Source organism: Enterobacter cloacae complex sp. 370H10 (genome assembly GCF_050031535.1).
GTDB lineage: Bacteria > Pseudomonadota > Gammaproteobacteria > Enterobacterales > Enterobacteriaceae > Enterobacter > Enterobacter intestinihominis.
In genome coordinates, this window is sequence record NZ_JBLGWG010000001.1 from 1,653,220 (window position 1) to 1,710,890 (window position 57,671).

Annotated in this window: 45 protein-coding genes (2 of these 45 only partly in view); 33 read left to right on the forward strand and 12 right to left on the reverse strand. The window is 55.0% G+C overall.

Going from position 1 to position 57,671, the window contains the following annotated elements; genetic code table 11:
• Window positions 1-76 carry the beginning of a cold shock-like protein CspD gene (gene cspD, locus ACQG2Q_RS08050; protein WP_006174390.1) on the reverse strand. It extends 146 nt beyond the left edge of the window, so only the first 76 of its 222 coding nucleotides appear in the window; it begins with the start codon at window positions 74-76; its stop codon lies off the left edge, out of view.
• 267 nt (window positions 77-343) lie between these two features.
• Here cspD and clpS point away from each other — a divergent pair, with 267 nt between their 5' ends.
• The 3 genes from clpS (at window position 344) to ACQG2Q_RS08065 (ending at window position 3,674) form a co-directional block, all read left to right on the forward strand.
• Window positions 344-664 (forward strand): ATP-dependent Clp protease adapter ClpS, encoded by a 321-nt coding sequence (gene clpS, locus ACQG2Q_RS08055; RefSeq protein WP_006174393.1) that lies wholly within the window; start codon window positions 344-346, stop codon window positions 662-664.
• A 27-nt stretch (window positions 665-691) separates the two neighbouring features.
• Window positions 692-2,971, forward strand: a complete 2,280-nt coding sequence (clpA, locus tag ACQG2Q_RS08060; RefSeq protein WP_022647611.1) for an ATP-dependent Clp protease ATP-binding subunit ClpA — start codon at window positions 692-694, stop codon at window positions 2,969-2,971.
• A 253-nt stretch (window positions 2,972-3,224) separates the two neighbouring features.
• On the forward strand, window positions 3,225-3,674 hold the full coding sequence (locus ACQG2Q_RS08065) for a hypothetical protein (RefSeq protein WP_096216924.1): 450 nt from the start codon (window positions 3,225-3,227) through the stop codon (window positions 3,672-3,674).
• A 71-nt stretch (window positions 3,675-3,745) separates the two neighbouring features.
• Here the strand turns inward: ACQG2Q_RS08065 and infA are convergent, their stop codons facing one another.
• The 5 genes from infA to trxB all read right to left on the reverse strand — a co-directional run bounded on the left by infA (window position 3,746) and on the right by trxB (window position 9,569).
• On the reverse strand, window positions 3,746-3,964 hold the full coding sequence (infA, locus tag ACQG2Q_RS08070) for a translation initiation factor IF-1 (RefSeq protein ID WP_002211347.1): 219 nt from the start codon (window positions 3,962-3,964) through the stop codon (window positions 3,746-3,748).
• A 284-nt stretch (window positions 3,965-4,248) separates the two neighbouring features.
• On the reverse strand, window positions 4,249-4,953 hold the full coding sequence (aat, locus tag ACQG2Q_RS08075) for a leucyl/phenylalanyl-tRNA--protein transferase (protein ID WP_023299713.1): 705 nt from the start codon (window positions 4,951-4,953) through the stop codon (window positions 4,249-4,251).
• A gap of 45 nt (window positions 4,954-4,998) precedes the next feature.
• Window positions 4,999-6,720 (reverse strand): heme ABC transporter ATP-binding protein/permease CydC, encoded by a 1,722-nt coding sequence (gene cydC / locus ACQG2Q_RS08080; RefSeq protein ID WP_023299714.1) that lies wholly within the window; start codon window positions 6,718-6,720, stop codon window positions 4,999-5,001.
• Window positions 6,720-8,486 carry a heme ABC transporter permease/ATP-binding protein CydD gene (gene cydD, locus ACQG2Q_RS08085; RefSeq protein WP_063849201.1) on the reverse strand — a complete coding sequence of 589 codons (1,767 nt, stop codon included), beginning with the start codon at window positions 8,484-8,486 and terminating at the stop codon, window positions 6,720-6,722. The genes cydC and cydD overlap by 1 nt, the downstream gene beginning before the upstream one ends.
• A 114-nt stretch (window positions 8,487-8,600) precedes the next feature.
• Window positions 8,601-9,569, reverse strand: a complete 969-nt coding sequence (gene trxB / locus ACQG2Q_RS08090; RefSeq protein WP_022647616.1) for a thioredoxin-disulfide reductase — start codon at window positions 9,567-9,569, stop codon at window positions 8,601-8,603.
• 543 nt (window positions 9,570-10,112) lie between these two features.
• Here trxB and lrp point away from each other — a divergent pair.
• The 10 genes from lrp to ACQG2Q_RS08140 all read left to right on the forward strand — a co-directional run bounded on the left by lrp (window position 10,113) and on the right by ACQG2Q_RS08140 (window position 24,123).
• The gene (gene lrp / locus ACQG2Q_RS08095; RefSeq protein ID WP_000228469.1) at window positions 10,113-10,607 is read left to right on the forward strand and encodes a leucine-responsive transcriptional regulator Lrp; all 495 of its coding nucleotides are present in this window, start codon (window positions 10,113-10,115) and stop codon (window positions 10,605-10,607) included.
• Window positions 10,608-10,742: 135 nt separating this feature from the next.
• Window positions 10,743-14,426, forward strand: a complete 3,684-nt coding sequence (locus ACQG2Q_RS08100; RefSeq protein ID WP_023305800.1) for a DNA translocase FtsK 4TM domain-containing protein — start codon at window positions 10,743-10,745, stop codon at window positions 14,424-14,426.
• A gap of 127 nt (window positions 14,427-14,553) precedes the next feature.
• The gene (gene lolA / locus ACQG2Q_RS08105) at window positions 14,554-15,168 is read left to right on the forward strand and encodes an outer membrane lipoprotein chaperone LolA (RefSeq protein WP_022647618.1); all 615 of its coding nucleotides are present in this window, start codon (window positions 14,554-14,556) and stop codon (window positions 15,166-15,168) included.
• 9 nt (window positions 15,169-15,177) lie between these two features.
• Window positions 15,178-16,521, forward strand: coding sequence for a replication-associated recombination protein RarA (rarA, locus tag ACQG2Q_RS08110; protein WP_063849200.1), 1,344 nt, complete (start codon window positions 15,178-15,180; stop codon window positions 16,519-16,521).
• A gap of 92 nt (window positions 16,522-16,613) precedes the next feature.
• The gene (gene serS / locus ACQG2Q_RS08115; RefSeq protein WP_003858266.1) at window positions 16,614-17,906 is read left to right on the forward strand and encodes a serine--tRNA ligase; all 1,293 of its coding nucleotides are present in this window, start codon (window positions 16,614-16,616) and stop codon (window positions 17,904-17,906) included.
• Between the two features lie 211 nt (window positions 17,907-18,117).
• A complete protein-coding gene (dmsA, locus tag ACQG2Q_RS08120; RefSeq protein WP_023299718.1) occupies window positions 18,118-20,562 on the forward strand; it encodes a dimethylsulfoxide reductase subunit A in 2,445 nt (814 codons plus the stop codon).
• Between the two features lie 10 nt (window positions 20,563-20,572).
• Window positions 20,573-21,190: a DMSO/selenate family reductase complex B subunit gene (locus tag ACQG2Q_RS08125; protein ID WP_017384545.1), complete on the forward strand. Its 618-nt coding sequence runs from the start codon at window positions 20,573-20,575 to the stop codon at window positions 21,188-21,190.
• 1 nt (window position 21,191) lies between these two features.
• Window positions 21,192-22,055: a dimethyl sulfoxide reductase anchor subunit family protein gene (locus ACQG2Q_RS08130; RefSeq protein WP_023299719.1), complete on the forward strand. Its 864-nt coding sequence runs from the start codon at window positions 21,192-21,194 to the stop codon at window positions 22,053-22,055.
• A gap of 274 nt (window positions 22,056-22,329) precedes the next feature.
• Window positions 22,330-23,478: an MFS transporter gene (locus tag ACQG2Q_RS08135; RefSeq protein ID WP_023299720.1), complete on the forward strand. Its 1,149-nt coding sequence runs from the start codon at window positions 22,330-22,332 to the stop codon at window positions 23,476-23,478.
• A 123-nt stretch (window positions 23,479-23,601) separates the two neighbouring features.
• Window positions 23,602-24,123 carry an anti-virulence regulator CigR family protein gene (locus ACQG2Q_RS08140; RefSeq protein ID WP_022647623.1) on the forward strand — a complete coding sequence of 174 codons (522 nt, stop codon included), beginning with the start codon at window positions 23,602-23,604 and terminating at the stop codon, window positions 24,121-24,123.
• A gap of 36 nt (window positions 24,124-24,159) precedes the next feature.
• On the opposite strand, the gene pflA is transcribed toward ACQG2Q_RS08140, so the two are convergent.
• The 4 genes from pflA to ycaO form a co-directional block, all read right to left on the reverse strand.
• Window positions 24,160-24,900, reverse strand: a complete 741-nt coding sequence (gene pflA / locus ACQG2Q_RS08145) for a pyruvate formate lyase 1-activating protein (protein WP_003858250.1) — start codon at window positions 24,898-24,900, stop codon at window positions 24,160-24,162.
• Between the two features lie 203 nt (window positions 24,901-25,103).
• Window positions 25,104-27,386 (reverse strand): formate C-acetyltransferase, encoded by a 2,283-nt coding sequence (gene pflB, locus ACQG2Q_RS08150; RefSeq protein WP_022647624.1) that lies wholly within the window; start codon window positions 27,384-27,386, stop codon window positions 25,104-25,106.
• Window positions 27,387-27,437: 51 nt separating this feature from the next.
• Window positions 27,438-28,295 (reverse strand): formate transporter FocA, encoded by an 858-nt coding sequence (focA, locus tag ACQG2Q_RS08155; RefSeq protein WP_426759099.1) that lies wholly within the window; start codon window positions 28,293-28,295, stop codon window positions 27,438-27,440.
• A gap of 405 nt (window positions 28,296-28,700) precedes the next feature.
• Window positions 28,701-30,461, reverse strand: coding sequence for a 30S ribosomal protein S12 methylthiotransferase accessory factor YcaO (ycaO, locus tag ACQG2Q_RS08160; protein ID WP_063849223.1), 1,761 nt, complete (start codon window positions 30,459-30,461; stop codon window positions 28,701-28,703).
• 127 nt (window positions 30,462-30,588) lie between these two features.
• Here ycaO and ACQG2Q_RS08165 point away from each other — a divergent pair, with 127 nt between their 5' ends.
• The 13 genes from ACQG2Q_RS08165 (at window position 30,589) to ACQG2Q_RS08225 (ending at window position 45,500) form a co-directional block, all read left to right on the forward strand.
• On the forward strand, window positions 30,589-31,281 hold the full coding sequence (locus tag ACQG2Q_RS08165; protein ID WP_023299721.1) for a DUF421 domain-containing protein: 693 nt from the start codon (window positions 30,589-30,591) through the stop codon (window positions 31,279-31,281).
• 162 nt (window positions 31,282-31,443) lie between these two features.
• Window positions 31,444-32,532, forward strand: a complete 1,089-nt coding sequence (serC, locus tag ACQG2Q_RS08170) for a 3-phosphoserine/phosphohydroxythreonine transaminase (RefSeq protein ID WP_022647627.1) — start codon at window positions 31,444-31,446, stop codon at window positions 32,530-32,532.
• 68 nt (window positions 32,533-32,600) lie between these two features.
• Window positions 32,601-33,884 (forward strand): 3-phosphoshikimate 1-carboxyvinyltransferase, encoded by a 1,284-nt coding sequence (gene aroA / locus ACQG2Q_RS08175; RefSeq protein WP_023305806.1) that lies wholly within the window; start codon window positions 32,601-32,603, stop codon window positions 33,882-33,884.
• Window positions 33,885-34,069: 185 nt separating this feature from the next.
• The gene (gene cmk / locus ACQG2Q_RS08180; protein ID WP_015570968.1) at window positions 34,070-34,753 is read left to right on the forward strand and encodes a (d)CMP kinase; all 684 of its coding nucleotides are present in this window, start codon (window positions 34,070-34,072) and stop codon (window positions 34,751-34,753) included.
• 111 nt (window positions 34,754-34,864) lie between these two features.
• Complete coding sequence (rpsA, locus tag ACQG2Q_RS08185; protein ID WP_003858235.1) at window positions 34,865-36,538, forward strand: 30S ribosomal protein S1; 1,674 nt, start codon at window positions 34,865-34,867, stop codon at window positions 36,536-36,538.
• A 170-nt stretch (window positions 36,539-36,708) separates the two neighbouring features.
• Window positions 36,709-36,996, forward strand: coding sequence for an integration host factor subunit beta (gene ihfB / locus ACQG2Q_RS08190; RefSeq protein ID WP_003858233.1), 288 nt, complete (start codon window positions 36,709-36,711; stop codon window positions 36,994-36,996).
• A 212-nt stretch (window positions 36,997-37,208) separates the two neighbouring features.
• A complete protein-coding gene (locus ACQG2Q_RS08195; protein WP_063849198.1) occupies window positions 37,209-39,473 on the forward strand; it encodes a ComEC family protein in 2,265 nt (754 codons plus the stop codon).
• 36 nt (window positions 39,474-39,509) lie between these two features.
• Window positions 39,510-41,258: a lipid A ABC transporter ATP-binding protein/permease MsbA gene (gene msbA / locus ACQG2Q_RS08200; protein WP_023299725.1), complete on the forward strand. Its 1,749-nt coding sequence runs from the start codon at window positions 39,510-39,512 to the stop codon at window positions 41,256-41,258.
• On the forward strand, window positions 41,255-42,232 hold the full coding sequence (lpxK, locus tag ACQG2Q_RS08205; protein WP_063149038.1) for a tetraacyldisaccharide 4'-kinase: 978 nt from the start codon (window positions 41,255-41,257) through the stop codon (window positions 42,230-42,232). The genes msbA and lpxK overlap by 4 nt, the downstream gene beginning before the upstream one ends.
• A gap of 43 nt (window positions 42,233-42,275) precedes the next feature.
• Window positions 42,276-43,505 carry a winged helix-turn-helix domain-containing protein gene (locus ACQG2Q_RS08210; RefSeq protein ID WP_063849197.1) on the forward strand — a complete coding sequence of 410 codons (1,230 nt, stop codon included), beginning with the start codon at window positions 42,276-42,278 and terminating at the stop codon, window positions 43,503-43,505.
• A gap of 45 nt (window positions 43,506-43,550) precedes the next feature.
• Window positions 43,551-43,733: a protein YcaR gene (ycaR, locus tag ACQG2Q_RS08215; protein WP_003858220.1), complete on the forward strand. Its 183-nt coding sequence runs from the start codon at window positions 43,551-43,553 to the stop codon at window positions 43,731-43,733.
• On the forward strand, window positions 43,730-44,476 hold the full coding sequence (gene kdsB / locus ACQG2Q_RS08220) for a 3-deoxy-manno-octulosonate cytidylyltransferase (RefSeq protein ID WP_022647632.1): 747 nt from the start codon (window positions 43,730-43,732) through the stop codon (window positions 44,474-44,476). The genes ycaR and kdsB overlap by 4 nt, the downstream gene beginning before the upstream one ends.
• Before the next feature lie 130 nt (window positions 44,477-44,606).
• Window positions 44,607-45,500 carry a YcbJ family phosphotransferase gene (locus tag ACQG2Q_RS08225; protein WP_023299729.1) on the forward strand — a complete coding sequence of 298 codons (894 nt, stop codon included), beginning with the start codon at window positions 44,607-44,609 and terminating at the stop codon, window positions 45,498-45,500.
• Here the strand turns inward: ACQG2Q_RS08225 and elyC are convergent.
• On the reverse strand, window positions 45,477-46,256 hold the full coding sequence (elyC, locus tag ACQG2Q_RS08230; RefSeq protein WP_022647634.1) for an envelope biogenesis factor ElyC: 780 nt from the start codon (window positions 46,254-46,256) through the stop codon (window positions 45,477-45,479). The two genes, ACQG2Q_RS08225 and elyC, sit on opposite strands and share 24 nt — an antisense overlap.
• A gap of 120 nt (window positions 46,257-46,376) precedes the next feature.
• Between elyC and cmoM the strand changes: the two genes are divergently transcribed.
• The 7 genes from cmoM (at window position 46,377) to ACQG2Q_RS08265 (ending at window position 57,013) form a co-directional block, all read left to right on the forward strand.
• Entirely contained in the window at window positions 46,377-47,156 is a 780-nt protein-coding gene (gene cmoM / locus ACQG2Q_RS08235) for a tRNA uridine 5-oxyacetic acid(34) methyltransferase CmoM (RefSeq protein ID WP_006809373.1), read from the forward strand.
• 3 nt (window positions 47,157-47,159) lie between these two features.
• Window positions 47,160-48,482, forward strand: coding sequence for a chromosome partition protein MukF (gene mukF / locus ACQG2Q_RS08240; protein ID WP_096216843.1), 1,323 nt, complete (start codon window positions 47,160-47,162; stop codon window positions 48,480-48,482).
• Window positions 48,463-49,167: a chromosome partition protein MukE gene (mukE, locus tag ACQG2Q_RS08245; protein ID WP_003858208.1), complete on the forward strand. Its 705-nt coding sequence runs from the start codon at window positions 48,463-48,465 to the stop codon at window positions 49,165-49,167. The genes mukF and mukE overlap by 20 nt, the downstream gene beginning before the upstream one ends.
• Complete coding sequence (gene mukB / locus ACQG2Q_RS08250) at window positions 49,167-53,615, forward strand: chromosome partition protein MukB (protein ID WP_426759100.1); 4,449 nt, start codon at window positions 49,167-49,169, stop codon at window positions 53,613-53,615. The genes mukE and mukB overlap by 1 nt, the downstream gene beginning before the upstream one ends.
• A 179-nt stretch (window positions 53,616-53,794) precedes the next feature.
• Window positions 53,795-55,618 carry a L,D-transpeptidase gene (gene ldtD, locus ACQG2Q_RS08255; RefSeq protein ID WP_063137584.1) on the forward strand — a complete coding sequence of 608 codons (1,824 nt, stop codon included), beginning with the start codon at window positions 53,795-53,797 and terminating at the stop codon, window positions 55,616-55,618.
• 175 nt (window positions 55,619-55,793) lie between these two features.
• Complete coding sequence (locus ACQG2Q_RS08260) at window positions 55,794-56,345, forward strand: YcbK family protein (protein WP_003858202.1); 552 nt, start codon at window positions 55,794-55,796, stop codon at window positions 56,343-56,345.
• A gap of 20 nt (window positions 56,346-56,365) precedes the next feature.
• The gene (locus ACQG2Q_RS08265) at window positions 56,366-57,013 is read left to right on the forward strand and encodes an MBL fold metallo-hydrolase (protein ID WP_023299733.1); all 648 of its coding nucleotides are present in this window, start codon (window positions 56,366-56,368) and stop codon (window positions 57,011-57,013) included.
• A 52-nt stretch (window positions 57,014-57,065) separates the two neighbouring features.
• On the opposite strand, the gene ACQG2Q_RS08270 is transcribed toward ACQG2Q_RS08265, so the two are convergent.
• Window positions 57,066-57,671: the 3' portion of an amino acid aminotransferase gene (locus ACQG2Q_RS08270; protein ID WP_023299734.1), read on the reverse strand. Its footprint extends 585 nt past the window's final position; the window shows 606 of its 1,191 coding nt (coding positions 586-1,191); the start codon falls outside the window, past its right edge; its stop codon occupies window positions 57,066-57,068.

The window sequence follows — 57,671 nt, forward strand, 5'->3', positions numbered from 1 at the left end:
CCTCGCCGCCGCCTTCGGGGCAAATGAAGCCAAACCCCTTGGCGTTGTTGAACCACTTAACAGTACCCATTTCCATGCTTCGACATCCTTCGTAAATCTTATAAATTAAGATGGAATGAACCGGTGGTGGAGTGGGGGCTGTTCAAAACCTCGCCAACTCACGCTTGTACAATTTAGAGAAACGGAAGAAGCCGTCAAGCGTTTGGCGCTGGAGTTGGGACAATAATCAACCAAAATTTGAGGCAGTTAACGCTATTGCAACAGTTTGTGACAGACATCGCGGATGACAGTAATAGATGATTGTTATCTAACATCTGAGGTAGATTCAAAGTGGTTATGCATAATGGGTAAGACCAACGATTGGCTGGATTTTGACCAGCTGGCGGAAGATAAAGTGCGCGACGCGCTAAAACCGCCATCTATGTATAAAGTTATGTTAATGAACGATGATTACACGCCGATGGAATTTGTTATTGACGTGCTACAAAAGTTCTTTTCTTATGATGTTGAACGTGCAACGCAACTGATGCTTACCGTTCATTATCGTGGCAAAGCGATCTGCGGCATCTTTACTGCCGAAGTAGCGGAAACCAAAGTAGCGATGGTGAACGACTATGCAAGGGAGAACGAGCATCCGTTGCTGTGTACGCTGGAAAAGGCCTGATAAGGCATAAAATTGGGGGAGGTGCCTATGCTCAATCAAGAACTGGAACTCAGTTTAAACATGGCTTTCGCCAGAGCGCGTGAGCACCGACATGAGTTTATGACCGTCGAGCATTTGCTGCTCGCACTGCTTAGCAACCCATCTGCCCGCGAAGCGCTGGAAGCCTGCTCCGTGGATCTGGTGGCGCTACGTCAGGAACTCGAAGCCTTCATCGAACAAACCACACCGGTGCTGCCAGCCAGTGAAGAAGAGCGCGACACACAGCCGACGCTCAGCTTCCAGCGCGTGCTGCAGCGCGCGGTTTTCCACGTCCAGTCTTCCGGACGTAGCGAAGTGACGGGCGCCAATGTGCTGGTCGCCATCTTCAGTGAGCAGGAGTCCCAGGCGGCCTACCTGCTGCGTAAACACGAAGTCAGCCGGCTCGACGTGGTCAACTTCATCTCTCACGGAACGCGAAAAGACGAGCCTAACCAGGCATCGGATCCCAGCGGACAGATCAACAGCAATGAAGAGCAAGCAGGCGGGGAGGATCGTATGGAAAACTTCACCACCAACCTTAACCAGCTTGCTCGCGTTGGCGGTATCGACCCGCTGATTGGCCGCGACAAAGAGCTGGAACGTGCCATACAGGTGCTGTGCCGTCGCCGCAAGAATAACCCGCTGCTGGTGGGGGAATCTGGCGTGGGTAAAACCGCGATTGCCGAAGGTCTGGCCTGGCGCATTGTGCAGGGCGACGTGCCGGAAGTGATTGCCGACTGCACCATCTACTCACTGGATATCGGCTCGCTGCTGGCGGGCACCAAATACCGCGGTGATTTTGAAAAACGTTTCAAAGCGCTGTTAAAACAGCTGGAGCAGGACACCAACAGCATCCTGTTTATCGATGAGATCCACACCATCATCGGCGCAGGCGCGGCTTCCGGTGGTCAGGTAGATGCCGCCAACCTGATCAAACCGCTGCTCTCCAGCGGCAAGATCCGCGTGATGGGCTCTACGACGTACCAGGAGTTCAGCAACATCTTTGAGAAGGATCGTGCGCTGGCGCGTCGTTTCCAGAAAATCGACGTAACCGAGCCGTCGGTTGACGAAACGGTGCAGATCATCAACGGCCTGAAAACCAAGTACGAAGCGCACCATGACGTGCGTTACACCGCGAAAGCGGTGCGTGCGGCGGTGGAGCTGGCGGTGAAATACATCAACGATCGTCATCTGCCGGATAAAGCGATCGACGTGATTGATGAAGCGGGTGCGCGTGCGCGCCTGATGCCAGCGAGCAAGCGTAAGAAAACCGTGAACGTAGCGGATATCGAGTCCGTGGTGGCCCGTATCGCACGTATCCCTGAGAAGAGCGTCTCTCAGAGCGACCGTGATACGCTGCGCACCCTCGGCAATCGCCTGAAAATGCTGGTCTTTGGTCAGGATAAAGCTATTGAGGCCTTAACCGAAGCGATCAAGATGGCCCGTGCTGGCCTGGGGCATGACCACAAGCCTGTCGGTTCCTTCCTGTTCGCCGGCCCGACCGGTGTGGGTAAAACCGAGGTAACGGTGCAGCTCTCCAAAGCGCTGGGCATTGAGCTGTTGCGCTTTGATATGTCCGAGTATATGGAGCGTCACACCGTCAGCCGTTTGATTGGTGCGCCTCCGGGCTACGTGGGCTTTGACCAGGGCGGCCTGCTCACCGACGCGGTGATCAAGCATCCGCACGCGGTCCTGCTGCTCGATGAAATCGAGAAAGCGCACCCGGACGTGTTCAACATCCTGTTGCAGGTGATGGACAACGGGACGCTGACCGATAACAACGGGCGCAAGGCCGATTTCCGCAACGTGGTGCTGGTGATGACCACCAATGCCGGGGTACGTGAAACCGAGCGCAAATCCATCGGCCTGATCCATCAGGATAACAGCACCGATGCGATGGAGGAGATCAAGAAGATCTTCACGCCGGAGTTCCGTAACCGTCTGGACAACATTATCTGGTTCGATCACCTGTCTACCGAGGTGATCCATCAGGTGGTGGATAAGTTCATCGTCGAGCTGCAGGTTCAGCTGGATCAGAAAGGCGTGTCGCTGGAAGTGAGCCAGGAGGCCCGCAACTGGCTGGCCGAGAAAGGCTACGACCGTGCGATGGGTGCCCGTCCGATGGCGCGTGTGATTCAGGACAACCTGAAGAAACCGCTGGCGAACGAACTGCTGTTTGGATCGCTGGTTGACGGCGGCCAGGTGACCGTGGCGCTGGATCAGGCGAAGAACGAGCTGACGTACGATTTCCAGAGCGCGGCGAAGCACAAGCCGGAAGCGGCTCACTGAGTTGAAAGGTAAAAGCAAAACGGCAACTTCGGTTGCCGTTTTTTTTGTTTGCTCCCTCTCCCAGTGGGAGAGGGCTGGGGTGAGGGCATCAGGCCGCAGAGGAATTTTGCGAGGCGCTTTCCAGATTCTTTCGAAGTCAGTTGCTGGATAAATCTACAGTAATAAAATGGTGTCGCACCTGCAAAATCGGGTGCCGGGATTGGCGTCCTGAAAGTGTGTGCACAGACAATCTTGCGTGCATAAAGGATTACATATGACTAATATTAATAGCTTCGCCCAGCTCTACACCGAACTCTCCCTCAACCCCGATCTCCCAACTCTTGCCGAACGCTGTAACCTGCTCACTGAAATCCTGCTCGACTGTCATTCGCTCCCACAAACGCAGCCCGTTTGCCGCTGTCTCGGAGCTTATCTGGAAGAGGTAAAATCCGGCCTCACAGAATCCATGCGTGATTTTCAGATGGTGGAATTTGAGGACGAAGCGGAACAGCCGCGACAAAAAGAGTGGTTGCTGGAAGATACAGAAACGAAATGTGACTACTGCCGGGCGTTAAACCACGTGCTGCTGGTTTCGCATTTTGACCGCGATATGTTGCCGCACCTGACGGGACTGTTGCATGACATTACCCACGCGATAGCTGAAGATTTAATCGTACCCATGAACCCGTGCATGACAATACATCTGCCGACACAGCCACACTAAGGCCATAAATAAAAAAGGCCGGGATTGTCCCGACCTTTTAAATATTCATCTGCCATTACAGGCGAAAACAATTAGCGACTACGGAAGACAATGCGGCCTTTGCTCAGGTCGTACGGGGTCAGTTCAACAGTCACTTTGTCGCCCGTCAAAATGCGGATATAGTTTTTGCGCATTTTACCGGAGATGTGCGCAGTTACCACGTGACCGTTTTCCAGTTCTACGCGAAACATGGTATTAGGCAACGTATCAAGTACGGTACCCTGCATTTCAATATTGTCTTCTTTGGCCATCTAATCCTCTGGGGTATCACTACCAAGTTTTGAACCGGCAAGATAATGCCGAAATTCATCAATTAAGTAAAGAATTGCGCGTTTAAAACGCAGCAAAACAATTTCAGCGTATTGCCCAAGCGTCACGGTACAACCGAACGGAAAGCGCATTCGTAAAGGGGATACGACAGGATAAACGTCAGGACGTTATCTGAAGCGAGGGTCCCAAACGGCGGCGGGGCAACAGGCAGAAGCTACTCTGCGGCGTAATTATAACACCCTCATAAAAAATATGCGGAAAACATTTAGGCATTGGGCATAAAGAGCATTCTGGGAACCCAAAAATCGCGCGGAAGAGTCTCCTGTCGGCACTGTTCAAGGTGTTCGATATAGCGTCGGCGGGAAATTTCAACCGCGCCGAGCGAGGCGGTGTGCTCATTCAGCACCTGACAATCCATCAGTTGTCCGCCGCGTTGGGCAAATTCCTGGCTAAAAACCAGCAGCGCGGTTTTCGACGCATTCGTGGCGCGGGAGAACATCGACTCGCCGCAGAACAGCGTGCCCTGCGCCACCCCGTACATCCCCCCAACGAGGTCATCATCTTTCCATACTTCGATGGAGTGCGCGTAGCCCAGCTCATGAAGCTGGTGGTAGGCGATAATGATATCGCGGGTTATCCAGGTGCCTTCATGACGATCTTCAGCGCAGCCTTCGATTACCTGCCCGAAGGCGTGATTGAGCGTGACGCGATAGGGCGAATTTGCGTGAAAACGTTTCATGCTGCGGCTCAGGTGAAACTGCCCGGGCCACAGCACGGCTCGCGGGTCCGGAGACCACCATAAAATCGGGTCGCCGGGAGAAAACCACGGGAAGATGCCGCGCTGGTAAGCCATTAAGAGACGCGCCGGGCTGAGATCGCCGCCCAAAGCCAGCAATCCGTTAGGTTCACGCAGCGCCCCCTCCGGAGAAGGGAACGCAATATTATGGCGAGAAAGCTGCACCAGGCGCATGACAACAGAACTCCAGTACGCGAGAGAGGACGCTACAAATATAGTCTACAGGCGCTGTTTAAACTGGTAGTAGCGACCCTGTTTTGCCAGCAGCTCTGCGTGATTACCTTGCTCAATTATGTGTCCGTTGTCCATCACAATTATTCGATCGAAATTCACCAGCCCACGCAGGCGGTGAGTGACCATCAGCACGGTTTTGCCTTTCATCACCTTTGTCAGTAAATCAAGAATTTGACTCTCGGTTGTCGCATCCAGACCTTCTGTCGGTTCATCCAGCAACATCAGCGGCGCATCGTGCAGGAGGGCGCGCGCGATGGCCAGACGACGCAGTTCGCCGCCGGAAAGCTGTCGGCCCCCTTCACCCAGCCAGCTGTTCAACCCGTCGTCCTCAAGCAGCTTGTGCAGCCCAACCTGTTCCAGCATCGCCCGTAGCGTATCGTCAGAGGCGTCCGGTGCCGCCAGAAGAAGATTATCGCGCAGCGTAGCGCTGAACAGGTGCACACGCTGGGGCACGACGCTGACCGTTTTACGCAAGGCCGCTTCGCTAAAATCAGACAGCGGAAGGTCGTTAAACCGAATCTCGCCCTGCTGCGGGTCCCAGGCGCGCGTGAGGAGTTGCAGAAGCGTCGATTTGCCACATCCCGTACGGCCAAGGATCGCAATGCGCTGCCCGGCATCAACAGAAAGGCTGATGTCTTCCAGCGCGTTTTGCGCCTGCTTGTCGTAGGCGAAGGTGACGTTGCTGAGCGTCAGCGCGACCTGCTCCGGCACAGCGGTTTGACCCGCGCTGAACTTCACTTCCGGCTCCTGCTCTGCAATATCCGTAATGCGCAGCGCAGAGGCAATCACCTGGCCGAGATGCTGAAAGGCGCCGGTGACCGGGGCTAAGGCTTCGAAGGCTGCCAGGGCACAGAAAACAAACAGCGCAATCAGCGGGCCAGGCTGCGGGTTACCGCCCACGCCACCGGAGGCCATCCAGAGCATGGCGATAACGGCAAACCCACCGATTAACATCATCAGCGCCTGAGAAAACGCGGTCAGTTCAGACTGGCGACGCTGGGCTTCATGCCAGTTCAGTTCCGTATTTTCCATACGGGTGCGGTAGCGCTTGCTGGCACCAAAAATGGTGAGCTCGGCCTGACCCTGCAACCAGGAGGTGAGCTGCTGGCGGTATTCCCCGCGCAGACGCGTCAGGTTTTCCCCGGTGGTTTTACCTGCACGATAAAACAGGGGCGGCAGAATAATCAGCGTCATCAGCATGATGCCGCCGAGCGTCAGTGCGATGGGAACATCCAGGAAACTCAACCCCAGCGTGACCACGACAATCACCACAAACGCGCCCACCATGGGCGAGATGACGCGCAGATAGAGGTGATCCAGCGTATCCACATCCGCAACTACGCGGTTGAGTAATTCGCCCTGCCGAAAACGTGCCAGCCCGGCAGGGGAGAGGGGCAGCAATTTGCTGAACGTATAAATACGCAGGTGTTGCAGCACGCGGAAGGTCGCGTCGTGGCTGACCAGGCGTTCGAAGTAGCGCCCGGCAGTTCGCGTAATCGCCGTGCCGCGCACCCCGGCGGCAGGCAGCATGTAGTTAAAGCTGTATAGCCCGGCAAAGCCTGCGGCCGCAGACGCGGAGAGGAACCAGCCAGAAAGCGTAAGCAGGCCGATGCTGGCGAGCAGAGTGATAATCGCCAGTACGATCCCGAGCGTCAGCATCCATTTGTGGCGTTTATACAAAGCAAGATAGGGAAGCAGGGCGCGCATCAGATATCCTCCTGACGGTTCGCCAGCAGGGTCGCAAAGGGCCCCAGTGCGGCAACAAGCGCGGCGTAATCGCCTTGCTCAACAATGTGTCCGTTTTCCATCACCCAGATCTGATCCCAGTCGGCAATACCTTCCAGCTGGTGGGTCACCATCAGGGTAGTTTGCTGGCGTGAGGCTGCGTTAAGCGCATCCATCACGCGCTGCTCGCTGTGAGCGTCCAGGCTGGCGGCGGGTTCGTCCAGCAGCATTAACGAACAGGGGTTCAGCAGCGCACGGGCAACCGCGACGCGCTGTGCCTGGCCCACTGACAGCCCGGCAGACTGATCGCCAATGACGGTATCGACACCCTGCGCAAGCAGCGGCAAAAACTCGCTGACCCAGGCGCGGTCGAGGACCGATTGCAGCTCATCGTCACGTGCATCCGGCCTTGCCAGCAGCACATTCTCGCGCAGCGTTGGGGCAGGCAGCTGAGGGTTTTGACCCACCCAGCTTAGCTGTTTACGCCAGGCATCAGGATCGAGCTCGCGCAGCTCCGTTTTGTTGATACGCAGCGATCCGGTGTACGCCATAAAACCTGACAGCGCATTCAACAATGAGCTTTTACCTGAGCCGCTGGTACCCACCAGCACCACACGTTGCCCGGCAGGCAGGGTAAAGTTCAGCGGGCCGGCCAGCACTTTGCCTTCAGGCGACAGAACAGAAAAATCCTGTGCTTCAATGGTCACCGGATCGTTCGTATTCAGCGTCACTTCACCACGCTCCGGATGTGCCAGCGGCGTTTCCATAAAGGTTTTCAGGCTGTCGGCAGCACCCACCGCCTGCGCTTTGGCATGGTAAAAGGTGCCGAGATCGCGAAGCGGCTGGAAAAATTCCGGGGCCAGGATCAGCGCCAGGAACCCGGCGGAAAGCGTGACCGCCGTACCGTAGTGGCCAAAGTCCAGCGCGCCGAGGTAGGAGAAGCCAAAGTAAACCGCCACAAGCGCAATCGACAGGGAGGTAAAGAACTCGAGCACGCCGGAAGAAAGGAAGGCCATGCGCAACACTTCCATGGTGCGCTGACGAAAATCCTGCGACGCCAGGCGAATGTTTTCGGTTTCCGCTTCACCACGACCAAAGATCCGCAGGGTTTCCATTCCGCGCAGACGGTCCAGGAAATGACCGCTCAACCGACCCAGCGCAAGGAAGTTGCGACGGTTAGCATCTGCTGCACCCATGCCGACCATCGCCATAAACAGCGGGATGAGCGGGGCGGTCCCCATCAGGATCAGAGCCGCTACCCAGTTAACAGGGAAGATGGCGATAACAATCATCAGAGGCACAAACACTGCCAGCGCCATCTGTGGAAGATAACGCGCATAGTAATCGTGCATATCGTCGATTTGCTCAAGGATCAGCGTCGCCCAGCTACCGGCCGGTTTGCCCTGGATCCACGCAGGCCCGGCTTCCGAAAGCCGGTCGAGCACTTTGCGGCGGATCTCATAGCGGATGTGCTGGCCGGCATGGAACCCAACCCGCTCGCGCAGCCAGACCACCCACGCACGCAGGACGAAAACCAGCACCAGAACGATAAACGGCAGCAGCAGCGCTTCGCGCGGGATGCTCTCCATGATCATATGATTGAGAATGCGGGCCAGCAGCCATGCCTGGGCAACAATCAACAGACCGCTGATAAATCCCAGAACGCGGGAAATCATAAGCCAGCGGCGGGACAGAACGCTTTGCTGTTTCAGCCAGCGCGTTAACTCTTGTTGACGGGTTTTTTCCATTGCGTACTTTGCAGGTGACGTTATAAGAAATTAGACATCTGCATGTTACACGTGAGCAAAAATAAAGGCGACCAGTGGCCGCCTTTATTTACGTTTGTTACTGACTTGTAAAGATTATTTACCTTGTTCTGCCAGTCCGTCCAGATAGCGTTCTGCGTCCAGGGCGGCCATACAGCCGGTCCCCGCAGAGGTGATCGCCTGACGATAAATATGGTCCATCACGTCGCCAGCCGCGAAGACGCCTGGGATGCTGGTCTGCGTGGCATTGCCGTGAATGCCAGACTGCACTTTGATGTAGCCGTTCTCCAGCTCAAGTTGGCCTTCGAAAATGGCCGTGTTCGGGCTGTGACCGATTGCCACAAACAGGCCTGCCACCTCCAGCGTTTCGACGGTGTCGGTGTTCTGCGTATCACGAATTCGCAGACCCGCCACACCCATCTGATCGCCGGTCACTTCTTCCAGCGTACGGTTGGTATGCAGCACAATGTTGCCGCTCGCCACTTTATCCATCAGGCGTTTGATCAGGATCTTCTCAGCGCGGAAGGTGTCGCGACGGTGGATCAGGTGTACTTCTGAGGCGATGTTCGCCAGATACAACGCTTCTTCCACAGCGGTGTTGCCGCCGCCAATCACCGCAACTTTCTGGTTGCGATAGAAGAAACCGTCGCAGGTCGCGCAGGCTGATACGCCGCGCCCTTTGAATGCTTCTTCAGACGGCAGACCGAGATAACGGGCAGAGGCACCGGTAGCGATGATCAGCGCATCGCAGGTGTATTCACCGCTGTCGCCGGTCAGACGGAACGGACGGTTCTGCAAGTCCACTTTATTAATGTGGTCGAACAGGATTTCGGTTTCGAATTTAGCAGCATGCTCGTGCATGCGCTCCATCAGCAGCGGCCCGGTCAGGTCGTTCGGGTCGCCCGGCCAGTTTTCCACTTCCGTGGTGGTGGTCAGCTGACCGCCTTTTTCCATCCCGGTAATCAGTACCGGTTGCAGGTTAGCGCGTGCAGCATAGACCGCTGCGGTATATCCCGCAGGTCCAGAACCAAGGATTAGCAGCTTACTGTGTTTGGTCGTGCCCATGAGATCCCCATTGTTGTTGGCAGGCAATGGGCTGGATTGTAGGGAATTTGTTGCCGTAAAAAAAGAGCACGACAGTTTTGCTTCCGATATATGCAATAGTCACGCCCTATGGATCAGACACGGTCATATCACGTCTGCTACTGAAAATCGCGCGTTTATAAGGCAATAAAATGATGATTAATACCCCCCCGTAATGAATATCTGGCATCTTGTACTAAAAATCGATGTTTTGCTTTGACAATCCCCTGCGCTTTTGCGAAAACATTCAAGGAAGAAAAAAAGACGCATGAACTGCATGTCGAATAGACATGCACGTAAATGCCATTTTTACCGGGTCAGTGAAATCTACGCATGGTGTGGACAGACGCCATACGTGATGTCTGTGACTGCTTTCGGGCAACGGTCTTCTTACCGCAGAACCCGAATCCACATCGCATCTAATACATAACCAGGCGATGTGATGAATAACGGGTGCAGGCTCTGAACAGTGATGTGCACAGGGTCCAGGCAGGAGTAGGGAAGGAATACAGAGAGACAATAATAATGGTAGATAGCAAGAAGCGCCCTGGCAAAGATCTCGACCGTATCGATCGTAACATTCTTAATGAATTGCAAAAGGATGGGCGTATTTCCAACGTCGAGCTTTCAAAACGTGTGGGACTTTCCCCGACGCCGTGCCTTGAGCGTGTGCGTCGACTGGAAAGACAGGGTTTTATTCAGGGCTATACGGCTCTGCTAAACCCGCATTATCTGGATGCCTCACTTCTGGTATTTGTTGAGATTACTCTGAATCGTGGTGCGCCGGATGTGTTTGAGCAATTTAACGCCGCTGTACAAAAACTTGAAGAAATTCAAGAGTGTCATCTGGTTTCCGGTGATTTTGACTACCTGTTAAAAACCCGTGTACCTGATATGTCCGCCTACCGTAAGCTGCTGGGTGAAACCCTGCTGCGTCTGCCAGGCGTGAACGACACCCGTACTTATGTGGTGATGGAAGAGGTCAAACAGAGCAATCGTCTGGTTATTAAGACGCGCTAACACGGAACAGGTGCAAAATCAGTGTAGTTTGATTACACTCCTGTTAATCCATACAGCAACAGTGCCGGGGATACCCGGCGCTGTTGTCCGTTTTAGCACACAGGCAGGACATGCCTGATACCTGGAGAGCCTTTCTTGAGCCAGGAATACACTGAAGACAAAGAAGTCACATTATCTAAGCTAAGCAGCGGACGTCGTCTCCTCGAGGCGTTACTGATTGTTATTGCCCTTTTTGCCGTCTGGCTGATGGCCGCCTTACTCAGTTTCAACCCCTCAGATCCCAGCTGGTCGCAAACCGCATGGCATGAGCCTATTCATAACTTAGGTGGCGTTCCCGGTGCCTGGCTTGCGGACACGCTCTTTTTCATTTTCGGAGTGATGGCTTATACCCTTCCCGTCATCATTATTGGCGGATGCTGGTTTGCCTGGCGTCATCGACAGAACGACGACTACATCGATTATTTTGCCGTTTCGCTGCGCCTGATTGGCGCCCTGGCACTGATCCTCACCTCCTGTGGGCTGGCGGCGATCAACGCCGATGATATCTGGTACTTCGCCTCCGGCGGGGTGATCGGCAGCCTGTTGAGCTCCGCGCTGCAACCGATGCTTCATAGCAGCGGCGGCACGCTGGCGCTGCTCTGTATCTGGGCGGCGGGCCTGACGCTGTTTACCGGCTGGTCCTGGGTGAGCATTGCTGAGAAGATCGGCAGCTTTATTCTGACGCTGCTGACGTTCGCCAGCAACCGTACCCGTCGTGACGATACGTGGGTCGATGAAGACGAGTATGAAGATGAGTACGAAGAGGAAGACGAGGCGCCTGTACAGCGGCGTGAATCTCGCCGCGCGCGTATTCTGCGCGGTGCTCTGGCGCGCCGCCAGCGCGTCGCTGAAAAATTTGCTAACCCGTTAGGCCGTAAAACTGATGCCGCGCTGTTCTCCGGCAAACGTATGGATGAAGACGAGCAGATTGAGTATCGCGGTGCGGCCGTCGACCCTGATGACGTACTGTTCTCTGGCCATCGAGCCACGCCGGGAGAGTATGACGAATACGATCCGCTGCTGAATGGCCACTCCGTGACTGAACCGGTAGCCGCTGCTGCTGCCGCAACGACGGCTGCGCAGGCCCATGTTGCGCCTGTTGAAGCCGTGATGCCGTCCTCGCCTGTTCCGGCACCGGAGTCCGCGATCCAGCAACCGCAGGTAGACTGGCAGACTGCGCCAGGCGTCCATACGCCTGAACCGACCATTGCGCCGGAGCCTGAAAGTTATATTCCTGTGCAGCAGGAACAGTGGCAGCAACCGTATCAGCCGCCTGAGCCTGCCAGCGTGCCGCAACAACCGTATCAGGCTTATACGCCCGAACCCGCTGTACCTGAACAGCCTTACGTTGCACCGGTGTCTGAACCCGAAGTGGTGGAGGAAGCGAAGCCATCCCGTCCGCCATTATACTATTTTGAAGAAGTGGAAGAGCGCCGCGCCCGTGAGCGCGAGCAGCTTGCCGCTTGGTATCAGCCCGTGCCCGAGCCGGTGCAGGAGCCTGTTGCAAAAGCGCCTTCGGTCAGCGTTCCACCTGTAGAACCTACGCCAGCCGTTGCGTCGGGTGCAGAAGCCGTGAAGCAGGCAACGGCAGCCGCTGCCGCGTCCGCTCCGCTATTCAGCCCGGCAGCCGACAGCGCCCCGCGTCCTCAGGTGAAAGAGGGCATTGGTCCACAGCTGCCGCGCCCTAACCGCGTGCGCGTACCGACTCGCCGGGAGCTGGCCTCTTATGGCATTAAACTGCCTTCCCAGCGTATGGCGGAAGAAAAAGCCCGTGAGTCCGACTACGAAGATGATGCCGACGAACTGCATCAGGATGAGCTGGCGCGTCAGTTTGCTGCCCAGCAGAATCAGCGTTACGGCGAAGAGTATCAGCATGACGTGCCTTCACAGCATCACGTGCCTTCACAGCAGGACGAGGATGATGCGGCCGAAGCGGAGCTGGCGCGCCAGTTTGCAGCAACGCAGCAGCAGCGTTATTCCGGTGAGCAACCTTCGGGGGCAAACCCGTTCTCGCTGTCGGATTTCGAATTCTCACCAATGAAAGATCTGGTGGATGATGGCCCAAGCGAACCGCTGTTCACGCCGAGCGTAATGCCGGAAGCGGAGCCGGTGCGTCAGCCGCCTGCACCACAGGCTTACGTGCAGCCGCAACAGCCGGCGCCGCAGGCGTATGCGCAGCCGCAGACACCTTCTCCACCGCCTCAGCCACAGTTCCAGCAGCCAGCACCACAGCCGCAGGAGAGCCTGATTCACCCGCTGCTGATGCGTAACGGAGACAGCCGACCGCTGCAACGACCAAGTACGCCGCTACCGTCGCTGGATCTGTTAACGCCACCGCCAGCGGAAGTCGAGCCGGTGGATACCTTTGCCCTTGAGCAGATGGCCCGTCTGGTGGAAGCGCGTCTGGCTGACTTCCGCATTAAAGCGGACGTGGTGAACTACTCACCGGGCCCGGTGATCACCCGTTTCGAACTGAACCTGGCACCGGGCGTAAAAGCGGCGCGTATTTCTAACCTCTCCCGCGACCTGGCGCGTTCTCTGTCCACCGTGGCGGTACGCGTGGTGGAAGTGATCCCAGGCAAGCCTTACGTTGGCCTTGAGCTGCCAAACAAGAAACGCCAGACCGTTTATCTGCGTGAAGTTCTGGATAACACCAAATTCCGCGACAACCCGTCCCCGCTGACCGTGGTGTTGGGTAAAGATATCGCCGGCGATCCGGTGGTTGCCGATCTCGCGAAGATGCCGCACCTGCTGGTTGCGGGTACTACCGGCTCGGGTAAATCGGTCGGGGTGAACGCCATGATCCTCAGTATGCTCTACAAAGCGCAGCCTGAAGACGTGCGTTTCATCATGATCGACCCAAAAATGCTCGAACTGTCCGTCTACGAAGGCATTCCGCATCTGTTAACGGAAGTGGTTACCGACATGAAGGACGCCGCCAACGCATTACGCTGGAGCGTCAATGAAATGGAGCGTCGCTACAAGCTGATGTCGGCGCTGGGCGTGCGTAACCTGGCCGGTTATAACGAGAAAATCGCCGAGGCGGCGCGTATGGGCCGTCCGATTCCGGACCCATACTGGAAGCCGGGTGACAGCATGGATGCCCAGCATCCGGTGCTGGAAAAACTGCCTTACATCGTGGTGCTGGTGGATGAATTTGCCGACCTGATGATGACCGTTGGCAAGAAAGTGGAAGAGCTGATTGCGCGTCTGGCACAGAAAGCGCGTGCGGCGGGCATCCACCTGGTACTGGCAACGCAGCGTCCGTCCGTGGATGTAATCACCGGTCTTATTAAGGCAAACATCCCGACTCGTATCGCGTTTACCGTGTCGAGTAAAATTGACTCCCGTACTATCCTTGACCAGGGCGGAGCAGAGTCGCTGCTGGGGATGGGTGATATGCTCTATTCCGGGCCGAACTCCACCTCGCCGGTGCGTGTTCACGGTGCGTTTGTTCGCGACCAGGAAGTGCACGCGGTTGTGCAAGACTGGAAAGCGCGCGGGCGACCGCAATATGTTGACGGCATCACCTCTGACAGCGAAAACGAAGGTGGCGGCGGTGGTTTTGACGGCGGCGAAGAGCTGGATCCGTTATTCGACCAGGCGGTTAATTTCGTCACCGAAAAACGCAAAGCGTCCATCTCCGGCGTGCAGCGCCAGTTCCGTATCGGTTACAACCGCGCGGCGCGTATCATTGAGCAGATGGAAGCCCAGGGCATCGTGAGCGAACAGGGGCACAACGGTAACCGTGAGGTGCTGGCGCCACCGCCTTTTGAGTAATCTTCAGCGATTGCAAAGAAGGGTAAATCAGCAAAAATTAAGCATATTCTTCTGTCGCCTGCCTTCGGGCAGGTACAGAATAGAAACGGAACCCCCATATCGGGAAGACGTATTTTAAGGAATAACAATGAAAAAAATCGCCATCGCCTGTGCATTACTCTCCAGTTTTGTTGCCAGCAGCGTCTGGGCTGATGCAGCCAGCGACCTTAAAAGCCGACTGGATAAAGTGAGCAGTTTCCACGCCAGCTTCACGCAAAAAGTGACTGACGGCAGCGGCAACGCGGTGCAGGAAGGCCAGGGAGATTTGTGGGTGAAACGCCCAAATCTGTTCAACTGGCACATGACCCAGCCGGATGAAAGCGTTCTGGTGTCTGACGGTAAAACCCTGTGGTTCTACAATCCGTTTGTTGAGCAGGCGACCGCCACCTGGCTAAAAGACGCGACCAGCAATACGCCGTTTATGCTCATTGCCCGTAACCAGTCCAGCGACTGGCAGCAGTACAACATCAAACAAAACGGTGATGAGTTCGTCCTGACGCCAAAAGGCAGCAACGGTAATCTGAAGCAGTTCACCATTAACGTGAGCAGCAACGGTACCATTAATCAGTTCGGCGCGGTTGAGCAGGACGATCAGCGCAGCAGCTATCAGTTGAAGTCTCAGCAAAACGGCGCCATTGATGCATCGAAATTCACCTTTACCCCGCCGCAGGGCGTAACGGTGGACGACCAACGCAATAAGTAAGAGGCATGAGTGAGCAACCTGTCGCTCGATTTTTCAGATAATGCGTTTCAACCTCTGGCCGCCCGTATGCGGCCAGAAAATTTAGCTCAGTACATCGGTCAGCAACATCTGCTGGCTGCGGGGAAACCCTTGCCGCGCGCTATTGAGGCGGGGCATCTGCACTCCATGATCCTCTGGGGGCCACCCGGCACCGGAAAAACCACGCTCGCTGAAGTGATTGCCCGCTATGCCAACGCGGACGTTGAGCGCATCTCGGCGGTCACGTCGGGGGTGAAAGAGATCCGCGAGGCGATCGAGCGGGCGCGACAAAACCGCAATGCCGGACGTCGAACCATTCTGTTTGTCGACGAAGTTCACCGCTTCAACAAGAGCCAGCAGGACGCCTTTCTGCCGCACATTGAAGACGGTACGATTTTCTTTATCGGCGCCACCACGGAAAACCCGTCGTTTGAACTGAACTCTGCGCTGCTCTCCCGGGCGCGCGTGTATCTGCTTAAATCGCTGACCACGGAAGATATCGAAAAAGTTCTGACGCAGGCGATGGAGGACAAAGCGCGCGGTTACGGCGGGCAGGATATCGTTCTGCCGGACGAGACGCGTCATGCTATCGCCGAACTGGTTAACGGTGATGCCCGTCGGGCGTTGAACACGCTCGAAATGATGGCCGATATGGCCGAAGTGGACGATGCGGGCAAGCGCGTATTGAAGCCTGAACTGCTCACCGAAATTGCCGGTGAGCGCAGCGCGCGCTTCGATAATAAAGGCGATCGTTTTTACGACCTCATCTCTGCATTACATAAGTCCGTGCGCGGCAGCGCCCCGGATGCGGCGCTCTACTGGTATGCGCGTATCATCACCGCCGGTGGCGATCCGTTATATGTCGCGCGTCGCTGCCTGGCGATTGCGTCAGAAGATGTCGGTAATGCCGATCCACGCGCCATGCAGGTCGCTATTTCCGCCTGGGACTGCTTTACCCGCGTCGGGCCTGCGGAGGGCGAGCGTGCCATTGCGCAGGCAATTGTCTATCTGGCTTGCGCACCGAAAAGTAACGCGGTGTATACCGCCTTCAAAGCGGCGATGTCGGATGCACGTGAACGTCCGGACTACGATGTGCCGGTTCATCTGCGCAATGCGCCTACCAAATTGATGAAAGAGATGGGTTACGGGCAGGAGTATCGCTACGCCCATGACGAACCCAACGCCTACGCCGCCGGGGAAGAGTATTTCCCGCAGGAGATGGCACAAACCCGCTATTATCACCCCACAAACAGAGGTCTTGAGGGTAAGATTGGCGAAAAGCTCGCCTGGCTTGCCGGACAGGATCAAAATAGCCCTATAAAACGCTACCGTTAGTTCAATCGTTGCGGTAATGTTGGCAATATATCTCTGTGGCTGCAGGCTGTGGTCACTTTTTCCTTTTTTAATTCGATAAGCACAGGATAAGCATGCTCGATCCCAATCTGCTGCGTAATGAGCCAGACGCAGTCGCTGAAAAACTGGCACGCCGGGGCTTTAAGCTGGATGTAGATAAGCTGCGCGCTCTTGAAGAGCGTCGTAAAGTTTTGCAGGTACAAACAGAAAATCTGCAGGCAGAGCGTAATTCTCGATCGAAATCCATTGGCCAGGCGAAAGCACGCGGGGAAGATATTGAGCCATTACGCCTGGAAGTGAACAAACTGGGTGAAGAGCTGGATCAGGCGAAAGCTGAACTGGACGTTCTTCAGGCTGAAATTCGTGATATCGCTCTGGCGATTCCGAACATTCCTGACGACAGCGTCCCTGTCGGCAAAGACGAAAACGACAACGTTGAAGTGAAACGCTGGGGTACGCCTCGCGAGTTTGACTTCGAGGTGCGCGATCACGTGACGCTGGGCGAAATGCACGCGGGCCTGGACTTTGCGGCTGCGGTTAAGCTGACCGGTTCTCGCTTCGTGGTAATGAAAGGTCAGATTGCTCACCTGCACCGCGCGCTGGCGCAATTTATGCTGGATCTGCACACCGAGCAGCATGGCTACAGCGAAACCTACGTTCCGTATCTGGTTAACCACGATACGCTGTACGGTACAGGCCAGCTGCCGAAATTTGCCGGCGATCTGTTCCATACCCGTCCGCTGGACGAAGAAGCTGACAGCAGCAACTACGCGCTGATCCCAACCGCGGAAGTGCCGCTGACCAACCTCGTGCGTGATGAGATCATCGACGAAGACGATCTGCCAATCAAACTGACTGCGCACTCTCCATGTTTCCGTTCTGAAGCCGGTTCTTACGGTCGTGATACGCGCGGTCTGATCCGTATGCACCAGTTCGATAAAGTTGAGATGGTGCAGATCGTTCGTCCGGAAGAGTCTATGGACGCGCTGGAAGAGATGACAGGTCACGCAGAGAAAGTGCTGGAGCTGCTGGGGCTGCCATACCGCCGTATGGCGCTGTGCACCGGTGACATGGGCTTCGGCGCCTGCAAAACCTTCGACCTCGAAGTCTGGGTGCCTGCGCAAAACACCTACCGTGAAATCTCCTCTTGCTCTAACGTCTGGGATTTCCAGGCGCGTCGTATGCAGGCGCGTTGCCGCAGCAAGTCCGACAAGAAGACCCGTCTGGTTCATACCCTGAACGGTTCTGGTCTGGCGGTTGGCCGTACGCTGGTTGCCGTGCTGGAGAACTACCAGCAGGCAGATGGTCGTATTGAGATCCCTGAGGTGCTGCGTCCTTACATGAAAGGCCAGCAGTTCATCGGCTAATATTTTGCTGCAAAACAAAAAAGCGCCTCAGGGCGCTTTTTTTATATCTTTGATTTGATACGACGCAATATTCCCTCCCTCTAAAGTAGTAATACTCCTCCGAACGAAAGTTAGCATAAAACACCTGTAACGAAGGAATTCGTTATATATAAAACTACATAGCGGTATGCGCCGCCTCTCTTTTCTTTGTGAGCAACCAAAGTGAGTCTTTATGAAAATCAAAGCGCCTGAAGCGTTAATGGCTGCCGAGGTCACTCGCCGTGGGTTGATGAAAACCACGGCAATAGGTGGTCTGGCGGTTGCCAGCAGCGCCTTTACGCTTCCTTTTACCCGTCTGGCGTCGGCGGCGGAGGCTCTGTCTCCCGCTTCAGCCCCGGAAAAAGTGGTGTGGAGTGCCTGTACCGTTAACTGTGGTAGCCGTTGTCCGCTGCGTATGCATGTTGTGGACGGTGAAATCAAATACGTTGAAACCGACAATACCGGCGATGATAACTACGAAGGGTTACACCAGGTTCGTGCCTGTCTGCGTGGCCGCTCAATGCGCCGTCGCGTTTATAACCCGGATCGTCTGAAATATCCGATGAAGCGTGTCGGTAAGCGTGGGGAAGGGAAGTTCGAGCGCATTAGCTGGGACGAGGCCTACGATATTATCGCGACCAACATGCAGCGCCTGATCAAAGAGTACGGCAACGAATCCATCTACCTGAACTATGGCACCGGGACGCTGGGCGGCACCATGACCCGCTCCTGGCCGCCGGGTAAAACGCTGGTAGCGCGCCTGATGAACTGCTGCGGCGGCTATCTCAACCATTATGGCGACTACTCTTCCGCACAGATTGCCGCGGGCCTGAACTACACCTATGGCGGCTGGGCAGACGGTAACAGCCCGTCGGATATAGAAAACAGCAAGCTGGTGGTATTGTTCGGCAACAACCCGGGCGAAACGCGTATGAGCGGCGGTGGGGTAACCTATTATCTTGAGCAGGCACGCGCCAAATCCAACGCACGTATGATCATCGTCGATCCGCGCTACACCGATACCGGCGCGGGGCGAGAAGACGAGTGGATCCCTATCCGCCCTGGTACCGATGCGGCGCTGGTCAATGCGCTGGCGTATGTGATGATCACTGAAAACCTCGTCGATCAGCCGTTCCTTGATAAATACTGCGTCGGCTATGACGAGAAGACGCTGCCAGCCAGCGCACCGGCTAACGGGCATTACAAAGCGTATATTCTTGGTCAGGGCAGCGACGGGGTAGCGAAAACCCCTGAGTGGGCATCCACCATCACCGGCATTCCAGTCGAACGTATTGTTCAGCTGGCCCGTGAAATTGGTTCAGCAAAACCGGCTTATATCAGCCAGGGCTGGGGACCGCAGCGTCACGCGAACGGCGAAATTGCCACCCGCGCTATTTCTATGCTCTCGATTCTGACTGGCAACGTCGGCATTCACGGCGGTAATAGCGGGGCGCGTGAAGGCTCGTATGAAGTACCGTTTGAACGTATGCCAACGCTGGATAACCCGGTTCAGACCAGCATCTCCATGTTTATGTGGACGGACGCGATCGAGCGCGGCCCGGAAATGACCGCGCTACGCGACGGTGTTCGGGGCAAAGATAAGCTGGATGTGCCGATCAAAATGATCTGGAACTATGCCGGTAACTGCCTGATCAACCAGCACTCAGAGATCAACCGCACCCACGAAATTTTGCAGGACGACAAGAAGTGCGAAATGATTGTGGTGATCGACTGCCACATGACCTCATCGGCGAAGTATGCCGATATTCTGCTCCCAGACTGCACCGCCTCTGAGCAGATGGATTTCGCGCTGGACGCCTCCTGCGGCAACATGTCCTATGTGATCTTCACAGACCAGGCCATCAAACCGCGCTTCGAGTGCAAAACCATCTATGAGATGACGTCCGAGCTGGCGAAACGTCTTGGCGTTGAGCAGCAGTTCACAGAGGGGCGTACTCAGGAAGAGTGGATGCGCCATCTGCACGAGCTCTCACGCAAAGCCATTCCAGACCTGCCGGACTTCGATACCTTCCGCAAGCAGGGCATGTACAAGCAGCGCGATCCGGAAGGGCATCACGTGGCGTATAAAGCCTTCCGCGACGATCCGCAGGCCAATCCGCTGACCACGCCGTCGGGCAAAATCGAGATCTACTCCGAAGAGCTGGCAAAAATTGCCGCAACGTGGGAATTGCCGGAAGGGGACGTTATCGATCCGCTGCCGATCTATACGCCTGGCTTCGAAAACTACAACGATCCACTGACGGAGAAATTCCCACTTCAGTTAACCGGTTTCCACTACAAAGCGCGTGTTCACTCCACCTACGGCAACGTTGACGTTCTGAAAGCGGCCTGCCGACAGGAGATGTGGATCAACCCGATGGATGCGAAAGCGCGCGGCATCAGTAATGGCGATCGCGTACGTATCTTCAACGGACGTGGCGAAGTGCATATCGAAGCTAAAGTGACTCCGCGCATGATGCCTGGCGTTGTCGCGCTGGGGGAAGGGGCCTGGTATAACCCGGATGCGAACCGTATCGATCAGGCGGGCTGCATCAACGTTCTCACTACGCAGCGTCCATCGCCGCTGGCGAAGGGCAACCCATCCCACACAAACCTCGTTCAGGTTGAAAAGGCGTAAGGAGTAACCGATGACAACCCAGTATGGATTTTTTATTGATTCCAGCCGCTGCACCGGGTGCAAAACCTGCGAGCTGGCCTGCAAGGATTATAAAGACCTGACCCCGGACGTCAGCTTCCGTCGTATTTATGAATACGCAGGCGGCGACTGGCAGGAGGATAACGGCGTCTGGCATCAGAACGTCTTCGCCTATTACCTGTCGATTGCCTGCAACCACTGCGAAGATCCGGCCTGCACCAAGGTCTGCCCGAGCGGGGCAATGCACAAGCGCGACGACGGTTTTGTGGTGGTGGACGAGGATGTCTGCATTGGCTGTCGCTACTGCCACATGGCCTGCCCGTACGGTGCGCCGCAGTATAACGCGGCTAAAGGCCACATGACCAAGTGCGACGGCTGCCACAGCCGCGTGGCGGACGGCAAAAAGCCCATCTGCGTCGAGTCCTGCCCGCTGCGCGCGCTGGACTTTGGCCCGATTGAAGAGCTGCGTAAAAAACACGGTCAGCTTGCTGCGGTCGCGCCGCTGCCGTCTGCGCACTTCACGAAGCCGAGTATTGTGATTAAACCTAACGCCAACAGCCGTCCGACGGGTGACACCACCGGCTACCTGGCAAACCCGAAGGAGGTGTGAGATGGGAAGTGGATGGCATGAATGGCCGCTTATGATCTTCACGGTCTTTGGGCAGTGTGTGGCAGGCGGGTTTATCGTCCTTGCGCTGGCGCTGTTAAAAGGGAACCTCAATGCTGAACAGCAGCAGCGTTTAGTGTTGAGCATGTTTGGCCTGTGGGTGTTGATGGGGATTGGGTTTATCGCCTCTACGCTGCACCTGGGCTCACCGATGCGCGCGTTTAACTCCCTGAACCGCGTAGGTGCCTCTTCGCTGAGTAACGAGATTGCCAGCGGCGCAATCTTCTTTGCAGTTGGCGGGCTGGGGTGGTTACTGGCAGCGCTGAAAAAGCTGCCGTCAGGGTTACGTGCGTTGTGGCTCATCGTCACCATGGTACTGGGCGTTGTCTTTGTCTGGATGATGGTCCGGGTGTACAACACCATCGATACCGTTCCGACCTGGTACAGCGTCTGGACGCCGATGAGCTTCTTCCTGACCATGTTTATTGGCGGGCCGCTGCTGGGTTATCTGCTTCTGCGTGTAGCTGGCATTAATGGTTGGGCGATGCGCCTGCTGCCCGCGGTCTCGCTGCTGGCACTGGTCATCAGTACCGTTGTAGCGCTTATGCAGGGAGCGGAGCTGGCGACCATTCACAGCTCTATCCAACAGGCTTCGGCGCTGGTACCGGATTACGGTTCTCTGATGGCCTGGCGTGTGGTGCTGCTGACGGCGGCGCTGGTGTGCTGGATTGCCCCTCAGCTTAAAGGTTACGCGCCTGCGCTACCGTTGCTGTCACTGGCCTTTGTGCTGGTGCTGGCAGGGGAGTTAATTGGTCGCGGCGTATTTTACGGTCTGCATATGACGGTCGGTATGGCTGTCGCCAGCTAATTTTAGATTTTGTTATAAAAAGCCGGGACATAGTGCCCGGCTTTTCTTTTTTCATTCATGAAATTTTTCGACTGATGTTTCGTTGTAAAAATTCCCGGAAATAAATAAAAACAAATAGATAATTAATATTGGTAGCAGGCTTTGCATTAGCAGGATGAGTTTTTTAAATCGACAAGGCGCATATCGTGCGTGACGCCTGAATCGGTGGATTGACTTTGTTTTTGCCAGTGGCATGATGCGCACGAAATCTGAACTTCCTCACGGTTTTTAATCCATGACCACCTATACCCGCCCGGTGCTTTTGTTGCTCTGTGGCCTGCTTTTGCTGACCCTGGCGATCGCGGTGTTGAACACACTCGTCCCGCTATGGCTCGCCCATGAAAACTTACCAACCTGGCAGGTGGGTATGGTTAGCTCGTCCTTTTTTACGGGCAATCTGCTGGGCACCTTATTAACGGGCAGCCTTATTAAGCGCTTTGGTTTTAACCGCAGCTATTATCTGGCGTCACTGATCTTTGCCGTCGGATGCGCCGGTTTAGGACTGATGGTCGGCTTCTGGAGCTGGATGGTCTGGCGCTTTATTGCGGGCGTTGGCTGCGCCATGATCTGGGTGGTGGTTGAAAGTGCGCTGATGTGCAGCGGCACGTCCCGTAATCGCGGGCGTCTGCTGGCGGCTTATATGATGGTTTACTACGTCGGTACCGTTCTGGGACAACTGATGGTCAGCAAATTCCCAACCGACCTGATGAGCGTTCTGCCATGGGTAACAGGGATGGTGCTGGCCGCAATTCTGCCGCTGCTCTTTACCCGTATCGTGAACCAGAGCAGTGAGCATCAGGAGGCCACGCACGTTTGGCCGATGCTGAGACTGCGCCATGCGCGCCTGGGGATTAACGGCTGTATTATTTCCGGGATTGTGCTGGGGTCGCTCTATGGCCTGATGCCGCTCTATCTTAACCATCAGGGTGTCAGTGATTCCGGGATCGGTTTCTGGATGGCGGTGATGGTCAGCGCGGGGATTGTCGGCCAGTGGCCAATTGGCCGCCTGGCGGACCGCTTTGGTCGTCTGCTGGTGCTGCGCGTCCAGGTTTTCGTGGTCATCATGGGCTGTCTCGCTATGCTCAGCAACGCCGCGATGGCGCCTGCGCTGTTCATTCTGGGGGCTGCGGGTTTTACGCTCTATCCGGTCGCGATGGCCTGGGCCTGTGAGAAAGTTGAGCATCACCAGCTGGTGGCGATGAACCAGGCATTGTTGCTGAGTTACACCATCGGCAGTTTACTGGGGCCGACTTTTACCGCTATGCTCATGCAAAATTACTCTGATAATCTGCTGTTTATCATGATCGCCAGCGTATCGTTTATTTATCTGTTAATGTTGCTGCGCAAAGCGGGCGAGCACCCAACGCCAGTGGCACATGCCTGATTAAATAAAAGCCTGTCGATGACAGGCTTTTTTGTCCCTGTCACATATAAGACTTTTACTTATTGTGAGTTTTTACTGCCTGGCGATAATTCAAATGAGTTCTACCACTAAAAGGCAGCAATCATGTCTACTCGTCGTTTTTCCACTACCGCACTTGCCGTAGTGTTGGCTTTAACGTTTGCAACGGCTCCGGCCATGGCTAATCCAGGAAACGGGAATGGCGGTGGTCACGGAAACGGTGGCGGACAAGGTAATAGCGGCAATCATGGTAACGGGAACGCTGGTAACCATGGTAATAAGCACAATACCGGCCAGGATAATCCAGGAAAATCGGATAAGAGCTTTAAAAACAGCAACGATGTTGGTCATGATGTTGACGTCCGCGTGAGCTTCGATCATGCCCGCCATCTGGCACTGAATTACGGCTTAACGGGCTACGACTCTCTGCCTCCGGGTATTGCGAAAAACCTGGCGCGCGGTAAGCCACTGCCTCCGGGCATTGCGAAGAAAACCGTGCCAGCCGATATGCTGGGTCAGCTTCCTTCTTATCCGGGCTATGAATGGCGCGTGGTGGGTGACGACCTGGTCTTAATTGCGCTGAGTACCGCGATTGTGACTTCGGTGATTAACGGCGTCTTTAAATAGAATATAAAAAGGCCCGGTTTTCACCGGGCCTTTTCGTTAATACATGACCTTGTGGCCATACTGCTCAAGAATACCTTTGACGCGCTCCATCGTCTCTTTTTTCGGCGGCTTCACGCCATCGAGCTTGTACTCTTCACCCATTGCCACCCATTTGTGTTTACCCAGCTCGTGATAGGGCAGGAGTTCAATTTTCTCCACGTTACCCATATCCCGGGTAAATTCGCCCAGACGATGTGCAGAATCATCATCATCTGACCAGCCCGGTACCACCACGTAGCGGATCCAGGTCTTGACGCCTTTGTTGGCAATGTATTTGGCAAATTCCAGCGTACGGTGGTTTGAGACGCCAACCAGATTCTGGTGGATCTCATCGTTCATCTGCTTGAGATCGAGCATCACCAGATCGGTCACTTCAAGCAGTTCATCAATAACCGGATCGTAACGGCGCACAAAGCCGTTGGTGTCGAGGCAGGTATGAATACCTTCTTTATGGCAGGCGCGGAACCAGTCGCGCACAAATTCAGCCTGAAGAATAGCTTCACCGCCGGATGCCGTCACGCCACCACCGGACGCGTTCATGAAGTGGCGATAGGTCACCACCTCTTTCATCAGATCTTCAACGGTGACTTCTTTACCGCCATGGGTGTCCCAGGTGTCACGGTTATGGCAGTACAGGCAGCGCATCAGGCAGCCCTGGAAGAAAGTGATAAAGCGGATCCCCGGGCCATCGACGGTGCCACAGGATTCAAAGGAGTGAATGCGACCAATAATTGACATTGCGGTGATATCTCCGAATTTGGCCCATCCGGGGGCCTATGTAGATGCACAGCTCAAAGGCTATGTCGAGTCTGTTTTGGCTGTTATCCATTAAGTATAGATAGCGGACAAAAGAGACTGATGAAGCGAGGGTGTTAAAAAGGCCCCACTTGCGTGGAGCCTTTATTGTACGCTTTTTAACGCGTGATTTCAGTCAATTCCACTTACATGGACTGAGTGAAAGTACGGGTGATGACGTCCTGCTGCTGTTCTTTCGTCAGGGAGTTAAAACGTACTGCGTAGCCAGATACGCGGATGGTCAGCTGAGGATATTTCTCAGGATGTTCCATCGCGTCGAGCAGCATTTCACGGTTCATCACGTTCACGTTCAGGTGCTGACCACCTTCAATGGACGCTTCGTGGTGGAAGTAACCATCCATCAGACCCGCGAGGTTAGTTTTACGCACTTCGTCGTCTTTACCCAGCGCGTTTGGCACGATAGAGAAGGTGTAAGAGATACCATCTTTCGCGTATGCAAACGGCAGTTTAGCAACGGAGGTCAGAGAGGCAACCGCACCTTTCTGGTCACGACCGTGCATTGGGTTAGCACCTGGGCCGAATGGCGCGCCAGCACGACGACCGTCTGGGGTGTTACCGGTTTTCTTACCATACACAACGTTAGAGGTGATGGTCAGAACAGACTGAGTCGGGATAGCGTTACGATAGGTAGTGAGTTTCTGAATTTTCTTCATGAAACGTTCTACCAGGTCAACCGCCATGTCATCAACGCGAGCGTCGTTGTTACCAAACTGCGGATATTCGCCTTCGATTTCGAAGTCGATAGCCAGACCATCTTCGTCACGAATTGGTTTAACTTTCGCATATTTGATTGCAGACAGGGAGTCAGCCGCAACGGACAGACCTGCGATACCACACGCCATGGTGCGAACGACGTCACGGTCGTGCAGCGCCATCAGAGAGGCTTCGTAGCTGTACTTGTCGTGCATGTAGTGGATGACGTTCAGCGCAGTGACATACTGCTTAGCCAGCCAGTCCATGAAGTGATCCATGCGCTCCATCACTTCGTCGAAGTTCAGAAGGTCGCCTTTGATCGGTTCAGACTTAGGACCAACCTGCATTTTCAGTTTTTCGTCAACGCCGCCGTTGATTGCGTACAGCATGGTTTTCGCCAGGTTTGCACGCGCACCGAAGAACTGCATTTGCTTACCAACAACCATTGGGCTTACGCAGCACGCGATAGCGTAGTCGTCGTTGTTGAAGTCCGGACGCATCAGGTCATCGTTCTCGTATTGCAGAGAAGAGGTGTCGATGGACACTTTAGCGGCGAATTTCTTGAAGTTCAGTGGCAGTTTTTCAGACCACAGAACGGTGATGTTCGGCTCCGGAGAAGGACCCATGGTGTACAGGGTGTTCAGGAAGCGGAAGCTGTTTTTGGTTACCAGCGTACGGCCATCTACGCCCATACCGCCGATAGATTCGGTTGCCCAGATTGGGTCACCAGAGAACAGCTCATCATATTCTGGAGTACGCAGGAAGCGAACCATACGCAGTTTCATGACCAGGTGGTCAATCATTTCCTGAGCGTCTTGCTCGGTGATTTTGCCTGCTTTGATATCGCGTTCGATATACGCATCCAGGAAGGTGGATACGCGGCCGAAGGACATTGCTGCACCGTTCTGAGACTTAACCGCGGCCAGGTAGCCGAAGTAGGTCCACTGAATAGCTTCCTGAGCGTTGGTTGCAGGACCAGAGATATCACAGCCGTATTTAGCCGCCATCTCTTTGATCTGACCCAGCGCACGGTGCTGTTCAGCAATCTCTTCACGCAGACGGATAGTCGCTTCCAGGTTTACGCCGTTTTCCAGGTCAGACTGGAGAGAGACGAACTGCGCGTATTTGTCTTTCATCAGGAAGTCGATACCGTACAGCGCAACGCGACGGTAGTCACCGATGATACGGCCACGGCCATAGGCATCTGGCAGACCGGTCAGAACGCCAGATTTACGGCAGTTCAGAATGTCTTTGGTGTAAACATCGAATACACCCTGGTTATGGGTTTTACGGTATTCGGTGAAGATTTTTTTCAGCATTGGGTCCAGCTCGCGGTTATACGCTTTGCAGGAACCTTCAACCATTTTAATGCCACCGAACGGGATGATTGCGCGTTTCAGTGGTGCTTCAGTCTGGAGACCAACGATTTTCTCAAGGGCTTTGTTGATGTAGCCAGCATCGTGAGAAGTGATGGTAGAAGCAACGGAGGTGTCAAAATCAACTGGCGCGTGAGTGCGGTTTTCCAGTTTAACGCCTTCCATTACGCTGTCCCACAGCTTGGTGGTTGCATCAGTCGCACCAGCCAGGAAGGATTCGTCACCTTCATACGGGGTATAGTTTTTCTGAATGAAGTCACGGACGTTGACTTCATTCTGCCAGTCACCTTTCGTAAAACCTTCCCAGGCTGTGGCTAACTTTTCATTAAGCTCGGACATGTAACACCTACCTTCTTAAGTGGATTTTTTATTTACTGCCTGAGACAACCATTAATGATGATCGCCGCCACGCAGGTAAATGACCCAGTATGTCAACCCAACTAACAGACCCCCACCGATAATGTTCCCGATAGTGACGGGGATCAGGTTATCAGTAATGAAATTCATAATAGTCAGGTGTGAAAAACTTTCCGGGGTTGAACCAACAGCAGTCCAGAACTCCGGGCTTGCAAAGTTGCGGATAACAATCCCCATCGGGATCATGAACATATTCGCAATACTGTGCTCAAAGCCGCTGGCAACAAACATCGCAACCGGCAGAACCATAATCATGGCTTTATCCATCAGGCTACGACCAGAGTAGCTCATCCAGACCGCCAGGCAGACCATCAGGTTTGCAAGGATGCCGAGAGCAACGGCTTCGATAAATGTATGGTGCATTTTGTGGTCGGCGGTTTGCAGGACGTTAAGCCCCCAGCCGCCGTTGGCGGTCATGTACGCGCCAGAAAGCCACATCAACAGAACAAAGAGCAGACAGCCAATCAGGTTGCCAACGTAGACGTTGAGCCAGTTGCGCCCCAGTTGACCCCAGGTAATTCTTCCGCTGGCTTTTGCCACAACAATCAGCACCGTTGAGGTGAAGAGGTCGGCGCCGCAGATGACGCAGAGGATCAGGCCCAGTGAGAAGCAAATACCACCAATCAGTTTCGCTATGCCGAAAGGCATCCCGGCAGTGCCGGTGGTGGCTGTGATATAGAAGACGAAAGCGATGGAGATGAACACCCCAGCCGTAATGGCCAGAAAGAACGTCGTCATCGGATGTTTCGTTGCTTTGTAGACACCCGCTTCTTCGGCAACTTTCGCCATCGCAGCGGGGAGTAATAGATCAAAAGGGTTGTCAGCTTTCACACTAACTCTCTCTTTATTAAGTCGGCGACGAGATACTAACAAAGCATTATAGAAGAGAAATTGATATAGATCATATCTCGCCTGGCTTATAGGCCCGCAGTGTGTATGGTTTTACAGCAAAAGCGGAGTAAGTATTTGATTATCCGTATAAAAATAAATTTTAAAAGTTATGAAAAGAGTTGAATTTTTTCCTTCAGCCTCCCGTGGAACAGTTAATTAAAATGGAGTATTTATTAGAATTAGTAACAGTAAAGCCCAGGTAAGCGTTTTTATATTTACCCGTGGTTAACTTAATTATTACAATTAAACGTCATTGCGGAAAAATAAAAAAAAGGGGCAATGAAATTGCCCCGTAATATAGCTCAGGCGATTGAATACGCCTACAGCCATTAATGTTATATGCGCTTATTTTGACCAGTAAGCGGCTTTAGCCTTCTGCAATTTTTCATACGCATTCAGCAGTGACTGATGCGCCGGGAAGGCTTTCAGATCGCTGTCAACCGCTTGCAGGCCATAGAACGGTTCTTCACCGCTCAGCGCCGCGCTGGCAGCTTCAACGGCATCTGCACCGTACATGCGGACGAAGGCGTTCAGATACTGCAATGGCTCGCGGTCGTCTTCCTGAGAAAGCAAGAGCAGCGTTTGCAGGCAACGGTAATAGTTAGTGCGCTCGGCGGAGAAGACGGACTGGTTAAACTCCATCGTCCACTCGGTCCAGGCCAAAGCCTGATCCAGATCGCCGCCCGCCAGCGCCAGCATCGCTTTTAGCTCGCCGATGCGCAGCGTGTACCAGCCGTTATCTTTTCCGGTTGCCAGACCCAGCAGTTCGCGTACGCGGGTGAAATCATCGTGTCCTTCTTCGTCCAGTTGGGCGATCAGGTTCAGATAATCTTCTTTATCCCACTCGCAGCCCGGCAGGGCCAGCAGGGTTTCACGCAGATGCGCGCCCATGCTGTTGTTCGCCAGCCACAGATCTTCTGCCGGATAGATGTCCGACATACCCGGCACAATAATACGGCACGCATAAACGCCGAGGTGTTCATAGTCGGCAATATAGACTTCCTGATCTTCCGCGTTGAAGATCGCCATCAGGGTGGCGAACTCTTCTTCCGTCGTACCGGCAAAGCTCCAGTCCACGAACGGATAGTCCGCGTCCTGTTTGAACATATCCCAGGAGATCAAACCGCTGGAGTCGATGAAGTGCGTTTCGAGGTTGGTGTGCTCGGCGACTTCTTCATCATCAAAGGTTGGCGGGGTGAATACGTCGAGATCTTTCAGGCTACGACCTTGCAGCAGTTCGGTCACGGTACGCTCCAGCGCCACGCCGAAGTCCGGGTGCGCGCCGAAAGAGGCGAAGCAGGTGCCATTTGCCGGGTTAAACAGTACCACGCAGATAACCGGATATTTGCCGCCCAGAGAGCCGTCATAAGCAAAGATTGGGAAACCTTCCGCTTCCAGTTTGGCGATGGATTCCACCACGCCCGGGTAGCGCGCCAGCACGTCAGCCGGGATCTCCGGCAGGCTGATGGATTCAGCAATAATACGGTTTTTGATGTGACGCTCGAAAACTTCAGACAACCCCTGTACACGCGCTTCGTTACGGGTGTTACCGGCAGACATACCGTTAGACACATACAGATTGCCAACGATGTTCATTGGAATGTAAACGGTCTGCTCGTCAGACTGACGGGTGAACGGCAGGGCGCAGATACCACGATCCTCATTGCCGGATTGCAGGTCGATCAGCATGCTGGCGGTCAGTTCGTTTTCCGGATCGTAGAACGCGCGCAGGCGGGCATCAAGAATGCCTTCCGGCAGTTCGTCGTCTTCGGGTAGCGGGAACCATTTTTCGTTCGGGTAGTGAACGAACGGGCCGTTGGCAATCGTTTCACCCAGCCAGAAGTCGGCGAAGAAATAGTTGGTGGACAGACGCTCAAAATACTCACCCAGCGCAGAGGCCAGTGCCGCTTTTTTGGTCGCGCCCTTGCCGTTGGTGAAGCACAGCGCACAGTCTTTGTCGCGAATATGCACGGACCAGACGTGAGGCACCGGATTCAGCCAGGAGGCTTCTTCGATATTAAAGCCCAGGTCGGTCAGTTTCTGCTGGAAGCGAGCGATGGAATCTTCCAGAGCGGCGTCTTTGCCGGGGATAAACGTTTGAGTCATGGCGTTCACTTTTATCGTACGTAAAGCGCGCAATGATACGGGTTTTGCGTGACGGGTGCTATCTCCGGCGAAAATAAATGGCTGGGCTATGCTTATAAGCAGTAACCTACTGTTAAGGCATAAAAAAATGAAAGCATTTGATCTCCAGCGGATGGCGTTTGATAAAGTCCCACCTGAGTTTTTAGGCGAAGTGGCGTTGCGTAGCCTGTACACCTTTGTACTCGTCTTCCTGTTTCTGAAAATCACCGGACGTCGCGGCGTGCGGCAGATGTCACTGTTTGAAGTGCTGATTATCCTGACGCTGGGTTCGGCGGCAGGGGACGTTGCCTTTTATGACGATGTGCCGATGGTGCCGGTTTTTATCGTCTTCGTGACGCTTGCGCTGCTGTACCGGCTGGTCATGTGGCTGATGTCGAAAAGTGAAAAACTGGAAGATCTGTTCGAAGGAAAACCGGTGGTGATTGTCGAAGATGGTCAACTTGCCTGGGAGAATGTGCAAAGCGCCAATATGACGGAGTTTGAGTTCTTTATGGAGCTACGTATAAGCAGCGTTGAACAGCTGGGGCAGGTGCGTCTGGCGATTATGGAAACGAACGGTCAAATCAGCGTTTATTACTATCCTGACGATGAGGTCAAGCCCGGCCTATGCATACTGCCGGATATGCTTATCGAGCGATACAAAACCGTCCCTGATGCGGGCCAGTATGCCTGCATAAAATGCAGCCATGTGGTGGTCATGCAGGCGGGCGATCATCAATTATGCCCTCGCTGTACAAATCCAGAATGGACGAAGGTTAGCCGGGCTAAACGCATTACCTGACAGCGATATTGTCGGTTTTGCGACAACGGTACGGCAGATTGTTTTGTGTGACGAGGGGCACATTTCTTCGGCCATAAGTTTTAGACATTGCGGCGCGTGTCACTGAATGATAAAACCGATATCCACAGTTATAACTTATGGCTTTTAGCGTGGTGAGGGGAAATGGCTCAAGTCTTTAATTTCAGTTCAGGTCCGGCAATGTTACCGGCAGACGTGCTCAAACAGGCTCAACAGGAGCTGTGTGACTGGAACGGTCTGGGTACGTCGGTGATGGAAGTCAGCCACCGGGGTAAAGCGTTTATTCAGGTGGCGGAAGAGGCAGAAAAGGATTTTCGCGATCTGCTGAACATTCCCTCGAACTACAAAGTATTGTTCTGTCACGGCGGTGGACGCGGTCAGTTTGCGGGTATTCCGCTCAATCTGCTGGGCGACAAATCCACCGCTGATTACGTTGATGCCGGCTACTGGGCGGCCAGTGCGGTAAAAGAAGCGCACAAATATTGCACGCCGAACGTTATCGATGCCAAAGTGACCGTTGACGGTATGCGCGCCGTGAAGCCGATGAGTGAGTGGCAGCTTTCTGACAACGCCGCGTATCTTCATTACTGCCCGAACGAAACCATCGACGGTATCGCTATTCACGAAGAGCCAGACTTTGGCGAAAATGTCATTGTGACGGCGGACTTCTCCTCCACCATTCTGTCCACGCCGCTGGACGTCAGCCGCTACGGCGTCATCTACGCGGGTGCCCAGAAAAACATCGGTCCTGCGGGTCTGACTATCGTTATCGTGCGTGAAGACCTGCTGGGGAAAGCCCATAAGTCTTGCCCGTCAATTCTGGATTACACCGTCCTGAACGACAACGATTCCATGTTCAACACTCCACCAACGTTCGCCTGGTATCTCTCCGGCCTGGTCTTCAAATGGCTGAAGCAAAAAGGCGGCGTGGCGCAGATGGACAAGATCAATCAGCAAAAAGCTGAACTGCTGTACGGCGTGATCGACAAGAGCGATTTCTACCGTAACGATGTCGCCAAAACTAACCGTTCGCGCATGAACGTGCCGTTCCAGCTGGCGGACAACAACCTGGATAACGTGTTCCTGGAAGAGTCCTTCGCGGCGGGTCTGCATGCGCTGAAAGGTCACCGTGTGGTAGGCGGTATGCGTGCCTCTATCTATAACGCGATGCCGCTGGAAGGCGTTAAAGCCCTGACTGATTTCATGATCGACTTCGAACGTCGTCACGGTTAATTGGCTGTTTTTCACCCCCGCAGCGTTCCTGCGGGGTTTTTATTATGTTGAGTTGAGAGTTAAGTTTCATGGAATCCCTGACGTTACAACCTATCGCGCGGGTAGATGGCACCATTAATCTGCCTGGTTCAAAAAGTGTCTCGAACCGCGCTCTGCTGCTGGCAGCTCTGGCAAACGGCACCACCGTCCTTTCCAACCTGCTGGACAGCGATGACGTGCGCCATATGCTCAATGCACTGAAAGCGTTGGGCGTTCAGTACGCGCTGTCAGACGATCGTACCCGTTGTGAAGTCACCGGTAACGGCGGCGCATTACATTCCGCTGAAGCGCTGGAGCTTTTCCTGGGTAACGCCGGTACGGCGATGCGTCCTCTGGCCGCTGCGCTGTGTCTTGGGAGCAACGATATTGTGCTGACCGGCGAGCCGCGCATGAAAGAGCGTCCGATCGGCCACCTGGTCGATGCCCTGCGTCAGGGCGGCGCGCAGATTGATTATCTTGAGCAAGAAAATTACCCGCCACTGCGTCTGCGCGGTGGTTTCACTGGCGGTAATGTTGAGGTTGACGGTAGCGTCTCCAGCCAGTTCCTGACGGCACTGCTGATGACCGCACCGCTGGCTCCAAATGATACCGTGATTAGCATTAAAGGCGATCTGGTCTCTAAGCCGTACATTGATATCACGCTGCACCTGATGAAAACCTTTGGTGTTGAGGTGGAAAACCAGTCATACCAACGCTTCGTGGTTCGCGGAGGCCAACAGTATCAGTCTCCGGGTCACTACCTGGTTGAAGGGGATGCGTCATCCGCGTCCTACTTCCTGGCCGCGGGTGCGATTAAAGGCGGTACGGTAAAAGTGACGGGTATTGGTCGCAACAGCGTGCAGGGCGATATTCGTTTTGCCGACGTGCTGGAAAAAATGGGCGCGGTTGTGACCTGGGGCGATGACTTCATCTCCTGTACGCACGGTGAGCTGAACGCCATCGACATGGACATGAACCATATTCCTGACGCGGCAATGACCATCGCCACCGCTGCGCTGTTTGCGAAAGGCACCACCACGCTGCGTAACATCTATAACTGGCGCGTAAAAGAGACTGACCGCCTGTTCGCAATGGCAACCGAGCTGCGTAAAGTGGGGGCGGTGGTAGAAGAGGGCGAAGACTACATTCGCGTCACGCCGCCGGCAAAACTGCAATTTGCAGAAATTGGCACCTACAACGATCACCGCATGGCGATGTGTTTCTCGCTGGTGGCGCTGTCAGATACGCCAGTCACCATCCTTGACCCGAAGTGCACGGCGAAAACCTTCCCGGACTACTTCGAACAGCTGGCGCGCATTAGCACCCTGGCCTGACGATCGTATGCCGCATCTCCTGATGCGGCATTTCCTTACGCTTTCTGACAGTCATCCTCTTTCATTTCTTCTACACTCTGCTTCAATCATTCCGTAATTTGCACGCAAAGGTAACAGTTGCGCACGTTGGCGCGTATAATGCGCGGCGTTCATGTAAACGGTATGCCTTAATTAAGGAGAAAAAGATGACGGCAATTGCCCCGGTAATCACCATTGATGGGCCAAGTGGCGCAGGGAAAGGTACTCTGTGCAAAGCGATGGCGGAAGCATTGCAATGGCATCTTTTAGATTCGGGAGCAATCTATCGCGTGCTGGCGCTGGCTGCGCTGCATCATCATGTAGATGTTGCGTCTGAAGAAGCGCTGGTACCGCTGGCTGCACATCTGGATGTGCGCTTTGTCTCTACTGATGGCAACCTTGAAGTGATCCTGGAAGGGGAAGATGTCAGCGGTGAAATCCGTACGCAGGAAGTGGCCAATGCGGCCTCTCAGGTGGCGGCTTTCCCACGCGTTCGTGAAGCGCTGTTACGTCGCCAGCGCGGTTTCCGCGAAGCGCCGGGGCTGATCGCCGACGGCCGCGACATGGGAACCGTGGTATTCCCTGATGCGCCAGTGAAAATTTTCCTTGACGCCTCTTCGGAAGAACGTGCTCAACGCCGCATGCTTCAGTTGCAGGAAAAGGGGTTTAGTGTTAACTTTGATCGCCTTTTATCCGAGATAAAAGAGCGCGATGACCGCGATCGTAACCGCGCCGTCGCACCACTTGTTCCCGCGCAAGACGCATTAGTGCTGGATTCAACCAGTTTAACTATTGAGCAAGTGATTGAAAAAGCGCTACAATATGCGCGCCAAAAACTGGCACTCGCGTAATCGCGACCGATTTAGCAGTACCCCCGCTGCAATGGATTGACGGCGGGTATGTGAAACAACCCCATCCGGCACGGAGCCAGGTGGACGTTAATATTAACCTGAAGATTAAACATGACTGAATCTTTTGCTCAACTGTTTGAAGAATCCTTAAAAGAAATCGAAACCCGTCCGGGTTCCATCGTTCGCGGTGTTGTTGTTGCTATCGACAAAGACGTAGTACTGGTTGACGCCGGTCTGAAATCTGAGTCCGCCATCCCGGCTGAGCAGTTCAAAAACGCCCAGGGCGAGCTGGAAATCCAGGTAGGTGACGAAGTTGACGTTGCTCTGGACGCAGTAGAAGACGGCTTCGGCGAAACCCTGCTGTCTCGTGAGAAAGCTAAACGTCACGAAGCATGGATCACGCTGGAAAAAGCTTACGAAGAAGCTGAAACTGTGGTCGGTGTTATCAACGGCAAAGTTAAAGGTGGCTTCACTGTTGAGCTGAATGGTATTCGTGCGTTCCTGCCAGGTTCTCTGGTAGACGTTCGTCCAGTCCGTGACACCCTGCACCTCGAAGGCAAAGAGCTTGAGTTCAAAGTAATCAAGCTGGACCAGAAGCGTAACAACGTTGTTGTTTCCCGTCGTGCCGTTATCGAATCCGAAAACAGCGCAGAACGCGATCAGCTGCTGGAAAACCTGCAGGAAGGCATGGAAGTCAAAGGTATCGTTAAGAACCTCACTGACTACGGCGCATTCGTTGACCTGGGCGGCGTTGATGGCCTGCTGCACATCACCGACATGGCGTGGAAACGCGTTAAGCACCCAAGCGAAATCGTGAACGTGGGCGACGAAATCACTGTTAAAGTGCTGAAGTTCGACCGCGAGCGTACTCGTGTATCCCTCGGCCTGAAACAGCTGGGCGAAGATCCATGGGTAGCTATCGCTAAGCGTTACCCAGAAGGTACTAAACTGACTGGTCGCGTTACCAACCTGACCGACTACGGCTGCTTCGTTGAAATCGAAGAAGGCGTTGAAGGCCTGGTGCACGTTTCCGAAATGGACTGGACCAACAAAAACATCCACCCATCCAAAGTTGTTAACGTTGGTGATGTAGTGGAAGTGATGGTTCTGGATATCGACGAAGAACGTCGTCGTATCTCCCTGGGCCTGAAGCAGTGCAAAAACAACCCATGGCAGCAGTTCGCGGAAACCCACAACAAGGGCGACCGCGTTGAAGGTAAAATCAAGTCTATCACTGACTTCGGTATCTTCATCGGCCTGGACGGCGGCATCGATGGCCTGGTTCACCTGTCTGACATCTCCTGGAACGTTGCAGGCGAAGAAGCAGTTCGTGAATACAAAAAAGGCGACGAAATCGCAGCAGTTGTTCTGCAGGTTGACGCAGAGCGTGAACGTATCTCCCTGGGCGTTAAACAGCTCGCAGAAGATCCGTTCAACAACTGGGTTGCACTGAACAAGAAAGGCGCAATCGTAAACGGTAAAGTGACTGCTGTTGACGCTAAAGGCGCAACCGTAGAACTGGCTGACGGCGTTGAAGGTTACCTGCGCGCTTCCGAAGCTTCACGTGACCGCGTTGAAGATGCAACTCTGGTTCTGAGCGTTGGTGACGACGTTGAAGCTAAGTTCACCGGTGTTGACCGTAAGAACCGTGCAATCAGCCTGTCTGTTCGTGCTAAAGACGAAGCTGATGAGAAAGATGCAATCGCAACTGTGAACAAACAAGAAGATGCAAACTTCTCTAACAACGCAATGGCTGAAGCTTTCAAAGCAGCTAAAGGCGAGTAAGTTCAGGTTCGCACCATCATTTGAGCTGTAACGCATTTACAGCGCGAAGGATGGAGAGCAGACTTGACAGATTGCAGGATTCGTCCTGTAATCAATAACAAAGGGCGGCTACGGCCGCCCTTGTTTAATAAGCTGTTCAGCTAATGGGTTTGAAAGGAACCGGAGGAATCATGACCAAGTCAGAATTGATTGAAAGACTTGCCAGTCAGCAACCGCATATCCCTGCCAAGGCTGTGGAAGATGCCGTTAAAGAGATGCTGGAGCATATGGCTACCACTCTTGCCCAGGGCGAGCGCATTGAAATCCGCGGTTTCGGTAGTTTTTCCCTGCACTATCGTGCACCACGTACCGGGCGTAACCCGAAGACTGGCGATAAAGTGGAGCTGGAAGGAAAGTATGTTCCGCACTTTAAGCCGGGTAAAGAACTGCGCGATCGCGCCAATATTTACGGTAACTGAGTTTAATCATCAGGGTTAAACTGAGTTTAAAGAAAGCACCTTAGGGTGCTTTTTTTGTATCCCGCCCCTGCATTTCTGAATACGCGCCGCATTCTCATTTTCTCCTTGCTGTAAACGCTTAAAAACGTTGCAGCGCCCGCTGTAAATCACGCCTTTTCTGTCTGACGACGCATCACTCCCGCCGCATAATCGCCTGAAACATGGAGGTGAAGATGGGGATCCACGTTATCAGTATGTGCGCCATTCTGGCCATAATCCCGCTCTATTGGTTACCCGTTTTGCCAGATTTGCATATTGTCTGGTTGCTGATTGCCGCAGGAATTGCGTTATCCGTACAGCAGAGAAAATGGCTCAGGTTTTCAGGCCTCGCATTGCTTTTTATGTGCTGGGGGATCCTGGCCGCTCAGGAAAGCGTGTGGCCGATGAACCATTTAACGAAAGCACCGCAGCAGGCCGAGGTGGTCATTACCGCAACGGACGGCGCAACGATGCATCAGGGAAGGATTATCAGCCTCAATGGAGAACGTGTATGGGCTGCCATGGGCGTGTCACTCTACGGCAACTACCTGCCTCAAAATGTCTGCGTGGGTCAACGCTGGGCGATGACCCTGCGGCTCAGGGCGGTACACGGAGAACTCAACGATGGCGGCTATGATTCGCAGAAAAACGCCTTTGCCCGACACCAGACGCTGAGCGGACGGTTTACCCATGCGGAGATTGTCGACGCACGCTGTAGCCTGCGTTCGCAATACCTGACATCACTACAGAATACGCTTTCAGCATATCAGTGGGGGCCCGTGATCCTGGGGCTGGGGATGGGGGAGCGGTTGTCGGTCTCGCGGGAGATAAAAAACCTGATGCGTGAGACCGGAACGATGCATCTGATGGCAATCTCGGGATTGCATATTGCGCTGGCCGCTTCTGCTGTCTGGCTACTGGCTCGGGGCATCCAATTTTTCCTGCCGGGCCGCTGGATTATCTGGCAAGTGCCTTTACTGGCAGGTCTGCATTTTGCCGCGTTTTACGCATGGCTAACGGGCTTGCAGCCGCCCGCGCTGCGTACGGTTATGGCGCTTGTGGTACTGGCTGCATTAAAAATGAGTGGTCGCCAGTGGTCGCCCTGGCAGGTATGGCTTACCTGCGTGGCGGCGATCCTGTTTTTCGATCCGCTGGCGGTACTGTCACAAAGCCTGGCGTTATCCGCGTTTGCGGTCGCCGCGCTTATTTTTTGGTATCAGTGGTTGCCTCTCCCGCACTGGCAACGTGGCCGGTGCCTGCGGCCGCTGGTTACGCTGTTGTATTTGCAGGTTGGAATGCTGCTGCTTCTGTTGCCGCTTCAGGTACTGATTTTCCATGGTTTCAGTCTCTCCTCGCTGGTGGCGAATCTGTTTGCTGTTCCTCTGGTAACGTTTATCTCAGTTCCACTGATCCTGCTCGGCATGTTTCTGCATCTGTTTCCGGTGGCGACGCTGGAAAGTATCGTCTGGCTGGCTGCCGATAAGTCTCTGGCAGGAGTTTTCTGGCTATTGATGCGTTTACCGAATGGCTGGCAGGACGTGGATGAACGCTGGCAATACCTGACGTTACTGCCGTGGCTGCTGATCATTGGCTGGCGATTCAGGGCCTTCAGCGCAGTACCCGCATTCTGTCTGGCAGGCAGCGTGGTGATGGCATTTCCCCTCTGGCACAGGATTAAAACTGACAGCTGGTCCCTGCATATGCTGGATGTAGGGCAAGGGCTGGCGATGGTCATTGAGCGTCACGGGAAGGCCATTCTGTATGACACCGGGCTGGCATGGCCCGGTGGGGACAGCGCGCAGCAGCTGATTATCCCCTGGCTACGCTGGCATCATCTGAGGCCGGAAGGGGTGATCCTGAGCCATGAACATCTCGACCACGCGGGGGGACTGGCATCGCTAAAAGCTGCCTGGCCTGCAATGTGGATCAGAAGCCCCTTAGCCTGGGCCGGACATCTTCCATGCTTTCGTGGACAGCGATGGCAGTGGCATGGGTTAACGTTCTCCGTGCATTGGCCACCCGAAAACACCCCGGCGAAAGGTAACAACCGCTCCTGTGTGGTAAAAATCGATGACGGCGAACAGAGCGTTTTACTGACCGGAGATATTGAAGCGCAGGCAGAACTGGCAATGATGAGCCACCGCTGGCGTCAACTTGCGGCTACACTGATTCAGGTGCCGCATCATGGGAGTAACACGTCATCTTCAACACCGCTGCTACAGCGCGTGGAGGGGCAGGTTTCGCTGGCCTCGATGGCCCGCTATAACGCGTGGCGTTTCCCTTCCATCAAAGTAGTCAGGCGCTATCGAACTGAGGGATATCTCTGGCTTGATACCCCGCAGTCCGGACAGATAACTGTGACGTTTTCGCACCAAAGTCGGCAAATTCGCCGCTTACGTGAACACTATTTACCGCGTTGGTATCATCAGTGGTTTGGCGCGCCCGTAGATAACGGGTAGAATATGCGGCTATTTCAACAAATGCTGGTTTTTTGAATGCATAACGACAAAGATCTCTCCACGTGGCAAACGTTCCGCCGGCTCTGGCCGATGATTGCACCTTTCAAAGCAGGCTTGATCGTGGCGGGCGTAGCGTTAATCCTCAACGCAGCCAGCGATACGTTTATGTTATCGCTTCTCAAACCGTTACTGGATGATGGTTTTGGTAAAACGGATCGTTCAGTGCTGCTATGGATGCCGCTGGTGGTTATTGGGCTGATGATCTTACGCGGAATCTCCAGCTATGTATCCAGCTACTGCATCTCCTGGGTATCCGGTAAAGTGGTGATGACCATGCGCCGTCGGTTATTCAGCCATATGATGGGGATGCCAGTCTCATTCTTTGACAAACAGTCAACCGGTACCCTGCTGTCGCGTATTACCTACGATTCAGAGCAGGTGGCGTCGTCCTCTTCCAGCGCACTGATTACCGTTGTGCGTGAAGGCGCATCCATCATCGGTCTTTTTGCGATGATGTTCTATTACAGCTGGCAACTGTCGCTGATCCTTATTGTGCTGGCGCCGATTGTCTCCATCGCGATCCGCGTGGTATCAAAGCGTTTTCGCAACATCAGTAAAAATATGCAGAATACGATGGGGCAGGTGACTACCAGCGCCGAGCAGATGCTGAAAGGCCATAAGGAAGTGTTGATCTTCGGCGGTCAGGAAGTCGAAACCAAACGCTTTGACAAGGTCAGCAACAAAATGCGCCTGCAAGGGATGAAAATGGTATCGGCCTCGTCGATTTCCGATCCGATCATTCAGCTGATTGCCTCTTTGGCCCTGGCCTTCGTCCTGTATGCAGCAAGCTTCCCGAGCGTCATGGAAACCCTGACTGCGGGTACCATTACCGTGGTGTTCTCATCCATGATTGCGCTGATGCGTCCGCTGAAATCGCTGACTAACGTCAACGCCCAGTTCCAGCGCGGGATGGCAGCCTGTCAGACGCTGTTCAGCATCCTCGATTCCGAACAGGAAAAAGATGAAGGTACACGCGTGATCGAGCGCGCTAAAGGTGACCTGGAATTCCGCAACGTGACCTTTACCTATCCAGGCCGTGAAGTGCCGGCGCTGCGTGATATCAGCCTGTCCATCCCGGCGGGTAAAACCGTTGCACTGGTCGGTCGTTCCGGTTCGGGCAAGTCGACTATTGCCAGCCTGATTACCCGTTTCTACGATATCGACCAGGGCGAAATCCTGCTTGATGGTCACGACCTGCGGGAATATACCCTACAGTCGTTGCGTAACCAGGTCGCGCTGGTTTCGCAGAACGTGCATCTGTTCAACGATACGGTGGCGAACAACATTGCGTATGCCCGTACCGAAGAGTACAGCCGTGAAGAGATCGAGAATGCGGCGCGTATGGCCTATGCGATGGACTTCATTAACAAAATGGATAACGGTCTGGATACGATCATTGGCGAAAACGGGGTGCTGCTCTCCGGTGGTCAGCGTCAACGTATCGCGATTGCCCGAGCGCTGCTGCGCAACAGCCCGATTCTGATCCTCGATGAAGCAACGTCCGCACTGGATACGGAATCTGAACGCGCTATCCAGTCGGCTCTGGATGAATTACAGAAAAACCGTACCTCGCTGGTTATCGCGCACCGTCTGTCGACCATCGAACAGGCTGACGAAATCGTGGTGGTGGAAGACGGCGTTATCGTTGAACGCGGCAGCCATGCGGACCTGCTGGAACAACGTGGTGTATACGCGCAGCTTCATAAAATGCAGTTCGGTCAATGATTGCACGCATCTGGTCGGGTGAATCCCCTCTGTGGGTGCTGCTTCTCCCGCTCTCCTGGCTGTATGGCCTGGTGAGCGGTGCTATTCGTCTGCTTTATCGCCTCAGGATCAAGCGCGCCTGGCGCGCACCGGTACCGGTAGTGGTGGTCGGCAACCTGACGGCGGGTGGAAACGGCAAAACGCCGGTGGTGATCTGGCTGGTAGAACAGCTCCAGAAGCGCGGTATCCGCCCGGGAGTTGTCTCACGCGGTTACGGTGGTAAAGCGGCGCAGTATCCACTGGTGCTGAGCCCAGCTACGACAACCGCTGAAGCCGGTGATGAGCCGGTACTGATTTACCAACGTACTGGCGCGCCGGTTGCGGTATCGCCGGTGCGCAGTGATGCCGTAAAGGCACTGCTTGCAGAGCATGACGTACAAATCATAATTACCGATGATGGTTTGCAGCATTACGCGCTGGCGCGTGACAAAGAGATCGTGGTTATTGACGGCGTGCGGCGTTTTGGCAACGGCTGGTGGCTGCCAGCCGGTCCAATGCGTGAGCGTGCGTCTCGCCTGAAGAGCGTCGATGCCGTGATTGTAAACGGTGGTGAAGCCAGAGCGGGTGAGATCCCGATGCATCTTCGTCCCGGAAAGGCAGTGAATATGCTGACCGGCGAGCGTAAAGACGTCGCGTTACTGGATCATCTGATTGCGATGGCCGGGATTGGTCATCCGCCGCGTTTCTTCGCGACGCTGGAGCAGTGCGGCGCGCGGCTGGAGAAACGGGTACCGCTGGCCGATCACCAGGCGCTGGTTGCCGAAGAGATTGAGAGGCTGGCCGCACCGGGCCAGACGCTGATCATGACGGAAAAAGACGCGGTAAAATGCCGGGCCTTTGCGAAAGAAAACTGGTGGTATCTGCCGGTTGATGCTGAACTCAGCGGCGAACAGCCGGAACATTTGCTCAAGGAACTGCTCGCGTTAGTGCAGTAACTTCTACGCGGTTCCGGTGGCGCTTTGACTGACAGGAAAACGCATGTCTCTACCGCAACTCTCACTTGCAGCCGCACGAAACCTGCATCTTGCCGCCCAGGGGCTTCTGAAAAAGTCCCGCCGCCGCGCACAGCCAGCGGATATCCTCTCTACCGTGCAACGCATGTCGTTGCTGCAAATCGACACCATTAACATCGTGGCGCGTAGCCCGTATCTGGTCCTGTTTAGCCGCCTGGGAAACTATCCTCCGCAGTGGCTGGATAATGCGCTAAGTCAGGGCGAACTGATGGAATACTGGGCGCATGAAGCCTGTTTTCTCCCGCGCAGCGATTTTGCACTGGTGCGTCACCGAATGCTCGCCCCGGACAAAATGGGCTGGAAATACCGCCAGGAGTGGATGGCGGAACACGCGGATGAAATTGAACAACTGATTGCCCATATTAAGGAAAACGGTCCGGTACGCTCTGCGGATTTTGAACACCCGCGAAAAGGCGCAAGCGGATGGTGGGAGTGGAAACCGCACAAACGCCATCTTGAAGGGCTGTTTACGTCGGGCAAAGTGATGGTGGTCGAGCGCCGCAACTTTCAGCGCGTCTATGACCTCACGCACCGCGTTATGCCTCACTGGGACGATACGCGTGACCTGCTGTCTCAGGACGCAGCCGAAGCCATCATGCTCGGGAACAGCGCCCGCAGCCTGGGCATATTCCGCCCACAGTGGCTGGCGGATTATTATCGCCTGCGTCAGCCGCAGCTAAAACCGCTGCTGGAAACGTGGCAGCGTGAACAGCGCGTGATGCCGGTCTCGGTTGAGTCGTTAGGTGAAATGTGGCTGCATGCGGATTTGTTCCCTCTGCTGGCGCAGGCGCAAGAGGGCAAACTCCAGGCGACCCACAGTGCCGTGCTCTCGCCATTCGACCCCGTAGTCTGGGACAGAAAGCGGGCCGAACAGCTGTTTGATTTCAGCTACCGTCTGGAATGCTACACCCGGGCGCAAAAGCGTCAGTACGGTTATTTTGTTTTGCCGTTGCTTCATAAAGGGCAGCTTGTCGGGCGCATGGACGCTAAAATGCACCGTAAAACCGGCACGCTTGAAATTATCGCGCTCTGGCTGGAAGAGGGCATAAAAGTCACGGCTGGCCTGGAAAAAGGGCTAACGTCTGCGCTCAGTGAATTTGCGCGCTGGCAGGGGGCGTATGAAATTGTACTCGGTCGCGTGCCTGCGGGGCTGTTTACGACCTGTCGAGGTGGCTGGGAAACAGGCACTCCCTGAAAAAAGAATGTGGTAAGCTTTAGCAATTACCCATACGGAGGAACTATGGATCACCGTTTACTTGAAATTATTGCCTGCCCGGTGTGCAACGGCAAACTGTATTACAGCCAGGATAAACAAGAGCTGATTTGCAAACTGGACAGCCTGGCGTTCCCGCTGCGTGACGGTATTCCGGTCCTGCTGGAAAATGAAGCCCGTTCTCTGGTGGCAGAAGAGATCAAACCATGAGTTTTGTTGTCATTATCCCTGCGCGTTATGCTTCAACGCGCCTGCCAGGTAAACCGCTGGTGGATATCAACGGTAAACCGATGATTGTGCATGTCCTTGAACGGGCACGCGAATCGGGCGCCGGACGCGTCATCGTCGCCACCGATCACCCGGATGTCGCGCGAGCGGTTGAGGCCGCGGGTGGGGAAGTGTGCATGACCCGTGCCGACCACCAGTCAGGCACCGAGCGCCTGGCGGAAGTCGTCGAAAAATGCGGTTTCAGTGACGAGACGGTGATTGTGAACGTGCAGGGCGATGAGCCGATGATCCCGGCGGCTATTATCCGTCAGGTGGCCGACAACCTGGCCCAGCGTAAGGTTGGCATGGCGACCCTCGCGGTGCCGATTCACCACGCTGAAGAGGCGTTCAATCCGAATGCGGTGAAAGTGGTCATGGACGCAGAGGGCTACGCGCTCTATTTCTCCCGCGCCACCATTCCGTGGGATCGCGATCGTTTCGCGCAATCGAAAGAGACGATCGGCGAAACCTTCCTGCGCCACATCGGTATTTACGGCTACCGCGCCGGCTTTATTCGTCGCTATGTCGCCTGGGCACCAAGCCCGCTTGAGCATATCGAAATGCTCGAACAGCTTCGCGTGCTGTGGTACGGCGAGAAAATTCACGTTGCGGTTGCCCAGGAAGTCCCTGGCACCGGCGTGGATACGCCTGAAGATCTTGAGCGCGTACGCGTCGAATTGCGTTAATTCGCTGCCATCCCCTCGTTCTGGGGGGATGTTCTCTTCCTTTTCTTTTTCATTATTGATCTCGACCGGGTGACATCCGGGGTTCGCGCGCTCATTATAAAAGCAGTAGTCTTAATGGGGGTAATCTCATATGGAACAGCTGCGTGCTGAACTCAGCCATCTCCTTGGCGAACAGCTAAGCCGGGTGGAATGCGTGAATGAAAAGGCCGATACCGCACTCTGGTCGTTGTACGACAGTCAGGGAAACCCCATGCCGCTGATGGCCAGAAGTTTTACCTCGCCGGGCGTCGCCAGACAGCTGGCCTGGAAAATGTCGATGCTGGCGCGGGAAGGGACTGTCCGTATGCCGACGGTCTACGGCGTGATGACCCATGAGGAGCATCCCGGCCCGGATGTTCTGCTTATTGAACGTTTACGCGGGGTTTCTGTTGAAGCTCCGACGCGTACACCGGAGCGCTGGGAACAGCTGAAAGATCAAATTGTCGAGGCTCTGCTTGCCTGGCATCGGCAGGACAGCCGGGGTCTTGTTGGCGCGGTAGACAGCACCCAGGAAAACCTGTGGCCGCTATGGTATCGCCAGCGTGTCGAAGTGCTCTGGGGCACGCTGAACCAGTTCAACAACACCGGTTTAACGATGCAGGACAAACGTATTCTGTTCCGCACCCGGGAATGTCTTCCGACGCTGTTTGAGGGTTTTAACGACAACTGCGTGCTGGTTCACGGCAACTTCACGCTGCGCAGTATGCTTAAAGACTCGCGCAGCGATCAGCTTCTGGCAATGGTCGGGCCGGGGATCATGCTCTGGGCGCCGCGCGAGTATGAACTGTTCAGGCTGAGCGAGGGCGGGGCGGCGGAAGATTTGCTCTGGCACTATCTTCAGCGCGCCCCCGTTGCGGAGGCCTTTCTCTGGCGACGCTGGCTCTATCTTCTCTGGGATGAGGTGGCGCAACTGGTCAACACTGGGCGCTTTAATCGGGCCAGTTTCGATCTGGCCGCAAAATCACTCCTGCCCTGGCTTGCCTGACGAACCCTTAAGCCACTGCCACAGGCGGCCAAGCGTCTCGTAACCGACGCGGTCGCTGTGCATCAGCCATACCGGGGACGGGATTATCCGTTCCCACGGGTTGAGCGGGGCGTCAATGGCCAGCTGGTTTGCCGGAGCAGGAAGCGGATGCAGGCCCTGATTCTCAAAGAAAATCATTGCGCGCGGCAGGTGTGAAGCAGAGGTCACCAGCAGGAACGGCACATCACCGATGGCTTGTTTCACCGCAGCAGCTTCTTCTTCGGTATCTTTTGGGCTATCCAGTGTGATGATGGCGGAACGTGGTACGCCAAGCGATTCAGCCACTCTTGCCCCTGCTTCAGCGGTACTTACCGGGTTGGTTTTTGCCGCAGCGCCCGTGAAGATCATCTTCGATCCCGGATTGGCCAGCCACAGGCGGATCCCCTCGTTCAGACGCGGCAGACTGTTGTTGATCAGGTTCGAGCTGGGCGCCCAGTTCGGATCCCAGGTATACCCGCCGCCCAGCACCACGATATAGCCCACCTTCTGTTTTCCCTGCCATGTAGGGTAGGTGTTTTCAATCGGGCGTAACAAACCGTCAGCGACCGGTTGCAGGCTGAGTAACAGCAGCGCCAGCCAGCCCACGGTGACGAGGGATTTACCGCTTTTCTGAAAGCGGCTAAACCATATCAATGCCAGCCCCAGCGCGATGAGAAGCAACAGCAGGGGAAGGGGAAGCATCATGCCTCCGATATATTTTTTTAGGGTAAAAAGCATCCTTTTTGGTTCCTTTTTTAACCATACAGCAGGCGATTGCCCGTGATATTACACCAGAGTGGTTCATTCTCCGCGCGGGTGTGACAAAATAGCGGTTTTGCAGTGAGTGGAACCCTCCCAATGCGGGATCGCAATTTTGATGACATCGCGGAAAAGTTTTCGCGCAACATTTATGGCACCACCAAAGGTCAGCTTCGTCAGACGATCCTCTGGCAGGATCTGGATAAGCTGCTGGCTGAATTTGGTGACCGACCGTTGCGCGTACTGGATGCCGGCGGTGGGGAAGGGCAGACTGCAATTCTGATGGCGCAGCGGGGACATCACGTCACGCTTTGCGATCTTTCTGCCGAGATGGTTGCGCGCGCCGGGCGAGCGGCAGAAGAGAAAGGTGTGAGCGACAACATGCATTTTATACATTGCGCCGCTCAGGACATTCCGCAGCATTTGGAAACGCAGGTTGATCTGATATTGTTTCATGCTGTGCTCGAATGGGTCGCCGAACCACAAGCGATGTTAAAAACGCTGTGGTCGATGTTGCGCCCGGGCGGTGCGTTATCGCTGATGTTTTACAATGCCAACGGCCTGCTAATGCGAAACGTGCTGGTCGGCAATTTTGGCTATGTACAGCAGGGCATGTATAAAAAGAAACGACGCACGCTTTCACCGGATTTCCCCCGTGAACCGCAGCAGGTCTATGGCTGGCTGGAGGAGATCGGTTGGGAAATTACCGGCAAAACTGGCGTGAGGGTGTTTCATGATTATCTGCGTGATAAACAAAAACAGGATGACTGTTTAGACGCCTTAACAGAAATAGAGACGCGGTACTGCCGCCAGGAGCCTTATCTGAGCCTTGGCCGCTATATCCACGTCACCGCGCGCAAGCCGCAGATGCAAGGATAATCTATGAGTGAATTTTCCCAGACAGTCCCCGAACTGGTTGCCTGGGCCAGGAAAAACGATTTCTCCATCTCGCTGCCGGTAGACAGACTCTCATTCCTGCTGGCGGTTGCGACGCTAAACGGCGAACGCCTGGATGGCGAAATGAGTGAAGGCGAACTGGTGGATGCGTTCCGCCACGTCAGTGATGCGTTTGAGCAAACCAGCGAAACCATTAGCGTGCGTGCCAACAACGCAATCAATGATATGGTGCGTCAACGTCTGCTGAACCGCTTTACCAGCGAGCAGGCGGAAGGAAACGCCATCTATCGTCTTACGCCACTGGGCATTGGCATTACCGACTATTACATCCGCCAGCGCGAATTTTCCACGCTGCGTCTCTCCATGCAGCTCTCCATTGTTGCAGGCGAGCTGAAGCGTGCCGCCGACGCGGCTGATGAAAACGGTGACGAGTTCCACTGGCATCGCAACGTTTACGCGCCGCTAAAATACTCGGTCGCCGAGATTTTCGACAGTATCGATCTGACTCAACGTCTGATGGACGAACAGCAGCAGCAGGTCAAAGACGATATCGCTCAACTGCTGAATAAAGACTGGCGTGCGGCCATCTCCAGCTGTGAACTTTTGCTGTCAGAAACGTCCGGTACGCTACGTGAGTTGCAGGATACGCTGGAGGCGGCTGGGGATAAGCTGCAGGCCAACCTGCTGCGCATCCAGGACGCGACGATGGCGCACGACGATCTGCATTTTATCGACCGTCTGGTGTTTGATTTGCAGAGTAAGCTTGACCGCATTATCAGCTGGGGCCAGCAGTCGATCGACCTGTGGATCGGTTACGACCGCCACGTGCATAAATTTATCCGTACCGCCATCGATATGGATAAGAACCGCGTCTTTGCTCAGCGTCTGCGCCAGTCGGTACAGACCTACTTTGATGCGCCGTGGGCGCTGACCTACGCCAACGCCGATCGTCTTCTGGATATGCGCGACGAAGAGATGGCGCTGCGTGATGAAGAGGTTACCGGGGAACTGCCGCCGGATCTGGAATACGAAGAATTTAACGAAATTCACGAGCAGCTTGCGGCGATGATCGAAGAACAGCTCGCTGTCTATAAAGCCAGACAAGCACCGCTGGATCTTGGCCTCGTGGTACGCGACTATCTGGCGCAGTATCCGCGCGCGCGCCACTTCGATGTAGCCCGCATTGTTGTAGACCAGGCGGTGCGCCTGGGCATCGCACAAGCCGATTTTACCGGACTGCCGCCGAAGTGGCAGCCGATTAACGATTACGGAGCCAAGGTACAGGCGCATGTCATTGACAAATATTGAACAAGTGATGCCAGTTAAGCTGGCACAGGCGCTGGCGAATCCGTTGTTTCCGGCGCTGGACAGCCAGCTGCGTGCCGGTCGTCACATTGGCCTTGACGAGCTGGATAATCACGCCTTTTTGATGGACTTTCAGGAGTATCTGGAAGAGTTTTACGCTCGCTATAACGTTGAGCTGATCCGCGCGCCGGAAGGGTTTTTCTACCTGCGTCCGCGCTCTACTACGCTTATTCCGCGCTCGGTGCTTTCCGAACTGGATATGATGGTCGGCAAAATTCTCTGCTACCTCTACCTCAGCCCGGAACGTCTGGCGAATGAAGGGATCTTCACCCAGCAGGAGCTTTACGATGAGCTGCTGTCGCTGGCGGATGAAAGCAAGCTGCTCAAGCTGGTAAATAATCGCTCGACGGGGTCCGATCTGGACCGTCAGAAATTACAGGAAAAAGTTCGCTCTTCCCTGAACCGTCTGCGCCGTCTGGGAATGGTCTGGTTCATGGGTCACGACAGCAGCAAGTTCCGCATTACCGAATCGGTCTTCCGCTTTGGTGCCGACGTGCGTGCGGGTGACGATGCGCGTGAAGCACAGCTGCGCATGATCCGTGACGGTGAAGCGATGCCGGTGGAAAACCATTTGCAGCTCAATGACGAGCACGAAGAGAATCAGCCGGATAGCGGGGAGGAAGAGTAATGATTGAACGCGGTAAATTTCGCTCACTAACGCTGATTAACTGGAACGGCTTCTTTGCCCGAACCTTCGATCTGGATGAGCTGGTGACAACGCTCTCCGGCGGTAACGGGGCAGGTAAATCCACCACCATGGCGGCCTTCGTGACGGCGCTGATCCCTGACCTGACCCTGCTGCACTTCCGTAACACCACTGAAGCGGGTGCAACGAGCGGCTCCCGAGATAAAGGGCTGCACGGTAAGCTGAAAGCGGGCGTCTGTTATTCGGTGCTGGACGTGATCAACTCCCGTCATCAGCGCGTGGTTGTAGGCGTGCGCCTGCAGCAGGTTGCCGGCCGCGACCGTAAAGTAGATATCAAACCGTTTGCGATCCAGGGGCTGCCAACCTCCGTGCAGCCGACCGCGCTGCTGACGGAAACCCTGAATGAACGACAGGCGCGCGTTCTGACGCTCCAGGAGCTGAAAGACAAGCTGGAAGCCATCGAAGGCGTGCAGTTTAAGCAGTTTAACTCCATTACCGACTACCACTCTCTGATGTTCGATCTCGGCGTGGTGGCCCGTCGTCTGCGCAGCGCGTCAGATCGTAGTAAATACTACCGTCTGATTGAAGCCTCCCTGTACGGCGGTATCTCAAGCGCCATTACCCGCTCCCTGCGCGACTACCTGCTGCCGGAAAACAGCGGCGTGCGTAAGGCCTTCCAGGATATGGAAGCCGCGCTGCGTGAAAACCGCATGACGCTGGAAGCGATTCGCGTTACGCAATCTGACCGCGATCTGTTTAAGCACCTGATCAGCGAAGCCACCAACTACGTGGCGGCAGACTATATGCGTCACGCCAACGAGCGCCGTATTCATCTCGATCAGGCGCTGGAATACCGCCGCGAGCTGTTTACCTCCCGCAAACAGCTGGTCGCCGAGCAGTATAAGCATGTCGAAATGGCGCGCGAACTGGGCGAGCACAACGGTGCCGAAGGGGATCTGGAAGCCGATTACCAGGCGGCCAGCGATCATCTGAACCTGGTGCAAACCGCGCTGCGTCAGCAGGAAAAAATCGAGCGCTATGAAGCCGATCTCGATGAGCTGCAAATTCGTCTTGAAGAGCAAAATGAAGTGGTGGCAGAAGCCGCCGATTTGCAGGAAGAGAACGAAGCCCGCGCGGAAGCCGCCGAGCTGGAAGTGGATGAGCTGAAAAGTCAGCTCGCAGACTACCAGCAGGCGCTGGACGTGCAGCAGACCCGCGCGATCCAATACAACCAGGCGCTGCAGGCGTTGCAGCGTGCCAAAGAGCTGTGCCACCTGCCGGACCTGACCCCTGAAAGCGCTGACGAATGGCTGGATACCTTCCAGGCCAAAGAGCAGGAAGCCACTGAGAAACTGCTTTCTCTCGATCAGAAAATGAGCGTGGCGCAAACGGCACACAGCCAGTTTGAGCAGGCGTACCAGCTGGTGGTGGCGATCAACGGTCCGCTGGCGCGTAACGAAGCGTGGGACGTTGCCCGTGAGCTACTGCGCGACGGCGTCAATCAGCGCCATCTGGCCGAACAGGTGCAGCCGCTGCGCATGCGCCTGAACGAGCTGGAACAGCGTCTGCGTGAACAGCAGGAAGCTGAGCGTCTGCTGGCGGAATTCTGCAAACGTCAGGGTAAAAATTACGATTTCGACGAGCTTGAGGCTCTGCATCAGGAGCTGGAAGCGCGTATTGCGGCCCTGTCCGATACCGTATCGAACGCCAGCGAACAGCGCATGACGCTGCGTCAGGAGCTGGAACAGCTTCAGTCCCGTTCGAAGACGCTCTTACAGCGTGCGCCGATCTGGCTGGCCGCACAAAGCAGCCTGAACCAGCTCAGCGAGCAGTGTGGTCAGGAGTTTGCCTCCAGCCAGGACGTCACCGAATACATGCAACAGCTGCTGGAGCGCGAACGCGAAGCGATTGTTGAGCGTGACGAAGTGGGCGCGCGCAAGCGTGACGTCGATGAAGAAATCGAGCGTTTAAGCCAGCCTGGCGGCTCAGAAGATCCGCGCCTGAATGCGTTAGCCGAGCGTTTCGGCGGCGTGCTGCTGTCTGAAATTTACGACGGCGTCGGCCTGGACGATGCGCCGTACTTCTCCGCGCTGTACGGTCCGTCCCGTAACGCGATTGTGGTGCCGGATCTGTCGCTGATTTCTGACCAGCTTGCAGGGCTGGAAGACTGCCCGGAAGATCTCTACCTCATCGAAGGGGATCCGCAGTCGTTTGATGACAGCGTATTCAGCGTCGACGAGCTGGAAAAAGCGGTGGTGGTGAAAATCGCCGATCGCCAGTGGCGCTATTCGCGCTTCCCGGAACTGCCGCTGTTTGGCCGCGCCGCGCGTGAAAACCGTATTGAAAGCCTGCACGCCGAGCGTGAAACGCTTTCAGAGCGTTTTGCGACCCTGTCGTTTGACGTGCAGAAAACCCAGCGTCTGCATCAGGCGTTCAGCCGCTTTATCGGCAGCCATCTGGGCGTTGCCTTCCAGCCCGATCCGGAAGCCGAAATTCGTAAGCTCAACACCCGCCGCGGTGAGCTGGAGCGTGCGCTTGCCAGCCATGAAAATGACAACCAGCAAAGCCGCGTGCAGTTTGAGCAGGCGAAAGAAGGCGTTGCGGCCCTTAACCGCATCCTGCCGCGCCTGAACCTGCTGGCGGACGATACGCTCGCCGACCGCGTGGATGAGATTCAGGAACGTCTGGACGAAGCGCAGGAAGCGGCGCGCTTTGTGCAGCAACACGGCAATCAGCTGGCAAAACTGGAGCCGATGGTTTCCGTTCTCCAGAGCGACCCGGAACAGTTTGAGCAGTTAAAAGAAGATTACGCCTGGTCACAGCAGGTGCAGCGCGAAGCGCGTCAGCAGGCGTTTGCCCTCACGGAAGTGGTGCAACGTCGCGCACACTTCGGCTACTCCGATTCAGCAGAAATGCTGAGCGGGAACAGCGATCTGAATGAAAAGCTGCGCCAGCGTCTTGAGCAGGCCGAAGCGGAACGAACGCGCGCCCGTGAAGCGATGCGTACTCACGCTGCACAGCTGAGCCAGTACAGCCAGGTCATGGCATCGCTGAAAAGCTCCTTCGACACCAAGAAAGAGCTGTTAAATGACCTGCATAAAGAGTTGCAGGACATTGGCGTGCGCGCCGACAGCGGCGCAGAAGAGCGGGCGCGTATTCGCCGCGATGAGCTGCATGCTCAGCTCAGCAACAACCGTGCGCGTCGTAATCAGCTCGAAAAAGCGCTGACCTTCTGTGAAGCGGAGATGGACAACCTGACGCGTCGTCTGCGCAAGCTGGAGCGCGACTATTTTGAGATGCGTGAACAGGTTGTGACCGCGAAGGCGGGCTGGTGCGCGGTGATGCGCATGGTGAAGGACAACAACGTGGAGCGTCGTCTGCACCGTCGCGAGCTGGCGTACCTGTCAGCCGATGAACTGCGCTCTATGTCGGATAAGGCGCTGGGTGCGCTGCGTCTGGCCGTGGCGGACAATGAACACCTGCGCGACGTGCTGCGCATGTCCGAAGATCCGAAGCGTCCTGAGCGCAAAATTCAGTTCTTCGTGGCGGTTTATCAGCACTTACGCGAGCGTATTCGTCAGGACATCATCCGTACCGACGATCCGGTTGAAGCGATCGAACAGATGGAGATCGAGCTGGGCCGTCTGACGGAGGAGCTGACCTCCCGCGAGCAGAAGCTGGCAATCAGCTCCCGCAGCGTGGCGAATATTATTCGTAAAACCATTCAGCGCGAGCAGAACCGTATCCGTCAGCTGAACCAGGGCCTGCAAAGCGTGTCGTTTGGCCAGGTCAACAGCGTGCGGCTGAACGTGAACGTGCGTGAGGCGCACTCCACGCTGCTGGATGTGTTGTCTGAACAGCATGAGCAGCATCAGGATCTGTTCAACAGTAACCGCCTGACCTTCTCCGAAGCGCTGGCGAAGCTGTATCAGCGTCTGAATCCGCAGATTGACATGGGCCAGCGTACGCCGCAAACCATCGGCGAGGAGTTGCTGGACTACCGCAACTATCTGGAAATGGAAGTTGAGGTTAACCGTGGCTCAGACGGCTGGCTGCGCGCGGAATCCGGTGCGCTCTCTACCGGTGAAGCCATCGGTACCGGTATGTCGATTCTGGTGATGGTGGTGCAGAGCTGGGAAGATGAAGCGCGTCGTCTGCGTGGCAAGGACATCTCTCCATGCCGTCTGCTGTTCCTCGATGAAGCCGCGCGTCTCGACGCCCGCTCCATCGCCACGCTGTTTGAGCTTTGCGAGCGACTCGATATGCAGCTCATCATCGCGGCGCCGGAAAACATCAGTCCGGAAAAAGGGACAACCTATAAGCTGGTGCGTAAAGTGTTCCAGAACAGTGAACATGTACACGTCGTAGGTCTGCGTGGCTTCGCCCCGCAGCCACCGGAGTCATTACCGGGCACGGCTGACGCCTCTTAACCCGGGGTATGATAAAAGGCGGCGCTCAGGCGTCGCTTTTTTTATTCACTTAACTTGTGTTCAGGGCTGCGTTATCTTTAAACTTCTTTACATAAGGCAAGGCAGCAGCGTGTATGCCTTTCTATACTGAAGGAAAGCTCCATAATACTGGGCATGTCGTGAAAAACAGGGGGCAAGGGATGTTGCTTAAGAAAGATCGTGGTCGTCAGCTGTCTGCGCTGAGTTTGTGCCTGACAGTGATGTTTGCTCCACTGTTTACCGCTCAGGCCGATGAGCCTGAAATTGTACCGACTGACAGCTCCGCGACAATGGGCGCGCAGCCGACGTCGCTGTCACAACCGCTGGATCAGTCTCCGGCGACGGCCATCATGGCCGGCATTAAACCGCTGCCGGAAGGCATCGATACTGAATCATTACGCCAGCAGCTTATGACCGGGCTGCCCTCGGGCTATACCCCCGCTTATATTAACCAGCTCACGCTGCTTTACGCTGCGCGCGATATGAAACCGATGTGGGAAAATCGCGAGGCGGTACGTGCCTTCCAGCAGCAGCTGGCTGAAGTGGCGATTGCAGGTTTTCAGCCACAGTTCACGACCTGGGTTGAACTCCTGACCGACCCTGCCGTAACCGGACAGGCGCGTGACGTGGTGCTGTCTGATGCCATGATGGGCTACTTGCAGTTTGTGGCGGGGATTTCGGTGAACGGCAACCGCTGGTTATACAGCAGTAAACCGTACAAGCTGGCGACGCCCGCGCTGTCCGTCATTAATCAGTGGCAGCTGTCGCTGGACAACGGTGAACTGCCGCGCTTTATCGCAAGCCTTGCGCCCGCCCACCCGCAGTATGCCACGATGCATCAGTCGCTTCTTGAGCTGGTCGCGGATTCCCGCCCGTGGCCTCAGTTGCGTGGAACAGCAACGCTGCGTCCGGGACAATGGAGCAGCGATGTGCCTGCGATTCGCGAAATTATGAAACGGTCTGGCATGCTTGACAGCGGCCCTAAAATTGCGCTGCCCGGCGACGAGACGCAAAACGCAGTCGTCAGCCCGTCGGCGCCGGTAAAAGAGAAAACCGCCGTTGCGCTGAGCAATAAGCCCGCCGCTTACGATCGCGAGCTGGTCGCGGCAGTGAAGCAGTTCCAGGCCGCGCAGGGGCTGGGCGCCGACGGCGTGATTGGTCCATCGACTCGCGACTGGCTGAACGTCTCTCCGGCCCAGCGGGCAGGGGTGCTGGCGTTGAATATCCAGCGCTTGCGCTTGCTGCCGGGCACGTTATCCACCGGCATTATGGTCAACATTCCGGCGTACTCTCTGGTCTACTATCAGGACGGTAGCGAAGTGCTGGCGTCCCGCGTGATTGTGGGTCGACCTGACCGCAAAACGCCGATGATGAGCAGCGCGCTGAATAACGTGGTGGTTAACCCGCCGTGGAACGTGCCGCCGACGCTGGCGCGCAAAGATATCCTGCCTAAGGTCTGGAATGACCCGGGCTATCTGGAGCGACATAACTATACGGTGATGCGTGGCTGGAACAGCAAAGAAGCGATTGACCCCTGGATGGTCGACTGGTCAACGATTACGCCTTCGAACCTGCCGTTCCGTTTCCAGCAGGCACCGGGTGCGCATAACTCGCTCGGACGTTACAAATTCAATATGCCAAGTTCGGACGCAATCTATCTGCATGATACCCCGAACCATAATCTGTTTCAGAAAGACGCACGCGCGCTCAGTTCTGGCTGCGTTCGCGTGAATAAGGCCTCCGAACTGGCGAATATGCTGTTGCAGGATGCAGGCTGGAACGATACGCGGATATCAGATGCCCTGAAGCAGGGGGATACGCGTTACGTCAATATCCGCCACAATATTCCGGTCAATCTTTACTATCTGACGGCGTTTGTGGGCGCGGACGGACGTACCCAGTATCGTACAGATATTTACAATTATGATCTGACAGCGCGATCCGGCGCACAAATCTTGCCAAAAGCGGAACAATTAATCAGGTAAATGAAGTAGTTCGGTAAAAATGATTGTCGTAAGTTATGGTGAATATGAGGCGATCTGGCTGCAAGCCGCGTATTCACTGGGATTGGGCGCCTTGACGTAGCAGGCTTTGCCAGTTATGGTGCCCTTCGTGCGCTAAGCATATTGACAATTTCTTTTACCTGTAGACCTGATTATCATGGACAAATTTGACGCTAATCGCCGCAAATTGCTGGCGTTAGGTGGCGTTGCGCTGGGCGCAGCAGCCATCCTTCCGACGCCAGCATTTGCCACCCTCTCGACACCTCGTCCGCGTATTTTAACGCTCAACAATCTGCATACTGGTGAGACGCTTAAAGCGGAATTTTTCGATGGCAGAGGCTATATTCAGGATGAATTAGCACGACTCAACCATTTTTTCCGTGATTTCCGCGCGAACAAAATCAAAGCCATCGACCCTGGATTATTCGATCAGCTTTACCGCTTGCAGGGACTGCTGGGGACCAAAAGGCCGGTGCAACTCATTTCTGGCTATCGCTCTCTGGATACCAACAATGAACTGCGCGCCCACAGCCGTGGGGTAGCGAAAAAAAGCTATCACACCAAAGGGCAGGCGATGGATTTCCATATTGAAGGCGTTTCGTTAGCCAATATTCGCAAAGCGGCGTTATCTATGCGCGCAGGTGGTGTAGGATACTACCCACGTAGCAACTTTGTGCATATTGATACCGGGCCGGTTCGGCACTGGTAATAACGAAACACAGGAGCAGTATGAACTATCGTATTATTCCGGTTACCGCGTTCTCACAGAACTGTTCATTGATCTGGTGTGAACAAACTAAACTGGCCGCGCTTGTTGATCCCGGTGGCGACGCAGAGACAATCAAGCAGGAAGTCGCTGCCAGCGGTGTAACGCTGATGCAGATTTTACTGACCCATGGCCATCTTGACCATGTGGGTGCAGCGGCTGAACTGGCTGAACACTACGGTGTGCCGATTATCGGCCCGGAAAAAGAAGATGAGTTCTGGCTTCAGGGGCTGCCTGCCCAAAGCCGCATGTTTGGTCTGGATGACTGTCAGCCACTGACACCGGACCGCTGGCTGAACGAAGGCGATCGCGTTAACGTAGGGAATGTAACTTTACAGGTGTTGCATTGCCCCGGGCATACGCCTGGCCATATTGTCTTCTTTGATGACGTGTCACGCCTGCTGATCTCCGGTGACGTGATTTTCAAAGGGGGCGTAGGACGCAGCGATTTCCCACGCGGCGATCACGGTCAGCTGATTCAGTCGATTAAGCAGAAGTTATTACCGTTAGGTGATGATGTGACGTTTATCCCTGGACACGGACCAATGTCAACGCTGGGCGATGAGCGGTTACATAACCCGTTCCTTCAGGATGAAATGCCTGTCTGGTAAACGCTTACAATAAAAAAGCCTGCGCGATGCAGGCTTTTTTTATGGGTGCAGGTTACAGCACCGCGACAATGGCTTCGCACAGTGGCGCCATGTTGTCAGGCGTCATACCTGCAACGTTCACGCGGCCAGAGGCAACGGCATAGACGCCAAACTCTTCACGCAGGCGCAGCACCTGCTCTTTGGTCAGGCCGCTGAAGGAGAACATGCCGTTCTGCTTGATGATGAAGCTGAAGTCACGGTCGGCGCCTTTCTCAGCCAGCGTGTTCACAAACAGCAGACGCATGCGTTGAATGCGCTGACGCATATCGTTCAGCTCTTGTTCCCAGATTGCGCGCAGCGCATCGTTGCTCAGGATCGTCGCAACTACAGACGCACCGTGTGCCGGTGGGTTGGAGTAGTTAGCGCGGATCACGGACTTCATCTGGCTGAATGCGCGATCGACAGTTTGATCGTCAGCGGCCACCAGCGTACAGGCGCCGACACGCTCGTTATACAGACCAAAGTTCTTGGAATAGGAGCTTGCGACAATCAGCTCCTGATGGACGGCGGCGAATGCGCGCAGACCTTCAGCATCTTCTTCCAGACCACGGGCAAAGCCCTGGTAAGCGAAGTCGAACAGCGGCAGCCAGCCTTTTTCAACGGACAGCTTAGCCAGCTG

Coding starts and splice junctions, on each gene's coding strand:
- infA (WP_002211347.1), bottom strand. CDS start 3,964: ATGGCCAAAGAAGACAATATTGAAATGCAGGGTACCGTACTTGATACG.
- ycaR (WP_003858220.1), top strand. CDS start 43,551: ATGGATCACCGTTTACTTGAAATTATTGCCTGCCCGGTGTGCAACGGC.
- ACQG2Q_RS08225 (WP_023299729.1), top strand. CDS start 44,607: ATGGAACAGCTGCGTGCTGAACTCAGCCATCTCCTTGGCGAACAGCTA.
- mukB (WP_426759100.1), top strand. CDS start 49,167: ATGATTGAACGCGGTAAATTTCGCTCACTAACGCTGATTAACTGGAAC.
- cmoM (WP_006809373.1), top strand. CDS start 46,377: ATGCGGGATCGCAATTTTGATGACATCGCGGAAAAGTTTTCGCGCAAC.
- cydC (WP_023299714.1), bottom strand. CDS start 6,720: ATGCGCGCCCTGCTTCCCTATCTTGCTTTGTATAAACGCCACAAATGG.
- elyC (WP_022647634.1), bottom strand. CDS start 46,256: ATGCTTTTTACCCTAAAAAAATATATCGGAGGCATGATGCTTCCCCTT.
- msbA (WP_023299725.1), top strand. CDS start 39,510: ATGCATAACGACAAAGATCTCTCCACGTGGCAAACGTTCCGCCGGCTC.
- lpxK (WP_063149038.1), top strand. CDS start 41,255: ATGATTGCACGCATCTGGTCGGGTGAATCCCCTCTGTGGGTGCTGCTT.
- pflB (WP_022647624.1), bottom strand. CDS start 27,386: ATGTCCGAGCTTAATGAAAAGTTAGCCACAGCCTGGGAAGGTTTTACG.
- pflA (WP_003858250.1), bottom strand. CDS start 24,900: ATGTCAATTATTGGTCGCATTCACTCCTTTGAATCCTGTGGCACCGTC.
- lrp (WP_000228469.1), top strand. CDS start 10,113: ATGGTAGATAGCAAGAAGCGCCCTGGCAAAGATCTCGACCGTATCGAT.
- kdsB (WP_022647632.1), top strand. CDS start 43,730: ATGAGTTTTGTTGTCATTATCCCTGCGCGTTATGCTTCAACGCGCCTG.
- cmk (WP_015570968.1), top strand. CDS start 34,070: ATGACGGCAATTGCCCCGGTAATCACCATTGATGGGCCAAGTGGCGCA.
- ACQG2Q_RS08125 (WP_017384545.1), top strand. CDS start 20,573: ATGACAACCCAGTATGGATTTTTTATTGATTCCAGCCGCTGCACCGGG.
- clpA (WP_022647611.1), top strand. CDS start 692: ATGCTCAATCAAGAACTGGAACTCAGTTTAAACATGGCTTTCGCCAGA.
- ACQG2Q_RS08165 (WP_023299721.1), top strand. CDS start 30,589: ATGAAAGCATTTGATCTCCAGCGGATGGCGTTTGATAAAGTCCCACCT.
- aat (WP_023299713.1), bottom strand. CDS start 4,953: ATGCGCCTGGTGCAGCTTTCTCGCCATAATATTGCGTTCCCTTCTCCG.
- cydD (WP_063849201.1), bottom strand. CDS start 8,486: ATGGAAAAAACCCGTCAACAAGAGTTAACGCGCTGGCTGAAACAGCAA.
- ACQG2Q_RS08140 (WP_022647623.1), top strand. CDS start 23,602: ATGTCTACTCGTCGTTTTTCCACTACCGCACTTGCCGTAGTGTTGGCT.
- ACQG2Q_RS08130 (WP_023299719.1), top strand. CDS start 21,192: ATGGGAAGTGGATGGCATGAATGGCCGCTTATGATCTTCACGGTCTTT.
- mukE (WP_003858208.1), top strand. CDS start 48,463: ATGTCATTGACAAATATTGAACAAGTGATGCCAGTTAAGCTGGCACAG.
- mukF (WP_096216843.1), top strand. CDS start 47,160: ATGAGTGAATTTTCCCAGACAGTCCCCGAACTGGTTGCCTGGGCCAGG.
- ycaO (WP_063849223.1), bottom strand. CDS start 30,461: ATGACTCAAACGTTTATCCCCGGCAAAGACGCCGCTCTGGAAGATTCC.
- serC (WP_022647627.1), top strand. CDS start 31,444: ATGGCTCAAGTCTTTAATTTCAGTTCAGGTCCGGCAATGTTACCGGCA.
- ldtD (WP_063137584.1), top strand. CDS start 53,795: ATGTTGCTTAAGAAAGATCGTGGTCGTCAGCTGTCTGCGCTGAGTTTG.
- ACQG2Q_RS08210 (WP_063849197.1), top strand. CDS start 42,276: ATGTCTCTACCGCAACTCTCACTTGCAGCCGCACGAAACCTGCATCTT.
- serS (WP_003858266.1), top strand. CDS start 16,614: ATGCTCGATCCCAATCTGCTGCGTAATGAGCCAGACGCAGTCGCTGAA.
- ACQG2Q_RS08135 (WP_023299720.1), top strand. CDS start 22,330: ATGACCACCTATACCCGCCCGGTGCTTTTGTTGCTCTGTGGCCTGCTT.
- ACQG2Q_RS08265 (WP_023299733.1), top strand. CDS start 56,366: ATGAACTATCGTATTATTCCGGTTACCGCGTTCTCACAGAACTGTTCA.
- dmsA (WP_023299718.1), top strand. CDS start 18,118: ATGAAAATCAAAGCGCCTGAAGCGTTAATGGCTGCCGAGGTCACTCGC.
- lolA (WP_022647618.1), top strand. CDS start 14,554: ATGAAAAAAATCGCCATCGCCTGTGCATTACTCTCCAGTTTTGTTGCC.
- ACQG2Q_RS08260 (WP_003858202.1), top strand. CDS start 55,794: ATGGACAAATTTGACGCTAATCGCCGCAAATTGCTGGCGTTAGGTGGC.
- ACQG2Q_RS08065 (WP_096216924.1), top strand. CDS start 3,225: ATGACTAATATTAATAGCTTCGCCCAGCTCTACACCGAACTCTCCCTC.
- trxB (WP_022647616.1), bottom strand. CDS start 9,569: ATGGGCACGACCAAACACAGTAAGCTGCTAATCCTTGGTTCTGGACCT.
- aroA (WP_023305806.1), top strand. CDS start 32,601: ATGGAATCCCTGACGTTACAACCTATCGCGCGGGTAGATGGCACCATT.
- ACQG2Q_RS08195 (WP_063849198.1), top strand. CDS start 37,209: ATGGGGATCCACGTTATCAGTATGTGCGCCATTCTGGCCATAATCCCG.
- rpsA (WP_003858235.1), top strand. CDS start 34,865: ATGACTGAATCTTTTGCTCAACTGTTTGAAGAATCCTTAAAAGAAATC.
- ihfB (WP_003858233.1), top strand. CDS start 36,709: ATGACCAAGTCAGAATTGATTGAAAGACTTGCCAGTCAGCAACCGCAT.
- clpS (WP_006174393.1), top strand. CDS start 344: ATGGGTAAGACCAACGATTGGCTGGATTTTGACCAGCTGGCGGAAGAT.